This window comes from Peptostreptococcus sp., assembly GCF_977045075.1.
The window spans coordinates 1-53,024 of sequence record NZ_CDRRTB010000002.1 but is presented as its reverse complement, the minus strand read 5'-3'; the positions used below and the strand labels follow the sequence as shown (position 1 = coordinate 53,024).

Annotated in this window: 46 protein-coding genes and 3 pseudogenes; 14 read left to right on the top strand and 35 right to left on the bottom strand. The window is 35.8% G+C overall.

Features of this window, described 5'->3' with window-relative positions; all coding sequences use genetic code 11:
* From ACW6OJ_RS00560 to ACW6OJ_RS00550, 3 genes and pseudogenes are all read left to right on the top strand, one after another.
* Window positions 1-610, top strand: a pseudogene (locus tag ACW6OJ_RS00560) (DNA mismatch repair endonuclease MutL); the annotation flags it as partial.
* Window positions 611-637: 27 nt separating this feature from the next.
* Window positions 638-1,594: a tRNA (adenosine(37)-N6)-dimethylallyltransferase MiaA gene (miaA, locus tag ACW6OJ_RS00555; RefSeq protein ID WP_456095458.1), complete on the top strand. Its 957-nt coding sequence runs from the start codon at window positions 638-640 to the stop codon at window positions 1,592-1,594.
* The gene (locus tag ACW6OJ_RS00550; RefSeq protein ID WP_412426869.1) at window positions 1,594-2,868 is read left to right on the top strand and encodes a methionine gamma-lyase family protein; all 1,275 of its coding nucleotides are present in this window, start codon (window positions 1,594-1,596) and stop codon (window positions 2,866-2,868) included. Before miaA ends, ACW6OJ_RS00550 begins: the two co-directional genes overlap by 1 nt.
* 203 nt (window positions 2,869-3,071) lie before the next feature.
* On the opposite strand, the gene ACW6OJ_RS00545 is transcribed toward ACW6OJ_RS00550, so the two are convergent.
* Window positions 3,072-3,569: a prolyl-tRNA synthetase associated domain-containing protein gene (locus ACW6OJ_RS00545; RefSeq protein WP_293427337.1), complete on the bottom strand. Its 498-nt coding sequence runs from the start codon at window positions 3,567-3,569 to the stop codon at window positions 3,072-3,074.
* 675 nt (window positions 3,570-4,244) lie between these two features.
* Between ACW6OJ_RS00545 and nrdD the strand changes: the two genes are divergently transcribed.
* The 6 genes from nrdD to ACW6OJ_RS00515 all read left to right on the top strand — a co-directional run bounded on the left by nrdD (window position 4,245) and on the right by ACW6OJ_RS00515 (window position 10,490).
* Window positions 4,245-6,365, top strand: a complete 2,121-nt coding sequence (gene nrdD / locus ACW6OJ_RS00540; RefSeq protein WP_293427340.1) for an anaerobic ribonucleoside-triphosphate reductase — start codon at window positions 4,245-4,247, stop codon at window positions 6,363-6,365.
* Window positions 6,366-6,461: 96 nt separating this feature from the next.
* Window positions 6,462-6,965, top strand: a complete 504-nt coding sequence (nrdG, locus tag ACW6OJ_RS00535; RefSeq protein WP_455105140.1) for an anaerobic ribonucleoside-triphosphate reductase activating protein — start codon at window positions 6,462-6,464, stop codon at window positions 6,963-6,965.
* Between the two features lie 150 nt (window positions 6,966-7,115).
* Window positions 7,116-7,433: a Fe-S cluster assembly protein HesB gene (locus ACW6OJ_RS00530; RefSeq protein ID WP_293427346.1), complete on the top strand. Its 318-nt coding sequence runs from the start codon at window positions 7,116-7,118 to the stop codon at window positions 7,431-7,433.
* A 166-nt stretch (window positions 7,434-7,599) separates the two neighbouring features.
* A complete protein-coding gene (gene trmB, locus ACW6OJ_RS00525) occupies window positions 7,600-8,433 on the top strand; it encodes a tRNA (guanosine(46)-N7)-methyltransferase TrmB (RefSeq protein ID WP_456095457.1) in 834 nt (277 codons plus the stop codon).
* A 7-nt stretch (window positions 8,434-8,440) separates the two neighbouring features.
* Window positions 8,441-9,259, top strand: a complete 819-nt coding sequence (locus ACW6OJ_RS00520; protein ID WP_304083629.1) for a hypothetical protein — start codon at window positions 8,441-8,443, stop codon at window positions 9,257-9,259.
* 382 nt (window positions 9,260-9,641) lie between these two features.
* On the top strand, window positions 9,642-10,490 hold the full coding sequence (locus ACW6OJ_RS00515) for a DegV family protein (RefSeq protein ID WP_456095456.1): 849 nt from the start codon (window positions 9,642-9,644) through the stop codon (window positions 10,488-10,490).
* A 194-nt stretch (window positions 10,491-10,684) separates the two neighbouring features.
* On the opposite strand, the gene ACW6OJ_RS00510 is transcribed toward ACW6OJ_RS00515, so the two are convergent.
* On the bottom strand, window positions 10,685-12,040 hold the full coding sequence (locus ACW6OJ_RS00510) for a citrate/2-methylcitrate synthase (RefSeq protein ID WP_293429235.1): 1,356 nt from the start codon (window positions 12,038-12,040) through the stop codon (window positions 10,685-10,687).
* Between the two features lie 445 nt (window positions 12,041-12,485).
* The gene (locus tag ACW6OJ_RS00505; RefSeq protein WP_456095455.1) at window positions 12,486-13,538 is read right to left on the bottom strand and encodes a threonine aldolase family protein; all 1,053 of its coding nucleotides are present in this window, start codon (window positions 13,536-13,538) and stop codon (window positions 12,486-12,488) included.
* Between the two features lie 179 nt (window positions 13,539-13,717).
* Here ACW6OJ_RS00505 and ACW6OJ_RS00500 point away from each other — a divergent pair, with 179 nt between their 5' ends.
* Window positions 13,718-14,857 carry a tyrosine-type recombinase/integrase gene (locus ACW6OJ_RS00500; protein WP_455103863.1) on the top strand — a complete coding sequence of 380 codons (1,140 nt, stop codon included), beginning with the start codon at window positions 13,718-13,720 and terminating at the stop codon, window positions 14,855-14,857.
* A gap of 150 nt (window positions 14,858-15,007) precedes the next feature.
* Window positions 15,008-15,643, top strand: a complete 636-nt coding sequence (gene lexA / locus ACW6OJ_RS00495; protein ID WP_455103862.1) for a transcriptional repressor LexA — start codon at window positions 15,008-15,010, stop codon at window positions 15,641-15,643.
* Between the two features lie 155 nt (window positions 15,644-15,798).
* Here the strand turns inward: lexA and ACW6OJ_RS00490 are convergent, their stop codons facing one another.
* The 15 genes and pseudogenes from ACW6OJ_RS00490 to ACW6OJ_RS00420 all read right to left on the bottom strand — a co-directional run bounded on the left by ACW6OJ_RS00490 (window position 15,799) and on the right by ACW6OJ_RS00420 (window position 29,721).
* On the bottom strand, window positions 15,799-16,287 hold the full coding sequence (locus tag ACW6OJ_RS00490) for a DUF2628 domain-containing protein (protein ID WP_293429242.1): 489 nt from the start codon (window positions 16,285-16,287) through the stop codon (window positions 15,799-15,801).
* A 13-nt stretch (window positions 16,288-16,300) separates the two neighbouring features.
* Entirely contained in the window at window positions 16,301-18,196 is a 1,896-nt protein-coding gene (ftsH, locus tag ACW6OJ_RS00485; protein WP_455103861.1) for an ATP-dependent zinc metalloprotease FtsH, read from the bottom strand.
* A gap of 10 nt (window positions 18,197-18,206) precedes the next feature.
* Window positions 18,207-19,094, bottom strand: coding sequence for a 4-hydroxy-3-methylbut-2-enyl diphosphate reductase (gene ispH, locus ACW6OJ_RS00480; protein WP_455103860.1), 888 nt, complete (start codon window positions 19,092-19,094; stop codon window positions 18,207-18,209).
* A 25-nt stretch (window positions 19,095-19,119) separates the two neighbouring features.
* Window positions 19,120-19,749 (bottom strand): lysophospholipid acyltransferase family protein, encoded by a 630-nt coding sequence (locus tag ACW6OJ_RS00475; protein ID WP_293432666.1) that lies wholly within the window; start codon window positions 19,747-19,749, stop codon window positions 19,120-19,122.
* Window positions 19,749-20,408, bottom strand: a complete 660-nt coding sequence (gene cmk / locus ACW6OJ_RS00470) for a (d)CMP kinase (protein ID WP_456095454.1) — start codon at window positions 20,406-20,408, stop codon at window positions 19,749-19,751. Before cmk ends, ACW6OJ_RS00475 begins: the two co-directional genes overlap by 1 nt.
* Window positions 20,409-20,482: 74 nt before the next feature.
* Window positions 20,483-21,730 (bottom strand): NAD(P)/FAD-dependent oxidoreductase, encoded by a 1,248-nt coding sequence (locus ACW6OJ_RS00465; protein ID WP_456095453.1) that lies wholly within the window; start codon window positions 21,728-21,730, stop codon window positions 20,483-20,485.
* 15 nt (window positions 21,731-21,745) lie between these two features.
* Complete coding sequence (locus tag ACW6OJ_RS00460; protein ID WP_304083656.1) at window positions 21,746-22,396, bottom strand: histidine phosphatase family protein; 651 nt, start codon at window positions 22,394-22,396, stop codon at window positions 21,746-21,748.
* Between the two features lie 90 nt (window positions 22,397-22,486).
* Window positions 22,487-23,377 carry a MurR/RpiR family transcriptional regulator gene (locus ACW6OJ_RS00455; protein ID WP_456095460.1) on the bottom strand — a complete coding sequence of 297 codons (891 nt, stop codon included), beginning with the start codon at window positions 23,375-23,377 and terminating at the stop codon, window positions 22,487-22,489.
* Between the two features lie 147 nt (window positions 23,378-23,524).
* Complete coding sequence (locus ACW6OJ_RS00450) at window positions 23,525-24,256, bottom strand: pseudouridine synthase (RefSeq protein ID WP_456095452.1); 732 nt, start codon at window positions 24,254-24,256, stop codon at window positions 23,525-23,527.
* A gap of 57 nt (window positions 24,257-24,313) precedes the next feature.
* Window positions 24,314-24,988 carry a hypothetical protein gene (locus tag ACW6OJ_RS00445; protein ID WP_456095451.1) on the bottom strand — a complete coding sequence of 225 codons (675 nt, stop codon included), beginning with the start codon at window positions 24,986-24,988 and terminating at the stop codon, window positions 24,314-24,316.
* 604 nt (window positions 24,989-25,592) lie between these two features.
* A complete protein-coding gene (locus tag ACW6OJ_RS00440; RefSeq protein WP_456095450.1) occupies window positions 25,593-26,009 on the bottom strand; it encodes a YjdF family protein in 417 nt (138 codons plus the stop codon).
* 187 nt (window positions 26,010-26,196) lie between these two features.
* Window positions 26,197-27,043: pseudogene (locus ACW6OJ_RS00435) on the bottom strand (MobA/MobL family protein); the annotation flags it as partial.
* A 2-nt stretch (window positions 27,044-27,045) separates the two neighbouring features.
* Window positions 27,046-27,270, bottom strand: a pseudogene (locus ACW6OJ_RS00430) (ISL3 family transposase); the annotation flags it as partial.
* A 169-nt stretch (window positions 27,271-27,439) separates the two neighbouring features.
* Complete coding sequence (gltA, locus tag ACW6OJ_RS00425) at window positions 27,440-28,828, bottom strand: NADPH-dependent glutamate synthase (protein WP_314495328.1); 1,389 nt, start codon at window positions 28,826-28,828, stop codon at window positions 27,440-27,442.
* On the bottom strand, window positions 28,828-29,721 hold the full coding sequence (locus ACW6OJ_RS00420) for a sulfide/dihydroorotate dehydrogenase-like FAD/NAD-binding protein (RefSeq protein ID WP_456095449.1): 894 nt from the start codon (window positions 29,719-29,721) through the stop codon (window positions 28,828-28,830). Before ACW6OJ_RS00420 ends, gltA begins: the two co-directional genes overlap by 1 nt.
* A 382-nt stretch (window positions 29,722-30,103) precedes the next feature.
* Between ACW6OJ_RS00420 and ACW6OJ_RS00415 the strand changes: the two genes are divergently transcribed.
* Window positions 30,104-30,958 carry a sulfurtransferase gene (locus ACW6OJ_RS00415; protein WP_456095448.1) on the top strand — a complete coding sequence of 285 codons (855 nt, stop codon included), beginning with the start codon at window positions 30,104-30,106 and terminating at the stop codon, window positions 30,956-30,958.
* Window positions 30,959-31,131: 173 nt separating this feature from the next.
* Here the strand turns inward: ACW6OJ_RS00415 and ACW6OJ_RS00410 are convergent, their stop codons facing one another.
* The 7 genes from ACW6OJ_RS00410 to ACW6OJ_RS00380 all read right to left on the bottom strand — a co-directional run bounded on the left by ACW6OJ_RS00410 (window position 31,132) and on the right by ACW6OJ_RS00380 (window position 41,264).
* A complete protein-coding gene (locus ACW6OJ_RS00410; protein WP_456095447.1) occupies window positions 31,132-32,166 on the bottom strand; it encodes a transglycosylase domain-containing protein in 1,035 nt (344 codons plus the stop codon).
* A 12-nt stretch (window positions 32,167-32,178) separates the two neighbouring features.
* The gene (locus ACW6OJ_RS00405) at window positions 32,179-32,697 is read right to left on the bottom strand and encodes a 3'-5' exonuclease (protein WP_456095446.1); all 519 of its coding nucleotides are present in this window, start codon (window positions 32,695-32,697) and stop codon (window positions 32,179-32,181) included.
* 19 nt (window positions 32,698-32,716) lie between these two features.
* Complete coding sequence (locus ACW6OJ_RS00400; RefSeq protein WP_314495318.1) at window positions 32,717-33,607, bottom strand: tRNA 2-thiocytidine biosynthesis TtcA family protein; 891 nt, start codon at window positions 33,605-33,607, stop codon at window positions 32,717-32,719.
* Window positions 33,608-33,741: 134 nt separating this feature from the next.
* Window positions 33,742-36,015 (bottom strand): type IA DNA topoisomerase, encoded by a 2,274-nt coding sequence (locus tag ACW6OJ_RS00395; protein WP_456095445.1) that lies wholly within the window; start codon window positions 36,013-36,015, stop codon window positions 33,742-33,744.
* A 263-nt stretch (window positions 36,016-36,278) separates the two neighbouring features.
* A complete protein-coding gene (purF, locus tag ACW6OJ_RS00390; protein WP_456095444.1) occupies window positions 36,279-37,697 on the bottom strand; it encodes an amidophosphoribosyltransferase in 1,419 nt (472 codons plus the stop codon).
* A 277-nt stretch (window positions 37,698-37,974) separates the two neighbouring features.
* The gene (gene gltX, locus ACW6OJ_RS00385; RefSeq protein ID WP_456095443.1) at window positions 37,975-39,621 is read right to left on the bottom strand and encodes a glutamate--tRNA ligase; all 1,647 of its coding nucleotides are present in this window, start codon (window positions 39,619-39,621) and stop codon (window positions 37,975-37,977) included.
* A 200-nt stretch (window positions 39,622-39,821) separates the two neighbouring features.
* Window positions 39,822-41,264 (bottom strand): VanW family protein, encoded by a 1,443-nt coding sequence (locus ACW6OJ_RS00380; RefSeq protein ID WP_455105542.1) that lies wholly within the window; start codon window positions 41,262-41,264, stop codon window positions 39,822-39,824.
* Window positions 41,265-41,580: 316 nt separating this feature from the next.
* Between ACW6OJ_RS00380 and ACW6OJ_RS00375 the strand changes: the two genes are divergently transcribed.
* Window positions 41,581-42,264: a LexA family transcriptional regulator gene (locus ACW6OJ_RS00375; RefSeq protein WP_455105541.1), complete on the top strand. Its 684-nt coding sequence runs from the start codon at window positions 41,581-41,583 to the stop codon at window positions 42,262-42,264.
* Between the two features lie 43 nt (window positions 42,265-42,307).
* Here ACW6OJ_RS00375 and ACW6OJ_RS00370 read toward each other — a convergent pair whose 3' ends face one another.
* The 8 genes from ACW6OJ_RS00370 to ACW6OJ_RS00335 all read right to left on the bottom strand — a co-directional run bounded on the left by ACW6OJ_RS00370 (window position 42,308) and on the right by ACW6OJ_RS00335 (window position 48,567).
* Window positions 42,308-42,643, bottom strand: a complete 336-nt coding sequence (locus ACW6OJ_RS00370) for a hypothetical protein (protein ID WP_314495306.1) — start codon at window positions 42,641-42,643, stop codon at window positions 42,308-42,310.
* 163 nt (window positions 42,644-42,806) lie between these two features.
* On the bottom strand, window positions 42,807-43,580 hold the full coding sequence (locus tag ACW6OJ_RS00365) for a ribonuclease H family protein (protein WP_455105540.1): 774 nt from the start codon (window positions 43,578-43,580) through the stop codon (window positions 42,807-42,809).
* 26 nt (window positions 43,581-43,606) lie between these two features.
* A complete protein-coding gene (locus tag ACW6OJ_RS00360) occupies window positions 43,607-44,200 on the bottom strand; it encodes a TVP38/TMEM64 family protein (RefSeq protein ID WP_455103843.1) in 594 nt (197 codons plus the stop codon).
* A gap of 105 nt (window positions 44,201-44,305) precedes the next feature.
* Window positions 44,306-44,881 (bottom strand): zinc dependent phospholipase C family protein, encoded by a 576-nt coding sequence (locus tag ACW6OJ_RS00355; protein WP_314495299.1) that lies wholly within the window; start codon window positions 44,879-44,881, stop codon window positions 44,306-44,308.
* 83 nt (window positions 44,882-44,964) lie between these two features.
* The gene (locus ACW6OJ_RS00350; protein ID WP_456095442.1) at window positions 44,965-45,918 is read right to left on the bottom strand and encodes a TIGR01212 family radical SAM protein; all 954 of its coding nucleotides are present in this window, start codon (window positions 45,916-45,918) and stop codon (window positions 44,965-44,967) included.
* On the bottom strand, window positions 45,918-46,484 hold the full coding sequence (locus ACW6OJ_RS00345; RefSeq protein ID WP_314495295.1) for a DUF308 domain-containing protein: 567 nt from the start codon (window positions 46,482-46,484) through the stop codon (window positions 45,918-45,920). Before ACW6OJ_RS00345 ends, ACW6OJ_RS00350 begins: the two co-directional genes overlap by 1 nt.
* 4 nt (window positions 46,485-46,488) lie before the next feature.
* Entirely contained in the window at window positions 46,489-47,292 is an 804-nt protein-coding gene (locus ACW6OJ_RS00340; RefSeq protein WP_455103841.1) for an HAD family hydrolase, read from the bottom strand.
* Window positions 47,293-47,301: 9 nt separating this feature from the next.
* Entirely contained in the window at window positions 47,302-48,567 is a 1,266-nt protein-coding gene (locus ACW6OJ_RS00335; RefSeq protein ID WP_456095441.1) for a competence/damage-inducible protein A, read from the bottom strand.
* A gap of 171 nt (window positions 48,568-48,738) precedes the next feature.
* On the opposite strand from ACW6OJ_RS00335, the gene ACW6OJ_RS00330 reads away from it, so the two are divergent.
* On the top strand, window positions 48,739-49,635 hold the full coding sequence (locus ACW6OJ_RS00330) for a D-alanine--D-alanine ligase (protein WP_456095440.1): 897 nt from the start codon (window positions 48,739-48,741) through the stop codon (window positions 49,633-49,635).
* A 67-nt stretch (window positions 49,636-49,702) separates the two neighbouring features.
* Here ACW6OJ_RS00330 and ACW6OJ_RS00325 read toward each other — a convergent pair whose 3' ends face one another.
* Window positions 49,703-51,910: an amino acid adenylation domain-containing protein gene (locus tag ACW6OJ_RS00325; protein ID WP_293429764.1), complete on the bottom strand. Its 2,208-nt coding sequence runs from the start codon at window positions 51,908-51,910 to the stop codon at window positions 49,703-49,705.
* Between the two features lie 179 nt (window positions 51,911-52,089).
* A complete protein-coding gene (locus ACW6OJ_RS00320; protein WP_456095459.1) occupies window positions 52,090-52,977 on the bottom strand; it encodes an alpha/beta hydrolase in 888 nt (295 codons plus the stop codon).
* Window positions 52,978-53,024: the final 47 nt, after the last annotated feature.

Below are 53,024 nucleotides of genomic sequence, written 5' to 3'. Positions count from 1 at the left end.
CACTTCAATTAGACACGACTTCGATGGACTCAACTATATAGGCATTGTATTCAATACTTATATTCTTTTTTCTAAGTCTGACCAACTATATATGATGGACCAGCACGCAGCCCATGAAAGAGTTAGGTTTGAAATGTACATGAAATCCTTCAAGTCTGATTCCATTAGGGTTCAGTACCTACTAGATCCAATTATAATGGATCTATCTCCAACTGACATGGAAATAGCCACAAGGAATATAGACCTATTCGAAAGGTATGGCTTTATAGTCGAAACCTTTGGACACAAGAATATTAGCGTAAGAGGCTTGCCAAATACTTTTGGAAGGCCGGAATCAGAGAGGTTTATATATGAACTTATAGACAAGTTTTCAGACCTTGAAAAAGCATCTAAAAGAGATAGTATTTATGACAGCAAGTATGACGAAATTGCTGAAATAGCTTGTAAGTCGGCCATAAAGGCTAACGACAAGCTTGATTATAATGAAGTGATTGCCCTTCTAGAGTCACTAAAAAAATGTGACAATCCATATACTTGCCCTCATGGAAGACCTGTTATGGTATCTATGACCAAGTACGATATGGAAAAGATGTTTAAGAGAAAAATGTAGGGGACCTAACCCCAGAAAGGAAAAAGTATGGAAAATATAATACCAATACTTATACTCACAGGTCCTACAGCAGTCGGTAAAACCGACCTCTCCATAAAATTGGCCAAGAGCCTTCATGGTGAAATAATATCTGCAGACTCAATGCAGATTTACAAGTATATGGATATCGGCAGCGCTAAGGTAAGACCTGAAGAAATGGATGGGGTCGTCCACCATATGATTGATATAATTGAACCTGATGAGGATTTCTCTGTATCAGACTTCCAAAATGCCACAAAGTCTATAATAGAGGATATCTATTCAAGGGGCAAACTCCCGATAATCACAGGAGGAACGGGACTTTACCTAAACTCTATCATCTTTAATATGGACTTTGGTCAGTCCCAGGCTGATCCAGGTATAAGGAAGGAGCTGGAAGACATATTAAAGGAAAAGGGGAGCGACTACCTTTATTCAATGCTTGAGGATTTATCACCCCAAACTGCTATGCGTATCCATAAAAACAACTCAAAAAGGCTTATAAGGGCTATTGAGGTCTATAGGTCTGGTGGTCAGCTTGGGGACTTTTCAAGCGACTTGAAACTTAACGAAAATTATCAAGCCCATATTATTGTTCTTAATAGAGATAGGGGCCACCTATATGACCGTATTAACAATAGGGTAGACCTTATGTTTGAACAGGGTCTTCTTGATGAGGTAGAGGCCCTACACAAGATGGGATATACAAAGGAAATTACATCTATGCAGGGAATAGGCTATAAGGAGATTCTAGACTATTTTGAGGGACTAATTAGTCTAGAGGATGCAAAAGCATCCATTAAACAGTCCTCTAGAAGATATGCTAAGAGACAGATAACATGGTTCAAGAGGTATCCAAAGGCCCTATGGCTTGACATTGATAAGGTAAAATCTCTAGATGACCAGTTAAAAATTATAAGAGAATTCATGGCTAGTCAAGGCTTTGAAGAAAAAGGAGAAATATAATGTTAAAAGAAACCGAAGAGCTCTTATTGAGTAAATATGGTATAGATAAGAAAATATTTGACCTGTCCAAGGAGGTCGACCAGGAAATAAAGGCCCAGTTCGATAGGATAAAGGAAATAAGAGAGTACAACCAGTTGAAGGTCTTAAATGCCATGCAGGAAGCCAACCTTAGTGATAACCACTTCAATTGGACTACTGGCTATGGCTATAATGATATTGGCCGTGAAAAATTAGAGGAAATCTATGCCAATGTATTCCATGCTGAGGATGCCCTTGTTAGACCCCAGATAGTAAATGGTACACATGCCCTTTCCCTAACTGTTCAGGGTATAGTTAGGCCTGGAGATGAAATACTATCTATTACCTCTGCACCTTATGATACACTTCAGGGTGTAATTGGGATAAGAGAAGAGAAGGGCTGCCTAAAGGAATTTGGTGTTACCTACAAGCAGGTGGACTTTCTGGAAAATGGAGACATCGACATTGAAGCAGCAAAGGCAGCCATCAGCGAAAAAACTAAGCTAATAATGATTCAGAGGTCAAAGGGCTATGCCTGGAGAAAATCCCTAACTATTATGGATATAAAGGAAGCTATAGAAGCCGTAAAGTCAGTAAAACCTGACCTTATTGTCATGGTTGACAACTGTTATGGTGAATTTCTGGAAACTCTTGAGCCCACTGATGTAGGAGCAGATGTAATGGCTGGGTCTCTAATAAAAAATCCTGGTGGAGGTCTTGCTCTGGCGGGTGGATATATAGTAGGTAGGTCTGATGTAATTGAATTAATTGCCTATAGGTTGACTTGTCCAGGAATTGGTAAAGAATGTGGGCTTACCTTTGGAACTACCAGATCAATACTTCAAGGCTTATTTATAGCACCTTATGTAGTATCTCAGGCTATAATGGGGGCAATCTTTTGTGCAAGACTCTATGAAAAACTTGGCTACAAGGTCAATCCTGCCTACGATGCTGAGAGAAGTGATATTATACAAATTGTCCAGCTTCATAGTGCAGACGAATTGATCAAGTTCTGCGAAGGTGTTCAAGCTGCAGCACCAGTAGATTCATATGTAACACCAGTACCATGGGATATGCCTGGCTATGATGACCAGGTAATTATGGCAGCAGGAGCCTTCGTCCAGGGATCATCAATAGAATTAAGTGCTGATGGACCAATTAGGCCACCTTATAATGTTTATTTCCAAGGCGGTATGACATATGACCACTCAAAAATGGGATCTTTAAAGGCCCTGCAACAGATGAATATCTTATAGTTATGTATTTAAGCGTATAGTGAGTAGCATAAAGAATGTGTCTTATAATGTCTTCTGATTAATCTTAGATTACCTAGAAAATACCTAAGAGCATCTATGTATACAAAGAAAAAGTAAGAAGGATAAATAGTCCTACTTACTTTTTTATTTACGTAAAATTATCTCTACCATATATATTGTTAACCTATCTTAAATATATAAGATTAAAGGTCTATTGTATTTACTACTACTCCTATTGAAGAAAGATATTTCTTTAAACCCTCAAAAGATATATTTACCGTCTTATGGTTTACATTAGGGTGGAAGTTAAGCTGTTGGTCTGTCATAAGGTTCTTATCTAAAAAGAACTGGACCTCTTTGTTTGTATCATTAATAAGAGAGAAGGGATTTACAGATCCTGGCTCAAGCTTTAAAACCTTCATAAGCCTTTGAGGTGATCCAAAGGATAATCTTGTAGAACCTATCTTTGCCCTGATATCAACCATATCTATATCTGCCATATGTTCAGCAGTGATTAGGTAATACTTGTTTCCCTTGGCATTTCTTAAGAAGAGGTTCTTGCACTGAATTCCTGGAGCCCTATCAGCTATCTTATCCATATCTTCAGCTGTAAAAAGGGGTTCATGTTCAATTACCTTATATTCTACACCTAGAGAGTCTAATTTATCATAGACTTGCTGTTCATTTTCTAAAATCTCCATAATATCCTCCTAATTTAATATATATTTACTTACTGCATTATAACACACTTATAGATTATTAGCCACAAACTATAATAATATAAGATAGGATACTCCAATCACTTCATAATGAAACTTTTCTATCACTAAAAGTTGTGGTTTTTACTATTTTCACATGTTTGAAATAGCATATTTAGTAGTTAAGAGCCGGACTTACCCGGTTAAGGAATCAATATATAGTGTTATATATAAAAAATAATAAAAATTTTCACAGTTTTTTCACCTTAATTTATTAATTAATCTTGGTAGCATAAAGTGCAAAAAGTTTAATGCTATATGTTATGATAGTTATGGTACCATACCCAACATTATTATCTAAAGTTTGACTATTTTGCCATCATTTTTAACCTAAAATATGGTCTTGTTTTATTTTCTAAAATGTCTTATACTATATAGCGAAGACACAACATATTGTATCTACAAAAAATATATAATCTATATGTTGTATTTAAATAAAGAATAACACAATATAGTGTATATCAATAGTTCAAGTATATTATATCTGTTTGAAGACATATTTTAAGCAATTTTTTATTAGAAATTTTAAAGACAGATGATTATACTTTTTATTTTTGGATATGGTGATAATGTGTTAGAAATAAATTACGAAGATAAAGATGAAAGTGAGTGAATTATATGTACGCAATTAAGAGAGATGGGACTACTGTTCCTTTTGACCGATCGAAAATAAGAATAGCAATAGAGAAAGCAATGAAAAATGGTAGTGGTCTCTACCATCCAGATATAGCTGAAGCAGTAGCTAGAGACTGCGAAAATCATTTTTTAAAGTTAGATGAAACACCAACAATCTACAAGATAGAAGGTTTTGTATATGATAGACTAATCCACTATAACCATAGTGAAACAGCAAGGGCTTACGAAGGATACAGAGCTGTTCAGCAGTTCAAGAGACAGGTAAATACTACTGACGACTCTATACTTAAGCTGATGAGAAAGTCTAATGAAGACCTTATGATGGAAAACTCAAATAAGAATGCTGTTATATGCTCAACTCAGAGAGACTTGATTGCAGGCGAAGTATCAAAGGATATTGCTAGAAGAAAGCTTATACCACCACATATAGTTCAGGCCCATGATGAGGGTGCTATCCATTGGCACGATATGGATTATACACTACAGCCAATATTCAATTGCTGTCTAATAAACATAGAGGATATGTTAGATAATGGTACTGTTATAAACGAAAAGATGGTAGAAAGTCCAAAGTCATTTTCTACTGCTTGTACAGTAACTACACAGATAATGGCCCAGGTTGCTAGCAACCAGTACGGTGGTCAGAGTATAACTATAAAGCACCTAGCACCGTACCTAAGAAAGACTAAGGACAAGTTCTATAATTTCTACCTAGACAAGTACAAGGACGAAGAACTAGCCCTAGACCTAGCTAACGATATGATGTTAAAGGACCTAAAGGATGGAGTTCAGACTATCAGGTACCAGCTTTCAACCCTGATGACGACAAATGGTCAGGCCCCATTCGCAACTATTTACCTTGAAATCGAAGATGGTAATGAGTACGAAGAGGAAATGGCCCTAATATGCGAAGAGATGATTAAGCAAAGGCTAGAGGGTATGAAGAACTACAAGGGACAAAATGTAGGTGAAGCCTTCCCTAAGCTAGTTTATCTATTGGATGAAAACAACTGCCTTGAAGGTGGAAAATATGACTATATAACAAAGATGGCAGCTGAATGTACTGCTAAGAGACTAGTACCAGACTACCAGAGTGCTAAGATAATGAAAATGAACTATGAAGGTTGTACATTCCCACCAATGGGTTGTAGGTCCCACCTATCTCCATGGAGGGATGAGGATGGCAATTACAAGTGGTACGGAAGATTCAACCAGGGGGTTGTGTCACTAAACCTACCACAGATAGCTATTATTTCAGGTGGTAGAATGGGGCAGTTCTGGAATATACTAGACCAGAGACTAGAGTTGTGTAAGGATGCCCTACTTAGAAGGCATGAAATGCTACTAGGAACACTTTCTGACGTATCACCTATACACTGGCAGCATGGAGCGATAGCTAGGCTTGAAAAGGGCGAAAAAATTGATTCCTTGCTAAAGAATGGATATTCCACACTTTCTCTTGGCTATGTTGGTATATACGAAATGGTTTATGCTATGCTAGGTGTTAGCCATACTACACCAGAAGGAGAAAAGTTTGCCCTAGATGTAATGAGACATATGAAGGATGCATGTGATAGATGGAGAAATGAAACTGGTCTAGGCTTCAGTCTTTATGGAACACCAGCAGAATCTCTAGTTTACAGATTCTGTAGAATAGATAAGGCAAGGTTTGGAGAGATAGAAGGTGTGACAGATAAGCTTTACTATACAAATTCTTACCATGTAAATGTCCTTGAAGAAATAGATGCCTTCAGCAAACTTCAGTTTGAGTCACAGTTCCATGGCATTTCTACTGGTGGCTGTATATCATACATAGAAGTCCCAGATATGACTAGGAATCCAGAGGCTGTAGAGCAGGTAATAAACTTTATCTACCACAATATTCAGTATGCTGAAATTAATACAAAGCCAGATGTATGCTATGAGTGTGGCTATACCGGTGAAATGCAGCTAGATGAAAATCTAGACTGGTATTGTCCTTCTTGTGGTAACAAGGATAGGGACGAAATGCAGGTAATGAGACGTACTTGTGGATATATTGGAACTAATTTTTGGAACAAAGGTAGGACTCAAGAAATTGGAGACAGGGTTTTACACTTATAAGTTTTGATACCAAACATATATAATATATATTATGATATTTGATGGCAAGAGGTTACCTTTTGCCATCTTATTCGTATCTATGATTAAGGAGTAGAGATGAAATACAGTAAGATAAGAAAACTAGATGTAACCAACGGTCCAGGAATCAGGGTAAGTCTGTTTGTTTCTGGTTGTAGTCACAATTGTGAGGGTTGTTTTAACAAGGACCAGCAGGACTTTAATTACGGTGATGACTGGACGGACGAAACTGAAAAATACTTCCTAGACCTTGTATCTAATCCTATGGTTGTGGGCCTAAATATACTTGGAGGAGAGCCTCTTCAGCAAACTATGGACTCTTCATTACTAGATTTACTCAAAAAGGTAAATGGGGCCCATCCAAATAAGGATATATGGTTATGGACTGGGGACATTTTTGAAGATGCTATAAAAAATCCAAAAAAATTAGCCCTTCTTAAAGAGGTAGACGTCCTAATAGATGGCCGATTTGAAATAGACAAGAGGGATATTAAGCTTAAGTATAGGGGATCTAAAAACCAGAGGGTTATTGATGTAAAGGAATCATTGGCTAGCGGTTATCTAGTAGAGTACCCAATATAAGGCTATAATAGACATAAAAACAAATGCAAAATAGTAATTTTTATGATATAATAAGCTTAGTTTTAAAATATATTATTGATTATTTACTTACCTATATGGATATATAATTAATACAAGTAATTAAAATAATGAAAAGTGAGGTATAAAGAAATGAAAGTAGATGCACCACAGCAGGCTATAAATGTTTTAAAAGAAATAATAGCTGAACAGGCAGACCAGCCAGCTTCAGTAAGAATGTATTTTGCTGGAGCAGCTTGTTCTGGACCATCATTTGGTTTAGCTCTAGATGAAAAGAAGGACAGTGACGTATCTTGTGTAGTTGAAGATATTGAATTTATCATGGATGCTCAAGAGTACCAAGAATTCGGCGATATGGTAATACAGGATATGAACAGCGGTTTTAGAGTTATACCTGAAAAGATGAAGGATATGCAGAGCGGTTGTGGAACTTGCTCAGGCTGTCACTAAAATTTGATTTAATTAATACCGTAGACTGTAATCAGACTACGGTATTTTTTTGCCTATTGTAAATGACCATGTTATAATAAAAATATAGAAAGTTAAATTGTCTCTAAGGTCTAATTTAGGTCTAGGGGCTATTACATAACAAACTAATTATATTAAAGGAGTAAGTATGAGAAGACGTAGAGTAAGGGGGGCTGACCAGAAGCTCCTATCATATAAGGACTATATAATAAATGGAATGGTGGGCCAGGTCTTGGAAAGGCATGTTATAGAGGCCTCTGAACCAGAATCTGGGACTTATAAAAGTCCAAAATCTAACTCTTTAACAAGGAATATAGGTGCTAGTCCTATAGGTAGGGAAGACCTTTCTAGGGATTATCTTAACCCCTTTGATAATAGATACTTCATTAAGGACCAAATCTACAATAACCTGGTGGACAAGCACAGGGGTAAGTGGAAGGAAATTTTTGGTAATGATAGGCCAATCCATGTAGAGGTCGGAACCGGAAGGGGCAAGTTTATCACTAGTATGGCCCAGGCCAACAAGGATATAAATTATATTGCTATTGAGATCAAGGAAGAAGTCCTGGTCAAGGCTGTAGAGAAGGCCGACAAATTAAATCTTGATAATATAGTATTCCTATGGGGTAGTGTAGAGCTATTTGACCTATATTTCGCTGATGGAGAACTTGACAGGGTCTATATTAATTTCTGCGATCCATGGCCTAAAAAGAGGAATGCAAAGAGGAGACTTACACATAGTAATTTCCTTGAACTCTATAGGAAGAAGCTAAAGCAGGGTCAAATTCACTTTAAAACAGATAACAGGGACCTATTTGAATTTAGCTTAAACGAAATCTCAGCAAATGACTGGATGCTAAAAAACATATCTCTTGACCTTGCTAATAGTGATTATCAGGGCAACATTACAACTGAGTATGAAGAGAGATTTTTGAACTTAGGCATGCCAATATACAGATTAGAGGCCCTTGATAGGAGGTAGGATTAGGATGGAAAGTCTAGGTAACTATCTTTTAAGCGCCCTAATACTGAGTCTAGAAATACTTTTGGTATTGGGTCTACTTGCCAGCATATTTAGCTTTTTAGGTAAGAAAAACACAACATATATATACAGATGCTTTGGTATGAATGGTCTTGTTTTCACAGGTCTTATAGGTACGGTTGTTCATGAGTTTAGCCATATGCTATTCTGTCTTATCTTTAGGCATCAAATAGTTGAATTCTCCCTATTTAGACCATATAAGAGTAGGTATGATGGTGTAATGGGCTATGTCAACCATAGGTGTGATAGGTCTAGTCCTTATCAAATGGTAGGTAATTTCTTTATCGGTATTGCACCTATAATAGTGGGAACTGGCTGTATGATACTATTAATGCGTATTCTACTGCCAAATGAATTTATGGATAGCTACCAGACCTTTAACCGAAATATGGTCTATATGTCTAATATAAATAGTATAGGTGATTCTTTGAATATCTATATCAATATAGTCATAGCCATAATCCATAATTTAAACCCTCTTATAGGGCATAATTGGCCTAGGTATATAGTATTCATATACATAATGTATTCTATAACTAGCCATATGGACCTTAGCAAGGAGGATATAATCAACAGTAGGTCAGGACTATTTGTATTTGTGATTATGACCTATATAATAAACCTAATTTTTATAGTATTAGGTATAAGGTATCAAATTATATTACTTAAGATCTTGATAAGTGTATTTTCATTTTTGACAGTAGGATTATTTTTTGCATTTACAACTATGATAATTTCTAAGATACTTGATGTGTTTATAGGTTAAGTCGGAGCCCATATAGGATTTGACTTAACCTTTGATACCATAATCTATGTTGAAAGACCTTAGAATGGCCTACAGAGCCTTTCTATAAGGAAGTTTCTATAGAATTCAATCTAGTATAAAAATATAAGTCAAAGGGGTTAGGTAAGCACATATAACTATTCCTTAAATGTATATTTAGGGAATAGTTATATATACTTAAATACGAATAGTGGTCTTTTTGCTTAAATTGGTCAATTTGCCACTTATATTATTTATTAGCTTATAATACTGCCACTTCGATATATTTTTATGATATAATATAAGCTAGTCTTAAATAAACGTGATCAATAAGTTTATTGCCCTAAAATTTCTGGGTAAATAAAAATAATTAGGAGGATTTTTAATGAGTGTAAAAATAGTCGTGGATTCTGCTTCAGAATTCTCTTATGAAGAAGCAAAAGCGTTGGGCCTTTATTTCTGCCCTCTTAGCGTTAGCTTTGGAGATACAGAATATAGGGATAGTATAGATATAGATAATAAAACATTCTATGAAATGTTAGAGGCATCAAAAGACCTTCCTAAGACTAGCCAGGTTGGACCTTTTGCCTTCCAGGAAGCCTTTGAAGAAATTGTTAAAAATGGTCACACAGCCCTTGCAATCACATTGTCTTCTAAGCTATCTGGTACCTATTCTAGTGCAAGACTTGCTGCCCAGTCATTCCCAGGCAAGGTATTTCTCGTTGATAGTTTAAGTGCAACTATAGGCGAGAAAATCCTAGTTCTATATGCCCTTGAGCTTACAAAAACTATAGATGACCCAGAGGAAATTGTAAAGAGATTAGAAGAAAAGCGTGAAAAAATAGGTATATGCTACCTATTAGATACACTTGAATACCTACACAAGGGAGGTAGACTTTCTGCAGCCCAGGCTCTTGCAGGATCCATCCTGTCTCTTAAGCCCCTATGTACATTGACCAATGGTGAGGTTGAGGTCCTAGCCAAAGCTAGGGGTGTAAAAAAAGGTATGGAAAAGTTGGCTGAAGTAATCAAGACAGCTGATGACTACGATCCTGATATGCCGGCTATGCTACTTTATTCAGGTAATGATCCAAAAGGCTTGAATAAGTTTAAGGAATTGTATCCTGATATATTTGGTAAGGATATAGACAGTATACCTGTAGCTGTTATGGGTTCAACAATAGGTACCCATGTAGGACCTGGAACCATTGGACTTGCATTCTTCAAGAAATAGTAATTGGCAATAGTTTTTTAGATATAATAAATATAGGTAGGCAAGCCTTTGATCTTTTTAGATGAAAATGCTCGCCTACCTTTTTATTTTCCATATATTTTATTCTTATTAATCTATATACAAAAGGTATTATATAGACACCTATATTTTCTATATTAATCCTATATAGGGTCTATAGTGGGTATTTTATAATTTTACCTCTCTTCCCTTGGCTTATATTCTTTCGCAACTACGAGACTCTTATAGGCCGGTCTAATTATCTTGTCTGCAGATATCAATTCCTCAATTCTATGGGCAGACCACCCAACTATCCTGGCAATTGCGAATAAAGGTGTGAATAGCTCTCTTGGAATACCAAGCATATCATATACAAATCCACTGTAAAAGTCCACGTTAGGACTGACAGGTTTTAGGGTATTCCTGTACTCCTGTATCAAGCCCGGTGCTATCTTCTCTATATTATTATATAACTTAAGGTCATTACAGTGCTTAGTCTCCTTGGCTAACATTTCGACAAACCTCTTAAATACTACTTCTCTTGGGTCAGATATTGTGTACACTGCATGACCCATACCATAGATTAAGCCCTTCTTATCAAAGGCCTTCTTCTCTAGAATTTTCCTTAGATAAGCCTCTATTTCCGCCTCATTGTCATAATCAGATACATGTTCTTTTATATCATCCATCATATTGATAACCATTAGGTTGGCCCCACCATGCTTCTTTCCCTTTAAGGAAGACATTGCTGCTGCAATAGCTGAATATGTATCAGAACCACTTGATGTTACAACCCTTGTAGTAAATGTAGAGTTATTACCACCACCATGCTCCATATGCAACATTAGAGCTATATCCAAGGCCCTTGCTTCTAGCTTTGAATATTCTCCGTTTGGCCTTAGCATCCTCAATAAGTTTTCAGCTAAAGATAGGTTCTTATCAGGCCTGTGTATATACATAGAATTGTCATTTTCATAGTGGTTATAGGCATGGTAGCCGTATGCAGCCATCATAGGAAAGGTTGCAATAAGCATGATGCACTGTCTTAAAACGTTTTCTAGACTAAGATTATTAAGCTCATCATCATAAGATGAAAGGGTTAATATGCTTCTAGTCATATTGTTCATAATATCTGGTGTAGCGGCCTTCATTATTACATCCCTTGTAAAGGTAGGTGGAAAAGACATGGCATTAGCAATTATTGACTTAAATTCATCCAATTCTTGACTATTAGGTAACTGGCCGAATAACAATAGGTAGGTAGCTTCTTCAAAAATAAATCTCTTTCCCATAGCCCCTTGAACAAGGTCAACAATGTCATAGCCCCTGTACAATAGGAAGCCATCTGTAGGAACCTTTACACCGTCTACAAGCCTTGTACCACCAAGATGAGATATATTTGTAAGGCCCGTTAATACTCCCTGACCTTTTTCATCTCTAAGTCCCCTTTTTACACCATACTTACCAAACAGACTCCTGTCTATACTATCATTTATTTCACATAATTCTTTCTTATTCTCAACATAATTATCTAAACCTTTTATAACGCACATATAAAACACCTCTTTGAATTATTTTTAAATAGTATTTCATTTATTTTTTAATTGCAAATTTAAAAGTATATTTTTCATAAAACAGGAATATGCAATATCTCATGTATTTCAAGCATTTTATACATTGTCAATAAGAAGTAATTGGCTATTACTAGCTTTATATAGAAACATATACTATATAAATTTGCAACTTTTAAATACAATCTTTCTTTAATAATACTATAATCTCTTTTCGTTTTTTTGTCAATATGCAAGTTTTACGAGTGATATTTCATATCATAAATAAAATTAGATAAAAAGAGCCCAGGTAAACATAAAGTATACCTGGACTCTTATATTAGCTCTTAAAAGCTAATTAAATTTACTTTTTTCAGAAAATCGTTAATTTTTAATATTCATTCTATCCTAATTATCTTTTTAATATATTCCTTATACCTTATTCAGATTAAAGTTTTTCAATGGTTTCAAGTATATAATCTATATCTTCCCTCTTTGAAGCCCAGCTTGTACAAAATCTTAGTCCATTTGAATTATCATCTTCATAAGATTCAGTTGTATAACTGATTTTCCTATCATCAAATACCTTCTGCTGGTCTTTAGTCAATATTGGAAATTGCTGATTAGTGTAAGAGTTTGAAAGAAACTTTATATTCTTATTCAAAAAGGCTTCCTTTATTTCCAGTGCATACTTACAAGCCTCTACACTACTCTTTGTATATACATCATCCGTAAATAGGTATTCAAACTGGACACCCAAGAGTCTACCCTTAGCCATTATGGCTCCCTTACTCTTAGATAGACAGGCAAAGCCCTTATTGTATTTGTCATTAGTAAAGCAAACAGCCTCTCCAAACATTGCACCACACTTAGTTCCTCCAATATAGAATACATCAGTATACTTAGCCAAATCCTCAAGGCTAATATCGTTATGGTCTGATGCAAGTGCATAGGATAATCTTGCTCCATCAACAAATAATGGCAAATTGAACCTGTCACAGATTGATTTAATCTCTATCAATTCATCTCTTGTATACAATACTCCCCTCTCTGTTGGGTGGGATATGTATACTGCACCTGGTTGAGCCCTATGCCAATCCCAGTGCCCAAAGAAGTTTGTTAGGTATTTTTCTAAGCTAGCTGGATATAGCTTAGCCTCATCATCAAGAACCTCATCACCATTAGATACGGAGATAACCTTATGCCCGATCCCTTCAATTGCTCCACACTCATGTATATTTACATGCCCGAGTACAGGCGAAACGACGCCCTCATGCGGTCTCATAATTGAAGATAATACAGTTAGATTTGCCTGTGTCCCACCAACGAAATAATGCACATCCAAGTCACTAGACTTACATGCTTGTCTAATTTTTTCAGTCGCACTATCACAATATTCATCTAACCTATACCCGGCTGTCTGCTCCATGTTCGTTTTTACAAGTCTGTCAAGTACGCCTGGCAGGCAGCCTTCTAAATAGTCATTTTCGAATCTTAGCATAAAATTTTCCTCCTGATAATATTTTTTTCTTATCATTTTCTTTATTGACCTATAAATTTAGTCTAATACTAACAAGTAGTAAAAATGATATGCTATAATAGTATATTATATAAAAGAATTTGTCCAGTAATTTTAATAAATTCTGAAAACTTCTTACAATCTAAAGAAAGGTGAACGAAATGGCTAAAAAAATAAATAATAAATCGTCTAAACCGAACAATATTGTAATAAGAGATAGCAATGTTATGGATGAATGTATCTTATTGGAATCACAGCTTCCTTCTTTTATGAAGGACTACTTTATATACTTGAGGGGGGCCGTGGCCGTCACTACCAGAAGGGCATATTTAAATGACATAAAATTTTTCTGTAACTATATAATAGAATCAGGCCTGTATACAAATGCAGAAAACTTATCCGATATAAGCTTGGACGACTTCTCTGAAATAAGTGCAAGGGATATAAATATCTTCCTTGGCGACTACTGTAACCGCTACTATAAGGAGGTTAACTCTGACAGGGTTCTTTATGAAAATAACAATAAGTCCCTAGCAAGAAAAAAATCATCCATCTCTACCCTCTTTAAATTTCTATATAGAAATGGTCAGCTAAAGGATGATATCACAGGAGGCTTTAATCCTATAAAGCTACCTAAACCCCAACCAGATGCTATTAAAAGACTAGAAATAGATGAGGTTGCCACTATGCTTGACGTAGTAGAAAATGGCAATGGTCTTACTGATAAGGAAAGAGATTATTGGCTAAAGACCAAGCTGAGGGATAAGGCAATATTGGTCCTATTTGTAACATATGGTCTTAGGCTAAATGAACTAAGAGAACTTAATATTTCTTCTTTTAATTTTTCTAGAGGAGAATTCATGATTTATAGGAAAAGGGGTAAGGAGGTCCTTATGCCTATAAATCAAGCCTGCGAAAAAGTAGTAAAGGATTATATTGAATATGAGAGACCAAAGTCAAGTGATATAGGAGAGGAAGACCAAGATGCCCTATTCCTATCCCTACAGAAGAAAAGAATGACTGCTAGATCTATTAGGGACCTGGTAAAGAAGTATACATCTATAGCTATGAAAACCACTAGAGACAAGGGTTATAGTCCTCATAAGCTAAGGGCAACAGCTGCTACATCCCTAATAGAAACTGGTTTTTCCATATACGATGTCCAAAACCTTATGGACCATGATAATGTTACCACTACCCAACTATATGCAGCACATAGGAAGAATCTAAAGAGAGATATTGTTGAGAACTTTAACTGGTTAGATGATGACACTCCTCTTGGTAAAAAAAGGGAGGACTAAATATCTTTAATATCTAGATTCCAATTTAATAAACAAGTGAAGAATAAGTAGTCCTATACAATTAAAATATAGGGCTATTTTTTCTTATATAGCCACACCTCTTGAACGTATGTTCTAAGTGTGTTATACTTATAGTATAGGAGGATTGCCATGTACGATAATTTAACTGAAAAAGAGCTTTCTGTACTGAATTTTTTGAAGTCCCATATCAAGGATAGGGGCTACCCACCTTCAGTACGTGAAATTTGTAAAAATCTTGATATCAAGTCTACTTCAACTGTCTTTGCTATTTTGAATACACTTGAAAAAAATAAGTATATTAGAAAGGACCCTAGTAAGACTAGGGCCATTGAAATATTAGACATGAGTGACGAGTCTAATAGGCTAAACTTAAATCCAGAAATAATCAACCTACCACTAGTTGGCAGCATTGCAGCTGGTAGTCCTATTTTAGCCCAAGAGAATATAGAAGACTATATAGGCCTTCCTTCAGCATATATAAAGGGAAAGGACTGCTTTATGCTTAAAATCAAGGGTGATAGTATGGTAGATGTTGGTATAATGGACAAGGACTACATAATAGTTGATGCCGCCGACACCAGGGCTGATAATGGTAAAATTGTCGTAGCCTTGATTAATGGTGAAAGCGCAACTGTTAAAACCATTGAAAAAAAGAATGGCAAGATATGGCTGATACCACAAAATTCTGCCTATGAGCCAATGATCTTTGAACCAGACCAAGTAAAGGTGATGGGTTCAGTGACAGGTGTATTTAGGGTTTATTAAATATCTTACATTAACATATGAGATACGATAAATACAAGGGTGACTTCTTCTTGAAAGACACCCTTTCTAGCAAAAAAGAACCACTAATATAGTGATTCTTTTTCATTTATAGGTATTCGTTACCTATATTATAGTCTATATTTTCTATATGGGTCCTATAAGAATATGCCCACTGCATATAGGAATATTGTTCCTCCTACCCAGCATCCGGCTATATATCCATCTACCCCAGACTTATCTGTCATAAACTTGTGCCTAAATTTAACAGCAACCTCATCACCCTGCTTCTTTAGCTTGTTAACATGCTTGTAATAGTCATGAACTCCATAAAAACCTGCACGAACATATAGGCCAAATGACAGGATATAAATACCAATCCATAAAGGCTGTCTCATTACAGATGCCACCATGGCAAGTATTACCTGAAGACCTATTATGCTGGCCCCCTGTAAAACCATCTTGCGGTATATATACCAATAAGGAGCAAGTATCATGGCATGAAGGTTGAATACCTTCTTGTCTCCTCCCTTATCAAAGGATTCAAATATTGGTTTGTAGTAGTCTAGATTCTTTTCTACCAAATCATCCCTTTCAACAGGCTTGGCATAGGACTCAAATTTCAATTCTCTTTTAAAAGCTTTCATCCACTCTAACTCCTTAATTATTTTCCAGGTCTGCTTTTTTAGCAGATTCCAATTGCTGGCTAGCCTCTATAAAGTCAGCCTTTTTAGTTATTATATAATTATTATCAAGTATATCCATAAACTCATCACCAGTGATGGTTTCATTTTGTAATAAGTATTCGGCTATTTCATGTAGCTTGTCTATATTTTCCATTAAAATATCAACTGCCCTCTGGTGACAATCACTGATTATATTAATAACAGCCTTGTCTATATTAGTTGAAGTTTCAGGTGAACAAGCCAGCGAAGTATCTCCACCTAGGTAGGCATTGTTTACAGTTTCAAGAGCCACCATACCAAAGTCATCATCCATACCAAACCTTGTTACCATAGACCTAGCAAACCTAGTCGCCATCTCTATATCATTTGATGCGCCTGATGTCTTGGTATTGAATATAACCTCTTCAGCTGCACGTCCTCCTGTATAGGTAGTTATCTTGTCTAAGGCCTCTTCCTTAGACATTAGGACCTTTTCTTCTTCGTCTACCTGCATAGTATAGCCAAGGGCACCAGAAGTTCTTGGTATAATTGTTATCTTGTGGACTGGGGCTGAATGTTTACCCATGGCTGCTACTAGGGCATGTCCAACCTCATGGTAGGCAATTATCTTCTTTTCTCTTTCGTTTATAACAGCGCCCTTTCTCTGATAACCAGCTATAACTGTTTCAACAGACTCTTCCAAGTCCTCCTGAATAACTTGCTTCCTACCCATCCTTACAGCCCTAAGGGCTGCCTCATTTACAATATTTGCTAACTCTGCTCCTGAAGCACCTGATGTTGCCCTGGCAACCTGGTTATAATCAATATGCTGGTCTACATTTACATCCTTGGCATGAACTCTTAATATGGCCTCCCTACCATTTAGGTCTGGTAGTTCAACTGGAACTCTCCTATCAAATCTCCCTGGTCTAAGTAGGGCCTTGTCCAAGGATTCAGGCCTATTAGTAGCCGCTAATATTACTACTCCTATACCATCTTCAAAGCCATCCATTTCACTTAAAAGCTGGTTTAGGGTCTGTTCTCTTTCGTCATTGCCTCCAAAATTGGAATCCCTCTTTTTACCAATGGCATCAATTTCATCTATAAAAACTATACATGGTGCCTTCTCCTTGGCCTGTTTGAATAGGTCCCTAACTCTTGAAGCACCCATACCAACAAACATCTCAACAAATTCAGAACCTGAAATTGAGAAAAATGGAACTCCTGCTTCACCTGCTACTGCTTGGGCAAGCAGGGTCTTACCTGTACCTGGGGGTCCGACTAAAAGTGCCCCCTTAGGCATTTTGGCACCTATCTCTGTATACTTGCTAGGATCATGTAAAAAGTCAACAATCTCACTCAAGGCCTCCTTAGCTTCATCCTGACCGGCAACATCATCAAAACTTACACCTGTAGTCTTTACATATAGCTTGGCATTACTCTTACCAAATGACATGATTCCACCTGAACCACCCATTCTCTTACCCATGCTGTTTAGTAAGTATCTTCCCAGCATCCAGAAAATAAGGAAAGGTAGGACCCAAGACAGTATAAAGTTTAAGAAAGGAGAGTTTTCTATAGGTACTTCCTTAGAATACTTGGCTCCTGATGCATTGAGGGTCTTTACTAGGTCTGGATCATCCATAACACCCGTTACATAAACCTTCTTGCTATCCTTTTTAGGTGTGAACTTGATTTTCTTGTCTAGAATAGTTACAGTGTCAACCTCTTTCTTTTCCAACATCTGGACGAAGGTTCCATAGCCAACCTGGGTTACCCTATTCTTTTCTACATTAGGTATCAAAATTGTATTAAACAACAAGATAACACCTAATAAAACTGCGTAAAACCATATAAAATTTAAATTGGGTTTCTTGTCCTTATCATTCATCTTAAATCACCTACAATTCTTTTAAAAAGTCAATAACTTCCTCTATTATCCAATCTGGAGTTGAAGCACCAGCTGTTATACCAATGCTAGTATATTTTGCTAACAGTCCTCTATCAAGGTCTTCCTTAGTCTCAATAGAGAAGGTATCAACTATTCCTTGGCATATCTTTACCAATTTCTGTGTATTTGAACTATGCTTGCCACCAATAACTATCATTAATTCAACCCTTTTGGCTAGGTCTCTAGCAGATTCCTGCCTAACCCTAGTGGCTGAGCAAATTGTATTTTCTACCTCGTAGCTGATGCCCAAAGAAGCAATATATTCAATAATTGCATCAAACTCCTTTTCATTCATGGTAGTCTGTGCAACTATAAAATAGTCCTTTTCGGTATCAAAACTTATATTATAAATATCGTCTAAATTTTTAGCTATTATAGCTGAATGGCTCGACCACCCATTGATACCTATAATCTCTGGGTGATTTTTATCACCAATTACTATTAGTTGTTTACCATCCTCATAGCACTTGTTAGCTAGGTAATGGATTTTTCTTACAAAGGGACATGTTGTATCTATTATCGGTATACCCTTTAATTTGGCCTCATCATATACAGACTTGGATACACCATGGGACCTTATTATCATTTTCCTACACTTGCCAGTACTTGTATTTTCTTGAGATTTTTGACCTTCAATCTTCTCTAGCTCTTCGATTGTATCAACGGTCATCATACCTTTCTCTTCATACCTAGCAACTGCCTGCTTATTGTGGATTAGGGGTCCTAGGGCGTATATAGAAAGCTCATCACCCTTGTCAAGCTCATTCCAGGCCATATTCATAGCCCTTTTTACTCCAAAACAAAAACCTGCATTATCCGCAATCAATATATTCTTCAATCTAAATCACCAACCGTTATTCCTATTAATTATTTTTGGTCTCTATTAGCTTAATACCATCCTTGTTTTCGTTAAAGTTGTCTATAACCTTGTCAAAAACCTCTTGGGCAATTTTAGGATAGTCTTCCTTGTCAACTTTACTATTATAATACTTTGACATATCTATAGGCTCTCCAATGACTACCTTGACCTTAGAAAATAGTCTGTAATTCGTAATTATGCTCATGGGTATTATATCAGCCTTAGATTTTATAGAAAATAGTGCTACACCTGGCTTAGCAGGTAAGAATGTATTCTGGTCTAGACACCTTGTTCCCTCAGGGAATATACCCAATACCCTACCATTTTTAATCTGTCTAAGTATTTCCTTAACAGTAGATAGGCTAGGATTTGCTCTGTTTATTGGTATAACCTCCACCTTCTTAAGTAGGGCCCTTAAAATAGGAATCCTAAATAACTCTTGTTTGGCAACTGGTATAATCCTCCTATTCTTAACCGCTCCTATCATAAATAGGGGGTCAAAATAGTGCTTGTGGTTAGCTATTATGATATACTTACCTTCATCAGGTATGTTTTCCTTTCCAACAACCTCTATCCTATAAAAAATTGCCAATAGAAACCTTAATATAGAACATACAAAATTGTAAAATCTCATTATTCACCAATCCTTCTCACCATATCAGATATATAAGTCACAACCTGATCAATCGTCATAGACGTCGTATCAACCTCTATGGCATCATCAGCCTTTACTAGTGGGGCAACATCTCTAGTAGAGTCAATATAGTCTCTCTTTTTTATATCTTCGATAATCTCTTCTAAAGCAACACTCTGACCCTTGTCTATCAATTCCTGATACCTCCTTCTTCCCCTCTCTTGGGCTGAAGCATTCAAGAAAAATTTATATTTTGCATCAGGAAATATATGGGTTCCAACATCTCTACCATCTAAAATAACATCTGACCTCTTGCCAATTTCCCTCTGTTTTTCCATTAAAAACTCTCTTACCTGAGGAATTTTTGCTACATCAGAGACCCTAGAACTGACTTGGAGAGTCCTAATTTCTTCATTAAGACGCTGACCATCAAGGTAGATATGGTTGTCAACAAAATCAACATCTGTCCTTGAGCATAGGTCAACCACTCTTTGAATATCATTAACATCAATGTCTTCTTTAATACACTTGTATGTAATTGCCCTATACATAGCTCCCGTATCTATGTAATTAATACCCAGATTTTTAGCAATCAACTTCGAAATAGTACTTTTGCCAGCACCTGCTGGTCCGTCTATAGCAATTACTAAATTTTCCATATTTATACCTACTTTCCTTTTTAGCTATTTTGTAATTAAAGTATATATATACAACCTTTATTTTCACTTAGCTCTTAAAACTTTTCTGCAAGTGACCTGCCAGCCAAATATCCAGTTGAAAATGCTATTTGTAGATTAAATCCTCCAGTAAGGGCATCCACATCTATCATTTCTCCAGAAAAATATATACCTGGATGAAGCTTTGATTCCATGTTGGTAGGATTTATCTGCTTGTGGGAAATTCCCCCAGCAGTAATCGTTGCAATCTCGATACTAGCTAGACTCTTTACTGTAAAGCTGGTCTGCTTTATAGAAGATATTACCAGATCTATAGTATCCCTTGTCATATTGGCAGTAGTTTGCCCTAGTAGGTCTAGCCCTGTTTTTCTACCTACCTCTTGTATAAGAAGCTTGGTAAAGTTATTTGGAAGGCTACCCTTGAGGTTGGCCAATATGGTCTTCTTTCTATCCTTAATAGCTAATTTGTATATTTGGTCCCTGGTCATGCCAGGAAGAAAATCTATGTAAATCAGCCTATCAAAAGGCCTGTTATTTATATAGGAAGATATCTTTAATATTACTGGCCCCCCCAAACCCTTGTGTGTAAATATAAGGTCTCCAATAAGTTCCTTTTTTCTTTTACCTATCGGGGTCCAAACTAAGACGTCCTTTAGGGATATACCTGCTAGGTCTTTAGACCAGCCTTCCTTCACCTCGATTGGCACAAGACCAGGTCTCGGAGTAACAATATCATAACCCTTATCTTGAAGAAGTCTCATTACAGACCCATCAGACCCTGTTTTTGGAAAACTAAGTCCTCCTGTAGCAAATAATAGCTTGTTAGAATTTAAAATGTAGTCATTAAATTTTACAATTTTAATCTCAGCACCAAGACCTATATCATTCACCTTACTATCAAGGTAAAGATCAATCTTAGATGCTCTTATTTTTTCATCTAGGACTCTTATTAAATCCTGGGCTCTTCCCGATCTAATATATACCTTTTGATCATTACCTGATTCTATGCTGTAATCTAAACCCAATCCCCTAATAAAGTCCTTCAAATCTTCATTTGTGAAGCCATAGAAGGATGAGTAAAGGAATTTATTGTTGTTAACTACCATATCAAAAAATTCATCTATAGGTCTATTATTGGTGAAATTACACCTGCCTCCACCAGTAATGGCAAGTTTTTGGCCAATAGACTTACCCGAATCAACTAGGGCGACCCTTAATTTGTCATTATATTTCTTTGCTGTAAGGGCTGCCATTATCCCTGCAGGCCCTGCCCCAACAACGACTAAATCATATTCTTTCTTCATTTTAATCTCTCTTAATTACTCAAGTGGGCTTTGTATCTGGTTAAGGTCCAAAAATTCACCAGCTTGTAGGTGGTTTACATCATTCATCTTAATTACTACAGGTCCGTACTCCTTAAATTCAACAATATTAAGGGCCGTATTGTCCTGCTTAATCCTATAAAGGTTAGAAAGAGGAGCCTGTAAAAAGCTTAGTAGCATTACCCTAACAGTAACTGAATGAGAGACTAATAGTATGTGCTTGTCCTTGTATTTTTCATTTAATTCCTCTATTAGCTTGTCTTCTCTTTCTTTCACAATATGAAGGGTTTCGCCACCCGGCATCTTGGCTTTATCTGGCTGATTTCTCCATAGATGTAAAAGTTCAGGATACTTTTCCTTTATCTTCGGGATTGGCATACCCTCCCACTCGCCAAAGCCCATTTCCCTAAGGGCTGGTGTAGGATTGACATCTAAGCCCAACTCCACACCTATAATATCTGCTGTCTCTATAGCTCTACCTAAATCACTACAATAAATTAAATCTATAGGATACTCCTTTAAATGTCTTGCCAAATTTATTGCTTGAATCTTTCCAAGTTCTGTCAATGGTGAATTTCCGTGACCCTGAGTTCTTCCTTGTGTATTCCAAAGAGTTTGACCGTGTCTTACTAAATAATATGTATTCATTCTAACCTCCAAATAAGTCCTTTCTTATACATAAAATAATAACCTAATATCTCTATTAGGTTATTGAATTACTTATATTAATTGTCTTGTCTATTCGTATATTCCATATTTTTCCCAGATATCCTCTAGCTCTTTTAGATAGGACTTAACGTCATCCTTTTCTCTTATAGCTATCCCCATAACAATAGCATTTGCAACACTAAAAGCAGGTACTAGAGAGTCTATAAAGGAAACCATATTATTCCTAACAGTAACAACTGTATCTGATATTTTGGATATAGGAGCATTAATACTGTCTGTAATGGCTACTACCTTTGCCCCTCTTTCCTTGGCGAAGTTTACAACCTTATAAGTTTTCTTAGAATACCTAGGGAAGCTTATTGGTATAAAAACATCTCCCTCACTAATCTTTGTCATCTGTTCATATGGTTCACCCATATCCATCCTTATTATAATTACATTATCAAGTATATAATTCAAATAATAAGCCAAATACTTGGCAACGAAAATAGAACTTCTTAAGCCCATAACATATACCTTCTTAGCATTTATAATGGTATCAACTGCTTCTTCATAGGAGGCCTGGTCAAGATGTTCCATGGTATCTTTAATATTATTTATATCATTCTTAAATACGTTATTAAGGATCATTTTGTCAGATACATAGTCTGCGTCTGACATTTCAACCCTCTCTACTGTCGTTAACTTTGTTTTGATTAACTCCTGCAGGGCATCCTGGAATTTTGGATATCCACTAAAGCCTAAAGCCGTTGCAAACCTTACAACTGTAGATTCACTTACACCTACTGTCTCACCTAGCTTTGAAGCTGTCATGAAAGCTACCTTAGGATAGTTATTCATCGTGTACTGGGCCAAAAGCTTTTGCCCCTTACTCATAGTCTTATACCTTACTTTCATTATATGCATGAGGTTGTTTAATTGATCAACATCTCCCTCATTTAGGTTACTGTCATTGGACATACCAATCTTTAGTTCTTTCTTTGTTTTTGTATCATTTGTATCAAATTTCATAAAATACACCTCTAGACAAATTTGTATAATTTACTACTACAATTATACAGTAAAAATCAATAATTTTCAATAAAGTCAAAAGTTTTATAAGTACAATTAGTCCCTATTATTTGTAGCATTTTTAAGATAATTTACTTCATCCTCCGTAAGATGTCTATATTTGCCAACTTCAACATTATTTATGTTTATCTTACCCAAGGCTACCCTCTTTAAATTCATTACTGGGTGGTCTATAGCATTAAACATTTTTCTTACCTGACGATTCCGGCCCTCATGTATAGTAACCCTACATACTGAATAGTTCTTCTTAGGGTCTGTTTTTAATACACTTATCTTAGCCTTAGCTGTAATATAATCTTCTATCTCTAGCCCATTTTCAAAGTTCTTGAGATCTTCATTAGTTGGTATACCCTTGATTGATGCAATATAGGTTTTACCAAACTCATGTTTTGGGTGGGTAATCCTATATGTTAGGTCTCCATCATTTGTCATCAGTAAAAGTCCGCTAGTTTCGTAGTCTAACCTTCCAACCGGATATATCCTTTCTCTTATATCACTTACTAGGTCCATAACATCCTTCCTACCAAATTGGTCCTTAGAAGAGGTAATGTAACCCTCGGGTTTATTAAGTAGGATGTACACCAATTTTTCACTGGCTATATCGATCTTTTTTTCATCAAATTCAACAATATCATTAGCTTCATCAACCTGATAAGCTAGGTCATATATAACCTGACCATTAACCCTTATCCTACCCTCAGTCACTAAATTTTCAGCCTTTCTCCTTGATGCTATACCAGCATTGGCTATGTACTTGTTAATTCTCATACCTATATTTCTCCATTTCAAAAAGCTATCTCATAATGAAATAGCTTTTATACACAATTAATTTCCTGTTTGCTCACCTGCTGTACCTGTGGTAGCGCCCGCATTACCTTGTGTAACCTGACCTGTGCCACCAAGACCTCCAGTATTACCGTTATTTACATTGCCACCTTGGTTAATTTTTCCGTTGGCATTATTATTGTACTTTCTTTGACTATTAACATTCTCATTAGAATTGTTGTCGTCATTTTGATTCTTATACTTGTTGGAATACTTATTGTAGTTGCTTCCATAAGTGGAGCCACTAGCATATTTATTTTTATTCTCTTCTGCAGACTTCTTGGCATTCTCTTTCCTAACAATTACTGCTCTTTTCTGCTTATCATACTCATCCTTAACCTTAGCGAGCATTTCCTGGGCCTGACTCTTTATCTTGGCTGATCCAGAATTATCATTCACAAGGTCTTGAAGCTCTATTATAGCTTGCTCATAATCTTTTCTTTTTTCACTTTTTGTTGCCTTCTGTAGCTTTAAAGCCTGATAATACATACCTCTTGCCTCTGTATTGGCTTCATCCTCATCTAGAACCTTAGATAGGTTAGACATAGCCTTGTTGTACTCACCGTCCTCTATATATTTTCTAGCATCGCTCATTAACTGACCTGATTCAGTAAATCCACAACCGCTTAGGACAAGTGTACATAACAACAAAATTGAAAGTATCTTCTTTTTCATAATAACCTCCTATTAAGGTACATACTGCCTATTTATACAATTATACCATAGATAAGTCAATAAGTATAGAAATTTAGTTATTTTAATATTCTCTTAGTTGTCAACACATATGTTACACTTTGAGAAATACTCGGATACTATTTCATTAGGACTTTTAAAATTAAGACTGATCTTAGCTGTGCTATTATATCTTTGCATATGCTTTTTTACAGCCGTTTTCAGCTCTTTTTCACTTCTAAATATTTTTCTACCATAGAGTATTTTCCCATCTTCTCAATGACTTCGTTCTACTTTTCCATTTTGCCATGGTGAATATGGTCTTGTCCTTTTTATCTTCATTCCCAAATACACAGCAACTAATTGGTATCTATCTCCATAGCTAGGAAATCTTGCACATTCTTCCGGCACATATTTGATATCCACCTGTACTTTATCGCCAGGGTATCTGCCATCCATTCTTTCATACTTTGTGTAGCTTTTACGACGTATTTTCAGCTTTATATAGCCCCTCTTTCCGTTTTTTAGGCAAAGAAAAAACAGTAAAACTTTTTTGATTTACTGTTTTGGTGATTAGCGATAATCCTCTGGTACAAATAGCTAATTACTATTTGCCTCTGTGTTTTTGTTTGCGTTTTTCTTGTTTTAATTCAAATTTTCTTTGTTTCTCCAACTCTCTTCTTTGTCTAATTTTGGTTTTTCTTTCCAATTTCATTTCTTCTCTTTGTTGCTGCAATGACAATTGAGATTTTGTACCTATCCCTATTTGTTTACCTTGTTTTCTTGCCTCTCTTTGCAATCTTTTAGGATTAGCATTTTCTTTTTTAACCTCAACTTCTATACTTGAACTAAATTTTAAATTACTATAATTTTTCAAAATAAAATCGTACACTTCATAATCTTTAGGTTCTGCTCCAAACACCACTCTGCATACCGATAATTTATTTTCTTCTATACGCTCAAAAACACCTACCCAAAAAGGATCATCAAAAAAAACTGTTAATTTCCCTGTTATTTTTTCCATAACAGACCCTCCTTAATACTTTTATCAAAGAATGGACAACCCGGAGGGGAAGGTTACTTACCTAAATAAAATATCATTTAGACGACTGGGCTACCTACCAGTTCTAATACACTTTAAATAAATGTATATTGCGTTTTTATCTTTGAATTAAATTTTCTATTTTATTATATCATTTTTTTATCCTTTCTCACAGTCCTAAATCTTTGCTCTTGCTTTGTGTTAGTTCCTTATTCTGTGTCTGTAACTGCTCTATACAGGTCTTAACTTTTTCAGCATGTTCAATTTCTTTTCGTAGGTCTATGATTTGAGAATACAGACTGTCTTTTTCTTTCCTCAAAGTTATTACTTCTGATTTCCACTTGGATATATTTAAGGTCTTGCTTTCTCCTAAATGCTCTTTCAAATATTTCTTAGAACTTTCAAATAAAATAATCTCTGCCGTATGCTCGTTATAAAAATATTCCTGTTTACTTTTCTTTAGTTTAGTATAGGCTTTGTAGGTATCTTTATGCTTCAAATATTTATCTGCTTGGTCGATAAGCTGTACTTTACCATCTATTTTCTTTTCAGTTTCTTTAATGGCTCTTGTGGTCTTGTAATTCTTATCTCTTAATGCCGATATACTTTCCTTTAGTTCAGATAAGGAAGAAATGTTTTTCTCTTTAAGGAATTGATAGCTTTCAACATACTTTTCTAAATATGTGTTATTGCTATCTGCTTTTTTATGGATAAGATTTTCAAAAACGGATAGTAGATTTTCTTTTGGCGGGAAGGTGGACCTTTGTATTTTGAGTTTCTGCTTTTTCTTCTTTTCCAATTCCCCTTATCCAATTTAACAAGGCTTTTATTCTTCTTGAGATTTCTTTTAGTATCTTGTTTTGATGTTTTATTTCTCGGTTAATATTTCCTCTGTCGGTAGTTAAGCCTTTCTTCTCCATTTGACTTGCCGATACTCCTAAATAAATGGTCGGTATTTGCTCTATACCCTGTCTTTGATAGGAGCGATGGTCAACTTTGTCTTGTATGCTGTTTTCTTATTAACCCTATTAAAAAGTATTTTTACAGTCTGGTTCCCATTTTTAGTTATGTCATAATTTTCATTGACTATATCACATTTAGGGCAGCAAGCTGGCCTATATGAAAGCTTTCCCCTTAAGACTGTATATTCTATCCCCTTAATGTTTTCTTTTTCGTTACCTAAAATTACTAAATTTTTATCGTTAATTCCCAAGATTTCTGTTATACTAGCATTAGAACACATATCGTTTCTCCTTATTATTTATTTTTCGCGATTTAAATTATACATGAGATTTGATGTGTGTTCCTATTTTTTTGCAAAAAATTTAGCGTTGGAAGAGAATTTTCTCTCACCAACGCTAAATATTATACAACCTATATGCTTTAACTATCTAGATGATGTGATAGATTTCCTATAGGTATTTTTCCCTTAGATATTTGTCCATGGCTGCAGCAGCTGTCCTGCCCGCACCCATAGCCGATATAACTGTTGCTGCACCAGTAACAGTATCTCCTCCTGCATAGATACCCTCAAGTGATGTCAGACCGTCATCATCAGCTACTATACATTTCCTCTTATTTACATCAAGACCAGGAGTTGTAGATGCTATAAGTGGGTTAGGTCTAGTTCCTAGAGACATTATTACCATATCAACATCTAGCTCAAACTCAGAACCTTCCACCTCAACAGGTCTTCTTCTACCTGATTCATCTGGCTCACCAAGTTCCATCCTTATGCACTTCATGCCACATACATTTCCATTTTCATCAACCATAATTTCAGTTGGATTTGTAAGTAGGTTAAACTGTATACCCTCTTCCTTAGCATGGTGTACCTCTTCAACCCTGGCTGGAAGTTCTGATTCACTTCTCCTATATACTATATGGGTGTCCGCCCCAAGTCTTAAGGCCGTTCTGGCAGCATCCATGGCAACATTACCCCCACCTACTACTGCTACCTTTTTACCAACCCTAATTGGTGTATCATAGTCATCTATATAGGCCTTCATTAGATTTACTCTTGTAAGGAATTCATTGGCTGATAAGACACCATTGGCATTTTCACCAGGTATACCCATAAATGAAGGTAGACCGGCCCCAGATCCAATAAATACAGCCTTAAAGCCTTCGTTTTCAAACATTTCATCTATTGTAATTGTCCTACCAACTACAACATTATTTTCTATCTTTACACCCAATTTTTTTATTGAGTCAATCTCGTAGTTTACAACCTTTGTCTTTGGAAGTCTAAACTCTGGTATACCATAAGTTAAAACTCCACCAGACTCGTGAAAGGCTTCAAAAATAGTCACGTCATAACCAGCCTTAGCAAGGTCACCAGCACAGGCAAGACCTGATGGACCAGACCCTACTATAGCTACCTTAATGCCATTCTTTTCTATATTTCCACTTAAGTCTATGTCATTTTCCCTAGACCAGTCGGCAACAAATCTTTCCAACTTACCTATGGATACAGGCTCACCTTTGATACCTACAACACACACACCCTCACACTGTGATTCCTGTGGACATACACGCCCACACACTGCTGGAAGTGAGCTAGACTTTGCTATTACCTTCGCTGCTTCTTCAAAGTTACCTGCCTTTACCTCTTGGATAAAATCTGGAATGTTTATACTTACAGGACATCCCTGGACACATCTAGGATTTTTACAATTTAGACATCTCTGGGCTTCTTCCTGGGCCTCTTCAGAATTATAGCCATAACATACTTCCTCAAAATTAGTTGCCCTAACCTTTGGATCCTGTTCTCTAACGGGTACTTTTGTCTTAATAGCCATTAGTGCTTACCTCCTATCTGACAATTTGGACTAGAGTGAGTAGGTCCATCTTGCTCTCTTAAGGTCTTTCTACCCTCTTCACTCTTAAACATCTGCTGTCTTTTCATCGCCTCATCAAAGTTTACTAACCAACCATCAAACTCTGGTCCGTCAACACAGGCAAACTTGACGTCGTCGCCAATACTAATACGACAGGCTCCACACATACCTGTACCATCAACCATAATAGTGTTCAAGCTGACAATTGTTGGTATATTTAGCTTCTTAGTTGCTAGACATGCAAACTTCATCATTATCATAGGCCCAATTACTATTGCCTGGTCATATTCCATGCCCCTATTAGTCACTAATTCATCTAGCATAACTGTTACATTACCATGGAATCCATAGCTTCCATCATCAGTACACATATAAAGGTTCTTTGCCACCTTGTCCATCTTATCTTCAAATATTATAAGGTCCTTTGTCCTAGCGCCTATAATTACATCTACATCTACCCCATGTTCATGAAGCCATTTAACCTGTGGATATACTGGTGCCGCACCTACTCCACCTGCTATAAATATTATTTTTTTCTTCTTTAATTCATCGATATCTTCATAGATAAACTCACTTGGCTGACCAAGAGGACCAACAAAATCCTTAATAGAATCTCCAACTTCTAGCTTGCCCAACTTCTTACTAGAAAAGCCTACAACCTGGAAAACAATGGTAACTGTTCCCCTTTCCTTGTCGTAGTCAGCTATTGTAAGCGGCATTCTCTCCCCTTTTTCGTCTATTATAACAATAATAAATTGACCTGGTTTTGCTGAGTGAGCAACTCTTGGAGCTTCAATGTCCATTAAGTATACAACATCGTTAAGTTTTTTCTTCTCAACTATTTTGTAGCTCATTATAATATACCCCCTGTTTCATAATATATTTTTTATTCTCAATAGATAATACGTAAGCGAAACATAAAAAATCCAACCGTATTTAACCCTAATTATACACCATATTTACTATATTTTACAGGTGTTTTATAAAAAATATGACCCTTATTAGGGTAAAATTATCCTTTATAAGCCCTACAATGTTTAAAAATATGGGCAAGTGGAAAATGTTTGTTTTCATATGATATAGATAAATTAATTAATTTAAAAATTATCAATATTAGGGTCTCATATTGTATACATAATAAAACAATTATGTTATACTCAAGGTAAAGGGGGATTAAAACTAATCCAGTTTTAATATTATTCATAAATGATATGTAATTTAAAAGGAGATGTTATTATGAAAAGACTTATTAGTGTTGGAGAATTCTTTGAACTACAGAAGAGTGACAAAAAGCTTGTTGTTCTTGACTGTAGGTTTGACCTAATGAACAAGACTTATGGTATTGATTCATACAAGGAAGGACATATTAAGGATGCTTACTTGATTAATATAGAAAAGGATCTGACTGACCCAGTTGGCCAGCACGGCGGTAGACATCCTTTTAAGGATCGTAACCAACTAAAGGCTATCATAGAGGGCTTTGGTATAGACAATGATACTATTGTCGTTACATATGATGATGGAGACCTTCAGGGTGCTGGTAGACTTGTCTTCCAGTTAAACAACCTAGGTTTTTACAATGCCTTTGTTTTAGATGGTGGTCTAATTGCCTACAAGGCTAATGGTGGCCAGATAGAAACTGAAGAAAGAAAGCCACAAAAATCTGATAAACCTTTTGACGTAAAAATTGATACTTCTTTCATGGTTGATATGGAATATGTTAAGTCTAAATTATATGATGAAAATACAATATTAATAGACTCTAGGTCACACCCAAGATACCTAGGTCTTGAAGAGCCTGTTGACAAGGTTGCTGGTCATATACCTAGCGCTAAAAACTATTTCTTTATGGATAACTTAAATCTAGATGACATGACAAAGTCATCATATATCAGTGATGAAAAGCTAAAGGAACGCTTCAAAGAACTTGATCCTAAGAAGGAAATTATCCTTTACTGTGGTTCTGGCATATCTCTAATGGTAAATGCTCTTGCCCTTGACAAGATTGATATCCCTTACAAGATTTATCCAGGTAGCTACTCAGATTGGATAAGCTATGACGATAATAAGATTGCTACAGGAGAAGAGTAAAATAAAATCATAGACTAGGTCAATTGCCTAGTTTTTAAGAAGAGGTAGACACTAGTTTATAGACTTGTGGTCTACCTCTTTAATATATAGTATTTTTATCATAAAAATACCAAGAAATATATTACCCTTGGTATTTCTAATCCTTAAATTCAATTTTAATCAAACTATATTTACTATTGGTCAATCTCAGACTTAAATGGCGTATCCCTGTACATCTGAGCCTTGTAGACATTTTCCTTTATATAACCAAGCTTATACATCCTAAGTAGGACAGCTGCCTGCCTCTTTTTGGCCTGTTCATAGTTTTGATATAGGCTTGGATTGTTGGTTATACCGGCAAGCATAGTACACTCACCAAAGGTAAGATTTGATACATCCTTACCAAAATAAAGGTGGGCACCTGCCTGAACTCCATATGCAGACTTGCCCAAATATATATTATTTAGGTATGCCTCTAGGATTTCATCCTTTGTCATTATCTTATTAAGTTCACGTGCATTATGCATATCCTGAATTTTTCTTTTAATAGTTTTTTCGTTGCTGGTTAATAGGTTCTTGGAAACCTGCATATCTATAGTACTAGCCCCCTGTGTAGACCCTCCAGTAAGATTGTTCAATATAGACCTTACAAAGGACCTATAATCAACCCCCTTATGGTCATAAAACCTATGGTCTTCTATAGCTACAACAGCCTTTTGTAGGTTGGCTGGTATCCTAGAAAGGGCAACTGGCTCCTTATTTATATAGCTTTCATTAACCATTTTTTTAGTCAGTACAGGCATGTCACTTACTACACTCCTGACGTATAAAAAACCTGCTGATCCACCGACTATGGAAATAACAAGAACAACTAATATTAGCCTCTTTAGAACTCCCCTTAACCTAGATGGTCCACCTTCTTCATAGTCGTAGTCATCATAGTAATCGTCGTCATCATAATAATCTTCATCATACGAGCTCCTTCTCCTACTATAGGTACCCCTCTCCCTAGCTTCAGTATAGGTATCAGAGGTCCTCTTTCTCCTGGAATTAAAGTCGACTAGCTTAGAGCTTTCTTCGTAATAGTTATCTCCACTACCAGCCTGTTTTTTTATACGAACCTCTTTATTAACTTGGTCCCTACTAGACCTAGTTTGACCTGGTCTAGCTGAACTAGTAGATCCAACCCTTTTTCGTCTCACCTTATTTATATCATTATTGTCAGCCATAAATACCTCCCCTTACATAGACAGCCTTATTTTCATAAATAGCTTAGCTGTTGCAAGGGTATCAGAATCTGCTCTGTGGGCATTTTCATTTAAAATACCATAATAGTCGCAGGCAGTCTGCAATTTTTTATTCTTACCCTTGTATTCCTTATTCTTTTTTAACATCTCCACTGTACAAATATACTTATCTATTGGAGCTAGGTTCATCTTTTCTAAATAATAGTTTAAAAATCCTACATCAAACTTTGCATTATGGGCTATTATAGTCCTATTACCTATATACTTCCTAAAATTAGGTAATACCTCTTCAATTGGCAGGGCATCTTCAACCATTTCATTTGTAATATTGGTAATTTCCGTTATAATACTAGGTATAAAGCCATTCGGTTTTACAAGCCTAGAATAGTTTTTATGAATCTTATCTCCCCTGATTTCAGTTACACCTATTTCAATTATTTCATCACCATTGAAGGGACTCAAGCCAGTAGTTTCTAAATCCACTACTACATATTCATCTTCAAAATATTCCATGTAACCACCTCCTGGTCTCCTACTCAAAGTCACCTGAATTATCCTTATCAAACCTCTCCATAAATGAGTGCTTTTCTCCTTCTAGCTGCCAACCTAGTAGGGAATCGATATTTACATTCTCTGCAGCCTTAAATATAGACTTCTCTACATTAGCAAAGTTTTCGCTAAGGCTTTTTATAAGATCCTTTATTTCATATCTCTTATTGCCCGTCCTGCTTGCTGCAACTGTACATGCACAATTTATAGGTGCAAGGCCAGTATACTTAACCCACCTAATTATATCTTCTTCCCTTATATAGTATAATGGCCTAATTAGCTCAAGGCCTTCAAAATTTGTTGACTTTAATCTTGGCAACATTGTTTTAAAGTTACCTGAGCAAAGTATATTCATCATTGTAGTTTCTATTACGTCGTCAAAGTGGTGACCTAAGGCTAGCTTGTTACAGCCCAAGGCTTCAGCCTTGCCATAAAGAGCGCCCCTTCTCATCCTTGCACACATATAGCATGGGTAGTCACTGGCTATCCTATCAGCTACCTCGAATATCTGAGAATCAAATACCTGGATTGGTATCTCCAAATATCTTGAATTATCAAGTAGGATCTCTCTTATAGTCTCGTGATAGCCAGGGTCCATTCCTATATAAACCACGTCAAAGTTAACTGGTGAGTGTTTTTTAAGCTCTTGAAACATCTTAGCCATCAAAATACTATCCTTACCACCAGATATGGCTACAGCAATCTTATCCCCTTCTTCTACAAGGTTATAGGCCTTGATAGCCTTTATGAATTTCGACCAAAGTTTTTTTCTATACCTTTTAGTTATACTTTTCTCTATTTCCTTTAAATCCTTTTTATCTTCATCAGGAACTATTAGGTTACAACCTAGTCCTGCTAATCCATTTTCTGACATTTTTCCTCCAAATCTGTTTCTATTAAAAATTCATCCCTCATTATACCATATATGGACCTTCATGGTCAAAGTTATAAAGCATAAATAATGGACAGAGGAATTAATGTCTAAGTGTCGACTTAAAAACTATGGTCCTACCTATCCTCAATTTTCAACCTTAGGACCCTGTCATTTCCAATAGTATAGCTAATCTTGGCTTCAAACTTATTACCATCTATACCTTGTAGACCCTTCAAGCTTGCTTCTCCCTTCTTTGCAAGTGACCTAACCATGGTCTTATTAGGTTTTTTGTTGTAAGAGGCCAACTGAGTGTCATTCTTCCAAATGGTAAAGCCACACTGTCTATAATTTTTACAAGAAAAAGCCTTTGGTGACTCTAAGACACTAGCGCCACATTCTGGACATACAGCTATTATTTCTAAACCTGTTTCTTGGTCTAAAGTCTTTTCCTTAGTCTTTTTTGGAGCCCTTGATTCAGAGCTTGAAATCTTTTCACCTTTTTCTAGGGTATTCTTATTGGCCTTAGGATTCCCCGAATTCGTTCCAGAACCCCTTGCCTTAAAACTTGACTCCTTGACAAACTTCTTAGTCTTTGGATTATATACTATTTTATCGGTGTTAATAGGCCTACTTGGTCCAAACTTTATCTTGTTTACATTATCATATATAAACTTACATATCATATTTAGGTAGTCCTTCCTACTGAAGTTACCCTTTTGTATGTCGAAGAGGCTCTTCTCTAACTTACCCGTGAAGTCGACATCAAATAGGTCTTCAACAGGAAATATCTCAACAAGGTTTATGCCTAGGTCTGTTATGGAATAACTCTTCCCCTTCTTTTTAACATAACCGACCTGGCCAATCTTCTTTAGGACATCTGCCCTTGTTGCAGAAGTACCTATAGAATAGCCAGATAAGACGCTAGTATCATCTTCTGGAACATTTTTACCACAATTTTTCATTGCCTTTAGAAGTGAATCCTCAGTATATGGCTTTGGAGGGTTAGTTACCTTTTCCACTGGATTTACAGATAAAACGTCGACCTCCTCGCCCTTTTCAACTAGGGGTAATAAATTTCCACTGGTCGACTTACCGTATATATCTAAATAGCCCATCACCTTTAAGACTTTTCCCTTTGATTGAAATTTGTATTTATCTACATCAGTAATTATCTCTGTATTTTCATATTCAGCCGGTGGCATAAAGTTTGCTAAAAACCTATCCCTTATTGCCTCATATACTATACTTTCATCCTTTGATAGACTATTAGGAGGTATAATATAGGTAGGTATGATGGCACTATGGCTTTCAACCTTAGATGAATCAAAAACCCTCTTAGACTTCGAAAATTTGATATTGGCCTCGCAAGGATGACCCTTTTTAATTATATTGAGGGTTTTTTCAACCTTACCAACCAAACTCTCCTCTAGGTAAACAGAATCAGTTCTTGGGTAAGTTATGTATCCTCCCTTACCCTTTCCTTCATAAAGATTTTGGCATATGCTTAGGACCTTATCAGATGTAAAGCTTGCGTATTTTGATGTGATAAATCCTTGTAGTGAAGTTAATGAAAAGAGCTTAGGTGCATATTCCTTTGATTTGGTTACTACTTTTGAGTTTATGACACCTATATTTGAATCAATTTTAGATATAATTTCTTTAGCTAAGTCTTGATCTGACATCTTTTTTTCCTTATCTAATATCAGCTTACCACTATATTCTCCATTTTTTGCCCTAAATTTCCCTTCAATTTCATAGTACTTTTCTGGCACAAAATTCTCTATTTCCATATGCCTATCGTATACTAACTTCACAGTAGGTAGGATTATCCTACCAATATTTAAAAGCTTGCCATTACCGTATTTTAGAGTTGCTGCACAGGTAAAGTTAATACCTATTAGCCAGTCTGTGATTAACCTAGTATAACCAGCCGCCTGTAGGTTCCTCATATCCTCATCATTTTTTAGGTCATTAAGTCCCCTAGTTATATCTTCAGGTGTCCATTCGTTAACCAATATACGCTTTACGGGCTTAGTGTTTTTGGCCATCATAAAAATCAGGAAGGATATAAGCTCACCTTCTCTGTCATTATCTGTTGCATTTATTATATATTCAACATCATTTCTATTAATCAGACTTGAAACTATTTTAAACTGCTTATCCTTGTCCTTGTCCACCTTAAACCTAAATTTTGACTCTGGTATAAAGGGATAATTTTCCATCTTCCACGAACCCGAATACTTGTCCTTATCATAGTCCTTCATATCAAAGAGAGATACAAGGTGGCCAACTGCGTATGTTACTATATAATTATTTCCCTCAAAATAACCATTTTTTCTAGCATTTGCCTTTAGAAAGGCAGCTATAGTCTTGGCTACTGAAGGTTTTTCTGCCAATACTAATATCATATAGGTCTCCTTCCTATATTCATATTTATTTTTATTATTTATTTACCTATCTACTTGTCTTTTTATTATATCATATCATTAAAAATCAGACCAATTTTTTGGCCCTAGTGAACTAATACGTTTTATAATACATCTTTTAACATACAATATTGGTATAAAAAGACAGCCCAAGCTACAATGTAACTTAGACTGTCTATAAATGGCTAATTATACCTATCAGCTTATTTTTTCGATAGGTTTATTATTCCTTCCTTCTATACTCTTTATACTATTTTACTAGAGCATGAACTTGTTTTTGTTGGGTCACTTGGTATTCCACCTGTGTACTTACCTGTAAAACAAGCGTCACAATAATCGAGTCCAGGACATAGCTGACCAAGGTCCTCAATATCTAAGAAACCTAGGGAATCAGCATTTATACTCTCCCTAATTTCTTCAATTGTATTATTTACAGCTACTAGGTTTTCACTGCTTGGGACATCTGTACCATAGTAGCATGGGTGTTTAAATGGTGGAGAACTGATCCTTACATGTACTTCTAGGGCACCCGCATCCTTTAGCATCATTACAATATTTCTTATAGTAGTCCCCCTTACTATAGAGTCGTCTACCATGACTATCCTCTTACCCTTTACTACATCCCTAATTACATTTAGCTTAGCCTGTACACCTGCAGTTCTTTCATTCTGCTTTGGCTTTATGAAGGTTCTACCTACATAGCTATTCTTGTAAAAAGCCATGCCATATGGTATATTCGAGCCCTGCGAATATCCAATTGCAGCAGCTAGGCCTGACTCAGGAACACCAATAATAAGGTCAGCCTCTACTGGATACTTGTCAGCTAGGATACTGCCAGCCTTGACCCTTGATGAGTAAACACTCTGTCCATCAATTATACTATCTGTTCTAGCAAAATATATATATTCGAATATACACCTAGACTTTATATCCGCATGATGTATCCAGTCTGAATAGATTTGTCCATCTACAATCGTTACAATTTCACCTGGTTCAACATCCCTAACAAACTCTGCCCCTATCGTATCTAGGGCTGCTGATTCAGAGCTCAGGAAGTATATACTATCCTTCTTACCTATACATAGGGGTCTGAAACCTAATGGATCTCTGGCACCTATTAGTTTTGACGGACTGCCAACCACAAGAGAAAATGCCCCTCTTAGCTTCTGGGCTGCTGACTTGACAGCATCCTGTATAGATAGGGTATGTAATCTTTCTCTGGCTATAAGGTAGGCTATTACCTCAGAGTCAGTATTTGTCTGGAAAATTGCACCAGTAGTGGCCAAGCCCTGCTTTAACTCTGCTGCATTAGTCAGATTACCGTTATGGGCCATCGAAAGTATCCCCTTCATATAGTGGATTACAAAAGGTTGGGCATTTTCACGTCCGATTCCACCAGCAGTAGAATACCTAACGTGACCAACGCCTAGGTTCCCCTTCAAAGATCTCAATACATCCTTGTTAAAAACCTCATTAACTAGACCACTATCCTTATGAAACATTACGTTCCTGCCTTCTTCATTTGTATCAGTAACTGAAATACCAGCACTTTCTTGCCCCCTATGCTGTAAGGCAAATAGCCCGTAGTAAATATAGGATGCTACATCTTGACCACTAAAATCGAAAGCACCAAATACTCCACATTCTTCTCTTAATCCTGCCATATCATCTCTCCTCTATAAATCTATAATATACATACGTCTTCGTACATTAATTTCTTTATACTTATATTTTATTCGTATTTACATTTTTTTGCAAGACTAAATGCGTATTTTTTTATAAAAAAAGTGGTAATAAGTTGAAATATATCGAACTTTCAACCTGTTACCACTAGCATAATATTCGTATTTATTGATTTCCTTCGAATTATTTTTAGAATCTTTAAATTAATATTAACAAATCCCTCTTATATAAGCTTGCAGATTGCATATACTTAAAATCCTAGTCAAGAGACTCAAGATATTTTTCGATTCTTGCTACCACCCTATCATGTCCCATAACCTGTTGGATACTCCACAGGTCTGGTGACTGCTGCCTACCAACTACAGCAACCCTTATAGCTGTAGAAACATCCGTTATATTACCCTTATAAAGGTCCGGATCCTTCTTAAAGGCCTTATTATTTGATGTAAATCCATTTGAATCAGTTATTTCCTTCACCTTTTCAAACCAGGCTTCATTAGTATCTCCCTGCCTATATGTATCTAAATATGCCCTTAAAATAACCTTCGCATCCTCTTTAGAAACTCTTTCAGGTAGGTCATCTACATAGCTAAACCCTTCATCAAAATAATAAGATACAAAGTCCATTATCTGAGTACAGTTGACAAGGTCCTTTCTAGGCTTCTTTCCTGACCTTCCTATTGCTAACAGACGCCTTAGGTCATCCCTATACTTTACCAGAAGCTGGTTGGCATCCTTATCAAACTTTTCAGACCACGATATCATGAAATCAAGAATTTGGTCTTCTGACATCTTTACTAGGACATCCTTAGATATATCGTTAAGCTTGTTTAAATCAAATAGGGCCCCAGAAGAACTCATATTTTTTGTCTTAAATGCAAACTCTTTATATGACTTGTCTGGATTTTTCATTCTCCACTCTTCATAGTTAGAATTCATCAAAGTCATAAGGTACTCAGTAACCGCCTCAGGGAAGTAGCCAGCTTTCATATAGTATTCAAGAGATAGCTCTGGGTCCTTCCTCTTGGATAACTTTCTCTTCTTTCCATCCTCAACCTTCATTAGGTGGGCAGTATGGTTATAGTTAGGCCTTCTCCAACCCATTACAAAGAATAGCTCTAAGTGAATAGGCAGGGTAGATAGCCATTCCTCACCCCTAACAACATCAGTAACCCTCATAAAGTGATCATCCACTACATGTGCAAAGTGATAAGTTGGGATTCCATTCTGCTTTAGTATAACCACATCGAGATTATTCTGTCTAACGTTTATTTCTCCCCTGATACCATCCTTGAACTTCATTGCAACCTCTGGATCCCCACCAGACTTTAATCTTAGGGTCCATGGCTTACCAGCATCAAGATTATCCTTTATATCTTCAAATGTAAGCTCCCTATCCTTAGCCCATTCGCCGTAGTAGCCTGTATTTACTCCAGCCTTTTCCTGTTCTTCTCTAATCTGGGCCATTTCTTCCTCAGATACAAAAGAGGGATATGCGAATCCCTTTTCTGTAAGGTATTTAGCAGCAGTCTGATATATTTCCCTCCTGTCACTCTGCCTATATGGACCATAAATGCCCTTCTCACCGTCTAGGCTAACACCTTCATCAAATTCTATTCCAAAGAATTTTAGAGACCTAATAATCAACTCTTCAGAGCCTTCTACCTTTCTCTTATCATCTGTATCCTCTATTCTTAGGAGCATAGGTCCTTGGCTAAGATGGGCTATTCTTTCATCTACAAGGGCACCATAAAGATTACCCAAGTGTATAAAGCCTGTTGGACTAGGTCCCAACCTTGTTACCTTAGCCTTTTTATCTAAGTTCCTTTCTGGATAAAGTTCTTCATAATATTCTATTGTCTTATCTACATTTGGAAATAGCAATTGCGCCAACTCTTTACTCATAACACACGTCCTCCATTTTTAATCAGTATTATTATATCATATATTATTAATTTAAACTATAATTAAAGCTTACATATGTACAAATCATTAAGACTTACGTAAATTCTCCAACATTGAGAATTCATAGTATAATCTGTAATAAAAATGGCTAGCCATTACGGCTAGCCAAAATTAAAAATATCATATCTTATATAAGGAAATTATGCACCTGCTCCTGCTTGTCCCGCTCCCTGAGATGGTGCTGGTGCTGCCTGCTGAGGCTTTGCTGTCTGACCAGGCTTGGCGGCTGGCTTCGCGGCCTTAGCTGCACCTACCCTTACGACACCTACTTGGGCCGGATAATTACTATAGCCAATCTTTTCAGACTTAATAACATTTCCCTTTTCATCTTTAAACTGTCTATATGTAACTACATTATATCCTGCTCTAGAATACTTTTCTACTACTCTAGCTCCGGCTGGTAGACTTGGGTCTGAAACAGTCTTGCTTCCTCCACCATAAGAACCTAGTACCTGAGTTGCTATATCAATGTTCTTATAGTCACTTGAAGATCCATATATTTCAGAAATCACCTTACTTCCGTATGTGTAGTTCTTTATATATACATTATGCTTAAATGGGTTTTTAAACTTTAAGTCCTGTCCTGGATTACCATCAAAAACAGTAGCATCCCTACCCATATTTACATAGTCAGAAGGTATTGTATGACTTCTCCTGTTAGTTATTTCCAAACCTGATAGAAGGGCTGCATTGAATATAGTCGATGAAGTCTGACAAACTCCTCCACCAATACCCATTACAAGCTTACCGCTTTCTATAACTGGAGCTGCCTTATAGCCCCTTGCTATAGTCTTTTCACCAGTCAATCCATTAAATGAATACTCTTGACCAGGCTTTAATACTATTCCACTTGAATCTTTTGTAGACTTTTCTATATTATAGTTTCTTGAAGATAGTCCACCGTATACAGTAGAATAAGCTCCAAGAAGTGTATCTATTCCCTTTAAGTCAGTCTTAGTGAATTTTGCTTGCTCTAATTTAACCACCATTTCAGACTCAAATTTATCAGCAGCTAGGTTCTTGACCAACTTATCATGTGAAGCCTGAAGGTTCATGGTTTTACCAGGTTCATCTGCTACTATAGTGGTCTTCTTTGTCTTGTAGTCATAATCCAAAGTTGCCTCTTTTACCTCACTATCTAGCTTAGACTTTACCTGCTTAAGACTGTCATTAAGCTTGGCATCGTTATAAGACATATCAAGACCTATATTGGACTTACTACCAAAATCTGCCTGTAGAGTTCTAACTAAATTTGTAAAAACACCATTCTTCCTATTATAATTATAGGCAGAATCTACAGTAGACTTATAATTAATTTTTAAGTCAATATCACTTGCTGAAACTTTCCACGACTGGTCGCCATAATACATCTTTATATTTTTTAAATTATCTAATGATTCCAATTTTGTTAAGGCCTGATCCTTTGTCATGCCTCCTAGATCTACGTTAGCAACTTTAACACCTTTTAGTATCTTATCTGATGCTACCTGCATAGATAAGGCACCTGTTCCCAGCACCAAGACACCAATAAGAACACCTGCAGATATTATTACTGCTTTTTTATGATCTTTAAATATATTCATATATCCACCTCACTAACAATTATATTACTCCTTTTTCATTATACTACATAAATAAAAATATTCAAGCAGACATTGTGATTTATGCAGTAAATTTTTGATTAATCAGAAAATTTACTGATTATAAATAAAACCCTAATAAACAAACTGTAACTTTTAAAGTATCATTTTAGTATTATAACATAGAAGTTGACTAAAATAATAGATTATTTTTAAAAAAAAAGAAAAATTTTTTTAAAAAAAGTAGTTGCGTTTTCATAACTATATGATATAATATTATTACAGATTGATTAATCACCAAGTGCAAGGAGGTATAGGTATGGATAAGGAGTTATTTATAGATAGGCTAAGAGTCGCTATGAAAAATAAATCAATAAGTCAATACACTCTCTCCAAGCTTAGTGGTATAAATAGGGGAACAATTAGCTCGTATATGTCTGGAAAGTATCTTCCCAAACAAGATAAAATATTCATCCTAGCAGACATATTAGAGGTAAACCCTGAATGGTTGGCCTGCAATTCAGACAGTATGGAAAGAATTAGTTCTAAACTAAATGACTACTTAGAGGATAGCCTTTATATCAACTCTTACCCTTATGTTGATGCAGGTGTATCTGCTGGTCTAGCAAATGAAATTGAAGCCCAGCATGACCTTGACCTCGTAAATATACCTGACCTACTACTTGGGAGATATGCAGGTAGAAAAGATCTCCTTCTAATGAGGGTTAACGGAGAAAGTATGAACAAAGTTATACCAAATGGTTCTTTGATAGGACTTATAACAAATGTTTCAACATCTTCTCTAGCAAGTGGAGATATCGTAGTCTTCTCCTATAATTATGAATACAGTGTCAAAAGATTCTTTAAGGATAAGGTTAATAGATGCTATGTATTTAGTCCTGATACTTATGAAACTTGTTTTGATGATATAGTTATTCCTTTTGATAATTGTGATGGTTTAAATATTATAGGAAAAGTAATAATGTATAACTCTCTTTTGTAGAAACAAAAAAACACAACATCTCTGTTGTGTTTTAAAGTCAAAATTAAGAAGCAGCTCTATTGTTCTTTCTGTCTCTTTCTCTATTGTTCTGTCTTGCCCTTTCAAGCCTTTCACGTTCAAGTCTCTTGATCAATGGCTTATTGACTGGTGCAAACATCTTGCGACCCTTATATAGGGTAAGCGAAAGAGTTAAAAAAATAGTAGAACCAAATAAAATATACCTGTAGAATACTACAGATGCCTGTACACCTAAAAATAGGTTCATAATCAAAATAGTTGCACTTAAAGTAAGGGATACAATAACTGAAAATACAAAAAGTCTTATTATTCTACTCCAAAAACTACTTAATTTAATTAACAAGTCTCTCAATATTTTCACCATCCCTTCCCAAAAAACTCATAATTTGTATCATAATTTCCATAAATTATGTTCATCCTACTAATATAATAACAAATTATGACACTTTTAGCAATTAAATTTTAGAAATTTTTTCAAATAAATTTTGGGAATGTTTTTTTTGATTTTAAAAAAATGTTTGAGCTTATATAAAAACGGCTTGTTTAGCTAATTTATCTGCCATGTCATTGTACTTATTGCCACTATGAGCCTTTACCTTTTTAAAGCTTATATTGATTTTTTTCATAGCTTCAATACAAAATTGCCTATAATAAATAGTACCTTCCTTGTTGGCCTTCCACTCGCCACTACACCATTTTTCTATACCTTCATAGTCATAGTATATCAATAAATCCTTGTATCCTTTGTCAATACAGTACTTCATGGCTAACATGGATGCTTCTATCTCTCCCGCAACATTTCTCATTGAAACAAAATTTGGGTTCTGGCCTGTGTTTGATATCATGTCGATTACTTCTCCATCTTTTAAAACGACAAGACCTGAACCATAAGTTTTACTTGCATGTTCATAACTTCCATCTATATATGCTTCAATAGTGCCAAAAATAGGGTCTTTTTCATCATTTTTTTCTATATATTGATTTTTATCCATATTTAAATGTTTTTTTTCTTCTATTTCATAATCCTTAACTCGTTTATCCTCTGTATTTTTTAGTTCAAAATCACTAATTTTACTTCTTATTATAGTGTCACTACCTTCCTGATTTTCCCCTTTACAATACTGACTATCTTCTTTATCTAAAGCATCTAAGAGGTAGTCTAGGGCTTCTTGAGCTCCTTCAAAAGACTTATAGCTGGCTTTAGGATAGGCAGTAACAGACGCCTTACAGTCATCCCAGCTTAAAAAGATACCTCTTACCCTTCCCCTTACAACAACATAATATTTTTGTTTCTTCATTTGACTCCTCCTAGTTAAAACTTTCATTATTTCTTTTCTTTATATCTCTTTTCGTAAATTTTATCCATATCCCTTTTCATCTTATTAGCTAGTAGGTAGGACCCAACTACTATTATCGTTACCACAAGGATTTTTAGTGGACTTTGTATAAAACCGACAAGGTCGCTACCAATATAGCTTGCCAAAAACATCATTAAAAACTTACCAAACATCAATGGCACTACAAAGTCCTTCAATTTAATATTACAAAATCCTGCTGCTATAGTCATTAAAGAGCTAGGCAAAACCGGTATAGTATAGAAAAGAAATATGACCATAAACTGTGATCTTTCTATCTTATTTATTATATTTTCTACCTTTTGAGTCCTTCTCTTTAAGAAAAACTCTTTATGGGCAAGCTTTTTTACCAATAAAAAAACTATTATTGTGCCTGTACATGAGCCTAGCCATGATACCAAAAAGCCTCCTACAAGTCCATTAATAGCTGCGTTAATAGCCGCTATAGCCATAATTGGTAGGGCTGGTATAAAGCTTTCTATACAGGCAGCCAAGTATCCAAGGACAAGGGATAAAACTATATTATCTCCTGCCCAATAAAGGATATGTTCAATATATTGCATTATATCACCTTCTATGTTTCAGTTTTAGATTAATTATAAATATGAATCAATACTCCAGAATAGCAATGTATAAAAAAAGTTCGTATAAGGCTTATACGAACTCTATTAGCATACTGTATGCGACCTGACCGTATTTTCTAAAATAGACTCTAGAATATAGTTTGTAACCGTGTTACAAACATAAGTAGAATACTTTAGGTCATTTTCTTCAAACTTACCATTAGATTTGTATTCTGAGTACATTTTATCAAAAAACTCATCAAATCCATCTAAGTATTGTTGTCTGTCATTAACTATCTTATAGTCCTTTGCAACCTTAGTTAGGTTTCTCTCGTACTGGATATGGATCTTCATACTGTGCTTGAATTCCCACCTCTCACTATGTGCTAGGCAGAAAAAATCTGTCAAAAAGTGGCACACCACCCCTATTTCCTGTGACAGACTTGCCTTAGTGTAATAGTGGTCTATATTATCTAAATCTAAACTAGATAAAAAGCCTATCTTTCGTCTCACCATATCATAGGACTCGTCTAAATAGTGTTTTTTCAATTTATACTTAGATACGATATCTGGTTTTATATTCCCATATATAAAATTCTTGCTATCTAGGAAAAACTGTTTATTTGAGTCAGTATTTTCTAGCAAGGATTTCGATATAATTATATGAGACTTCATCATCATATCAATCACCCTCATTCTCTTAGTATATTATATACCTTTTTTCTTAATAAATTATTAAAAAAATTGAATTATTTTCATTATTTTTATACATTTTTTGTATAAAATTTTCCTTGCCAGCTATCTCTTCTTTTCAATTCATCATCTATAGCATTTAAGACTTCCCACTTTTTAAGACTCCACATTGGTCCAACTAGGTCCTCCTTCTTGCCATCTCCAGTCAACCTATGTATTATCATCTCTTGAGGTAGAATTTCCAACTGGTCACATACAAGATTAACATATTCCTCCTTAGTCAGGAGTTTTAGGTCTCCCCTATTTAGCATATTGGCCATAGGAGTCCCCTTTATTACATGGAGTAAGTGTATTTTTACCCCCTGTACGTCCATCTGGGCCACCCTTGATATAGTTTCCATCATCATATCATGATTTTCACCGGGCAGGCCATTTATAACATGTGCTACAACTTCAATGCCTCTTGACCTCAACCTACTGACACAGTCAATAAATATATCTAAGCCATGCCCCCTATTGATTATATTAGAGGTCTTATCATGAACTGTCTGTAGGCCCAACTCTACCCATAAGTTGGTTCTCTTATTAAGATCATCTAGGTAGTCCAATATGTGGTCATCTATACAGTCTGGCCGAGTTGATATAGAAAGTCCAATGACTCCTTCCTGGTCTAGTATGGTTTCATACTTTTCTTTAAGAACCTCAAGTGGTGCATATGTATTTGTAAAGGCTTGGAAGTAACCTATATATTTTGCCTGTGGCCACTTCTTTTCCATCATTTCCTTTATTTCTTTGAACTGTTTTACCAGATTGTCTCGCGGGTTGCCTGCAAAATCACCAGACCCATCCTTACTACAATAGGCACAGCCACCATAGCTGATACTACCATCTATATTCGGACAGGTAAAACCCGCATTTATTGAGACCTTAAATACCTTTGTCCCAAATTTTTGTCTCAAATAATAGTTCCATGTATGGTAGCGCTTATTTTCTATTTTATACTTAAACTCATTATTTTCCATCATTAACTATTAACCAACCTTACGCCAGCAACTATAAAGCTAATGCCAAAAACTATAGCAATAAATGATAGTACACTGACTAAAAATTTAGTGAAAAATAGGGGAGATATTATCAACATAAGGCCTAATATAAGCTTTATAATATCCCATGTACCAAAGGTATAACCTGCATACTTCCTACATTTCATGAAGTATCTTACTTCCTTATACAATAAATATATTCCCAACAAGATTGATAGGATCATATTCACTTGTCTAGGAAATATAAATAAAAGTACTGCAAGTACTAAAAAAGCTAGGGACCTAAGTCTCATTAAATTAACCTGATTCTTTGGTGCATACTTATTCAAGTCATTCACTTCTTTAAATGCCAACCAAGCAGCATATAAGAAGCAAAGGGCAATACCCCAAGAAAAAATATTGATACCAACAGATTTTCTAGAAATACAGTAAAATCCAATAGAAAGTAGGATTACACCTAAAATAATCAGCTTCTTATAGTTCTTCTTGTCATAGAAGTTAACGAAGTAAATCAAGTCCATATTGTCCATATTAATCTTAAAGCCCATAAGCCTATCCTCCTATTTCCTCATTATAATCTATTACCATCTTTATTGCATCTGCTACACTTGGAGCAGAAAATGTCGCTTCTTCCTTAACTATGTCCATGGCATCGTCCATGGCAAAGCTCATCTTAATATTTTTCAACATACTTATATCATTCGGTGAATCGCCAATAGTTACAACTTCATTTAAGGCAGTATTTTCTTTTTTACAAATATATTTGATAGCCTCAAATTTTGAAACATGGGCTGGAACTATATTGATTGTAGTTTCACTTGATAAGTAGACCTCCAAATCCATATTTAGCTCTTCTCTATATCTTTCAACCAACCTATTTAACTTATTCTTGTCAGGACTCAATATCCCTATATTTCCTACCCTATTATCATAGCTGTCCCTATCCATAAAGGACTCATCAACCTCATAGCCCTTTGTAAAGTAGTCAGCAGATGACCCATCTCTAGTCATTATAATTTGACCCTCATACTTGAAGTATATTACATCATCAGACGGATCAATATAATCCAGAGACCTATATATTTCAATTATCTTTTTAATTTGTTCATCTGTAAGACTAGTTTTATGTATACAATTTCCATCTGGATCATATATATACGATCCATTTTCGCATATCAAGTATCCACCACTAGCTACTTCTTTTAATATATTAACACTGTGCTTGTATACTCTTCCTGTCGCTATATTAAAATTAATGCCATTTAGTCTGGCTTCATTTATTGCTTCTATATCTTTCGGGCTAATACCGTCTCTGTATAGGGTCCCATCTAGGTCACAAAAAATGTCTTTTATCATAAATGCCTCCTATTCACCTTCTAGTAGTTGCCTTACTTCATTTAAGGCAGTCCTTGCAGCTCTTTCCCTTATTTTTCTTCTATCTCCAGGGAATACTCTTTTTATTGAGGTAACCTTCCCCTTGTAGTATAGGCCTATGTAGACTAGTCCTACTGGCTTTTTGTCACTTCCTCCACCTGGACCTGCTATGCCAGTTGTTGAAAGTCCTATATCTGCACCAGCAGTTTTAGCTATACCCATTGCCATTTCCTCTGCTGTTTGGCTAGAAACAGCCCCAAATTCATCAAGAGTTTGAGGACTTACTCCCAACCTCCTGACCTTTGCATCATTAGTATATGTTACACAAGCCTCCATAAATGAGTCAGATATACCTGAATTTGCTACTAAGTAAGATGCTATCAGGCCTCCTGTACATGACTCAGCTACAGCTATTGTTTTTTTCTTTTCTAGTAGTAGGTCTCCAACTAGCCTTTCCATTTCTGACTGGCTTTCTGATATGGAATCATCACCAATCATGTAGATATACTTACCTGATATAGCCTTAATTTCCTCTATTTTTTTATCTATTAGGCTAAGGCAGTCTTTTTCATTCTTTGCCCTTGCAGTAACTCTTACAAGAACTTCACCCTCCTTGGCATACAGGGCTACTGTTGGGTTTGTCTGGGAATTCAATATATCCATTAGCTCCATCTCTAGACCAGACTCTCCTATTCCAAAAAACCTAACATACCTAGATAAGAATATATCTGGATTCTCATCTATCAAGATTGGCAATACCGCATCTTTAAACATGGCCTTCATCTCCCTCGGTGGTCCAGGCATTACTATTATCCTCTTTCCATCCTTCTTAAAGATGGCTCCGGGGGCTGTCCCATTTTTATTTGGTATAATATCTGCCTCTCTTGGAAACATTGCCTGCTTGATATTATTTTTTGGTATCCTATCCTTGCTTACGTTATATCTTAAACACATATCTTCTATAATTTTCCAAGACTCCTGGTCAAGCACCATTTCCTGACCAAAGAACTTGGCAGCGGCCTCCTTTGTGATATCATCACCAGTTGGACCTAGGCCTCCTGTTGTAATTACAGTATCTGCCCTCTCAAAGGCAATCCCAAAGGACCTCACTAGTCTATCTATATTATCTCCCAGAGTCATTTGTCTATATACATTTATACCTATGGCAGCAAGCTCTCTAGATATGTATTGGGCATTTGTATTTACTATATCGCCCAAAAGTAACTCTGTTCCGACTGAAATTATCTCTACATTCATTATATTTCCTCCTGGCAATTGCCACATGTCCTGTTTATAATAATCCTATATAAGTTAATAATATCAAAAAACCTAAAAATAGACAAGTTTTATGCTCTTTTCCTTGCATGGTATCTGACATAGATATATAATAGACCATAGGAGACTTTAGAAAAATTATGGAGGAAATATATGAAAGTAGCAGTAATATATGGAGGTATTTCATCAGAAAGAGAAATATCCTTAAGATCAGGTAAGGCTATGGTAAATAACTTAGATAGAAATAAGTATGAAGTTATAGACTGTCAGATAGATGAAATGACAGACGTATTTAAAATTGACAATGATATTGATATTGCCCTAATAGGCCTACATGGTAAGTTTGGTGAAGACGGATCTATTCAGTCTATCCTAGAAGCCAAGGGTGTCAAATACTGCGGGTGCAATCCACTTACTAGCGGTATCCTAATGGACAAAAACTATACTAAGACTATAGCCAGACAAAATAAGCTCTTGACAGCTGATTGGACTAGCGTTAAGAGTGTAGAAGAAATTGACTATGACCTAATTGACCAGATGGGCTATCCTGTATTTATAAAACCTAACTCAGGTGGTTCTAGTGTGGCAACCTTCTTCATCAAGGAGAGAAAAGACGTAGAAAATGCTGTGAGAGAAGGTCTTAAGTACGACGAAATCGTCCTAATAGAGAAATATGTCAAAGGTGTAGAATATACGTCATTTATATTAAATGGACAAGTATTTCCTACAATAAGGATAACTTCTGACAATGAGTTTTTTGACTTTGAAGCTAAGTACTCCACTACAAACGGTGCCAGAGAAGAGGTCGTTGAATTGAGTCCTGACCTAGATAAAAAGTTAAGGGCAGCATCAAATACTTGTTGGAAAATTTTTAACTGCATGGGATATGTAAGGGTTGACTATATTATCACTGAAGACCAGGACGTTTACCTTCTTGAGTTAAATACCCTACCAGGTATGACGGAGACAAGCCTTATTCCTAAGAGTGCCAAGGCAATGGGTATTAGCTACCAGGAGCTTTTAGATAAGCTTATTGAAAGTAGCCTTTAACAGTTTGGTGTAAATTTAATTATAAAATATTAAAAGGGGTCAATCTTAAATGGCCCCTTTTTTATCATTATTCTTTATTTTCTATAATAGGTAAAGACTTTTTATCAACCTTACCAATTGGAGTAACTGGCAGATGGTCTAAACACATTATATGCCTAGGTAGCATATGTGGTGGCAGATTTTCCTCTAAAAACTCTTTTACCTTCTCAGGTGGGTAATATCCATCAAATGGCTCATAATAAGCATCTAGGTAGGTGTCCCCATCCCTGTCTTCCTTATTAATGACAACTGAATTTTTAATTTCTGATATCATATTTATCATATTTTCAATTTCAAAAAGTTCTATTCTTATACCCTTAATCTGTACCTGAGAGTCCATCCTACCCAATATGGAAATAGTACCTTCATCATCAATCCACTTGGCCAAGTCACCAGTCCTATACATTTTCTCTGTATACTGGTTATGCTTAAATGGGTTATCTACAAAAGACCTCTTGTTTTGTTCTTCCTTGTTAAGGTATCCATTGGCTATCTGTATGCCTGATAGACACAGCTCCCCTGGTACACCAATAGCGCAGACGTTATTGTTGTTATCTAGTATATAGGCCTCTGTATTATATATAGGCTTGCCTACTGGTACATTTTCATAGAACTTATCTACCTCAAACGATGAACAAAGTACTGTAAACTCAGCAGGACCATATTCATTTATTATCTTGTATGTCCTTTCAACATATCCTTTAAACTTATCTCCCCCAACCTGTAGGACTCTTAGACCTGGACATGGACAATTTGTCATAAATAGCTTGCCCAAGATTGCAGGTAGGGCTAAAATAGTTATCCCCTTCCTCTGACAATATACTTCTACCGTTCTCTCGTTTTTCCTATTTACTTCAGGTATTATATCAACACTTGCCCCAACTAATAAATATGGGAATATCTGCTTCATTATGGCATCAAAACTAAAACTCAAATATATACCACACCTATCATTTTCATCAGCACTTATATAGTTATTTGAATAGTAGCACATATTCAAGAGACTCTCGTGCCTTACACTAATACATTTAGGCCTTCCTGTAGTACCTGATGTAGAAATCCTATAGGCCTCATCAGTAGGTTCATTACTTTGTGTCATAGGATATTCATGGTCTAGTAGGTCCGGATTGTTGATATCTAAAACAGAATATCCTGAGTGTCTCTCTCCGATCCTAAGCATTTGACTATCACAGGTTAGTATTAGTTTTGTTTGACCATCTTCAAGTAGATATCCCAGCCTTTCATCTGGATTAGTCTTGTCTATTGGGAAAAATATTGCCCCCGCCTTTAATATGGATATGGCTGATATAACGACGTTCTTGTCCCTTTCCTGAAGGACAGCTACTGTGTCACCCTTTCTTATACCAAGATGGTTTAGGTAGCCTGCTATCTTGTCGGTAATCCTATCCATCTCCCTATAGGTAATTTCTTCCTTATAGTCACATATAGCAATATTATCTGGTGTTTTTTCTACTTGTTTTTTAAGAAGCTCTACATAGCCTATATTTGGATCAAAATCGAATAAATTTTCATTAAAACTCCTTATAAATATCTGCTTATGCTCTTCCTTCATGCTCTGTATATCTTTTATCTTTATATCTTTATTATTTACAATCTGAGTCAAGATATACTTAAATAGGTAAATGATGCTCCTAGCAGTAGACTTATCATAAAAAGATGGCTTATAAGCTAGCTTTATTCTCATTTCATTTGATATACTAACCTTCATATAGATATCTATTTTTTGCATATTTTCCTGCGAAACATTCTTATCGTTTTTTACCTCATATATGAATAAGGTGTTTATTAACTTTTCATTTAATCCTGTTTTAAAGCCACTAGGAGCCATCATAAAGTAGTCAAATTCCTTAGACTCAGTTGACTGGTCCATAACCTGCCTGCATACATCAATAAACCTTACATTTGTATTATCTATTTTCAGACGCATTGGTAACCACTTGTCTGTTTTACCGAACACAACATCATCTTCATGGGTAAATCTCTGTAGTACTATACCAAAGACAGTATCCAAAACAGCTTCAAACGATAGGCTGTTTTCATCACAGTACCTCAATAGGTTTTCATAGGGAGTTCTCTTAATGGTCTTTTGTATTAAGCTAAACTTGCCTGTATCTTCATTAAAAAAATCATTTGGGAACCTAGCCAGAGTTATATAGTCTCCCAGCAGCTTGTCCCAATATTCTTCAGCCCTTTTATAATGCTTCATATCCCCCATGTAAACACCTCCTTTGTAGTTTTATAGTCCAAATTTATACCAATCTGATTTTTCTATATTAAACGTACCTCTATTAATCCTATCAATCTTTGATAATCTTATACTATATAAGCTCCTCACTTAAAATTATATTTAAATAATTATTTGCATAGACCACATTATCTACTATTATTAAATATCTAACGACTTATACCAAGTATAAATCTGTCAATAGCTTTTACAGCCTTGTCCTGTTGGCTGGCAACACTTATTCTAGCCTTATGATCCTTACTAATTATTTCTACATCAGCAAAATTAGTATTATTACCGCCTACAATTTCCTGATATTTAGCACCTGTAGGCAGATTTGCCTTGTAGGTATTAAATTTTGAAAAGTCCAAGACTCCATCATTGGTACCCCAAATTGTCAAGACCGGTTCATTTATCACCCTTAGATCCTCACTAATTGGATAGGTTCCCATAAATACAACACCCATTATCTTCTTATTTCCTGTAGCGGCCTTGGCAGCAACCTCACCACTTGTGTTGTGAGCCACTAGATACCAACTTAGCTCTTTGGGGTTTGCACTGATTATCTTATCAGCCTTATTGAAAGAAAAGAAAGGATAGTTCATAGGTATCTTAGCTATTACAACCTTATATCCCATACTTGCTAATTTTCTTCCCATACCAATATAACCCTTAGGTTCTATGCCACTACTAGGATAGATAATAATCGCTTCTTTATTAGTCCTATTATAGGGACTTAATACTAGGTTATCATCCTTATCATATATTATATTGATTTCTGAATCTGATTTTATAAGATGCTGTGTGTAGGCCTTAGGCTCGTAGGTCTTATTTATATGGAGAAAAAACATGGCCAAAACTAGGATAAGCACAATGAAGGTTAGCCTAATAATCAGGTCTCTAACTTGTCTTCTCTTCTTAGACTTTAGATTTTTTCTCTCCTTTTCCAACTGGTCACCAATTGATAAAGACTTTTCAAGCTCCATTGTGATACCAAGAGTATCAGTCTCCCTCTTATTATTTTTACTTTTAATTCTAACTTTTGAATCCCTTATCACCTTCAATAGACCTGCCCCCTTATAGTAAATTTACAATTATTACTTAT

Bases quoted from the DNA above. Each gene is read 5' to 3' on its own strand.
- miaA (WP_456095458.1), top strand. From the start codon at position 638: ATGGAAAATATAATACCAATACTTATACTCACAGGTCCTACAGCAGTC.
- ACW6OJ_RS00550 (WP_412426869.1), top strand. From the start codon at position 1,594: ATGTTAAAAGAAACCGAAGAGCTCTTATTGAGTAAATATGGTATAGAT.
- ACW6OJ_RS00545 (WP_293427337.1), bottom strand. From the start codon at position 3,569: ATGGAGATTTTAGAAAATGAACAGCAAGTCTATGATAAATTAGACTCT.
- nrdD (WP_293427340.1), top strand. From the start codon at position 4,245: ATGTACGCAATTAAGAGAGATGGGACTACTGTTCCTTTTGACCGATCG.
- nrdG (WP_455105140.1), top strand. From the start codon at position 6,462: ATGAAATACAGTAAGATAAGAAAACTAGATGTAACCAACGGTCCAGGA.
- ACW6OJ_RS00530 (WP_293427346.1), top strand. From the start codon at position 7,116: ATGAAAGTAGATGCACCACAGCAGGCTATAAATGTTTTAAAAGAAATA.
- trmB (WP_456095457.1), top strand. From the start codon at position 7,600: ATGAGAAGACGTAGAGTAAGGGGGGCTGACCAGAAGCTCCTATCATAT.
- ACW6OJ_RS00520 (WP_304083629.1), top strand. From the start codon at position 8,441: ATGGAAAGTCTAGGTAACTATCTTTTAAGCGCCCTAATACTGAGTCTA.
- ACW6OJ_RS00515 (WP_456095456.1), top strand. From the start codon at position 9,642: ATGAGTGTAAAAATAGTCGTGGATTCTGCTTCAGAATTCTCTTATGAA.
- ACW6OJ_RS00510 (WP_293429235.1), bottom strand. From the start codon at position 12,040: ATGTGCGTTATAAAAGGTTTAGATAATTATGTTGAGAATAAGAAAGAA.
- ACW6OJ_RS00505 (WP_456095455.1), bottom strand. From the start codon at position 13,538: ATGCTAAGATTCGAAAATGACTATTTAGAAGGCTGCCTGCCAGGCGTA.
- ACW6OJ_RS00500 (WP_455103863.1), top strand. From the start codon at position 13,718: ATGGCTAAAAAAATAAATAATAAATCGTCTAAACCGAACAATATTGTA.
- lexA (WP_455103862.1), top strand. From the start codon at position 15,008: ATGTACGATAATTTAACTGAAAAAGAGCTTTCTGTACTGAATTTTTTG.
- ACW6OJ_RS00490 (WP_293429242.1), bottom strand. From the start codon at position 16,287: ATGAAAGCTTTTAAAAGAGAATTGAAATTTGAGTCCTATGCCAAGCCT.
- ftsH (WP_455103861.1), bottom strand. From the start codon at position 18,196: ATGAATGATAAGGACAAGAAACCCAATTTAAATTTTATATGGTTTTAC.
- ACW6OJ_RS00475 (WP_293432666.1), bottom strand. From the start codon at position 19,749: ATGAGATTTTACAATTTTGTATGTTCTATATTAAGGTTTCTATTGGCA.
- cmk (WP_456095454.1), bottom strand. From the start codon at position 20,408: ATGGAAAATTTAGTAATTGCTATAGACGGACCAGCAGGTGCTGGCAAA.
- ACW6OJ_RS00465 (WP_456095453.1), bottom strand. From the start codon at position 21,730: ATGAAGAAAGAATATGATTTAGTCGTTGTTGGGGCAGGGCCTGCAGGG.
- ACW6OJ_RS00460 (WP_304083656.1), bottom strand. From the start codon at position 22,396: ATGAATACATATTATTTAGTAAGACACGGTCAAACTCTTTGGAATACA.
- ACW6OJ_RS00455 (WP_456095460.1), bottom strand. From the start codon at position 23,377: ATGTCCAATGACAGTAACCTAAATGAGGGAGATGTTGATCAATTAAAC.
- ACW6OJ_RS00450 (WP_456095452.1), bottom strand. From the start codon at position 24,256: ATGAGAATTAACAAGTACATAGCCAATGCTGGTATAGCATCAAGGAGA.
- ACW6OJ_RS00445 (WP_456095451.1), bottom strand. From the start codon at position 24,988: ATGAAAAAGAAGATACTTTCAATTTTGTTGTTATGTACACTTGTCCTA.
- ACW6OJ_RS00440 (WP_456095450.1), bottom strand. From the start codon at position 26,009: ATGGAAAAAATAACAGGGAAATTAACAGTTTTTTTTGATGATCCTTTT.
- gltA (WP_314495328.1), bottom strand. From the start codon at position 28,828: ATGGCTATTAAGACAAAAGTACCCGTTAGAGAACAGGATCCAAAGGTT.
- ACW6OJ_RS00420 (WP_456095449.1), bottom strand. From the start codon at position 29,721: ATGAGCTACAAAATAGTTGAGAAGAAAAAACTTAACGATGTTGTATAC.
- ACW6OJ_RS00415 (WP_456095448.1), top strand. From the start codon at position 30,104: ATGAAAAGACTTATTAGTGTTGGAGAATTCTTTGAACTACAGAAGAGT.
- ACW6OJ_RS00410 (WP_456095447.1), bottom strand. From the start codon at position 32,166: ATGGCTGACAATAATGATATAAATAAGGTGAGACGAAAAAGGGTTGGA.
- ACW6OJ_RS00405 (WP_456095446.1), bottom strand. From the start codon at position 32,697: ATGGAATATTTTGAAGATGAATATGTAGTAGTGGATTTAGAAACTACT.
- ACW6OJ_RS00400 (WP_314495318.1), bottom strand. From the start codon at position 33,607: ATGTCAGAAAATGGATTAGCAGGACTAGGTTGTAACCTAATAGTTCCT.
- ACW6OJ_RS00395 (WP_456095445.1), bottom strand. From the start codon at position 36,015: ATGATATTAGTATTGGCAGAAAAACCTTCAGTAGCCAAGACTATAGCT.
- purF (WP_456095444.1), bottom strand. From the start codon at position 37,697: ATGGCAGGATTAAGAGAAGAATGTGGAGTATTTGGTGCTTTCGATTTT.
- gltX (WP_456095443.1), bottom strand. From the start codon at position 39,621: ATGAGTAAAGAGTTGGCGCAATTGCTATTTCCAAATGTAGATAAGACA.
- ACW6OJ_RS00380 (WP_455105542.1), bottom strand. From the start codon at position 41,264: ATGAATATATTTAAAGATCATAAAAAAGCAGTAATAATATCTGCAGGT.
- ACW6OJ_RS00375 (WP_455105541.1), top strand. From the start codon at position 41,581: ATGGATAAGGAGTTATTTATAGATAGGCTAAGAGTCGCTATGAAAAAT.
- ACW6OJ_RS00365 (WP_455105540.1), bottom strand. From the start codon at position 43,580: ATGAAGAAACAAAAATATTATGTTGTTGTAAGGGGAAGGGTAAGAGGT.
- ACW6OJ_RS00360 (WP_455103843.1), bottom strand. From the start codon at position 44,200: ATGCAATATATTGAACATATCCTTTATTGGGCAGGAGATAATATAGTT.
- ACW6OJ_RS00355 (WP_314495299.1), bottom strand. From the start codon at position 44,881: ATGATGATGAAGTCTCATATAATTATATCGAAATCCTTGCTAGAAAAT.
- ACW6OJ_RS00350 (WP_456095442.1), bottom strand. From the start codon at position 45,918: ATGATGGAAAATAATGAGTTTAAGTATAAAATAGAAAATAAGCGCTAC.
- ACW6OJ_RS00345 (WP_314495295.1), bottom strand. From the start codon at position 46,484: ATGGGCTTTAAGATTAATATGGACAATATGGACTTGATTTACTTCGTT.
- ACW6OJ_RS00340 (WP_455103841.1), bottom strand. From the start codon at position 47,292: ATGATAAAAGACATTTTTTGTGACCTAGATGGGACCCTATACAGAGAC.
- ACW6OJ_RS00335 (WP_456095441.1), bottom strand. From the start codon at position 48,567: ATGAATGTAGAGATAATTTCAGTCGGAACAGAGTTACTTTTGGGCGAT.
- ACW6OJ_RS00330 (WP_456095440.1), top strand. From the start codon at position 48,739: ATGAAAGTAGCAGTAATATATGGAGGTATTTCATCAGAAAGAGAAATA.
- ACW6OJ_RS00325 (WP_293429764.1), bottom strand. From the start codon at position 51,910: ATGGGGGATATGAAGCATTATAAAAGGGCTGAAGAATATTGGGACAAG.